Here is a 56,851-nt window from a genome sequence, read left to right as displayed (position 1 = left end):
GCAGATTAAAAAGCAATGCGGGCATGACACTTGGAACGTCCCCACCGGCATAAGCTTGCAGCCCGTGCTTTTTTCTCCATGCAGCATACCTATAGCATGCGTCACAGTACGCGCTGCAAGCTCACACTAACGGAAGAAGGCTGTTTGCGATAGATCACCCGTACCAATCTGACTTATTACCCAATCCGGCACCTCCATTTACATGTATCCCTTTACAGCACAAAACCCACCCCGCCGGTAAGGTTCAGGATATGGGTGCTTTGGTTTGCTCCAAGCGTATATTGCTTCCTGCCCGCATAATAGTCTGAGGACAGCATCACGCACCAGCGGTTCGCTATCTTTTTGCGGTAACCCACACCCAGCGACGCGCCGAGGCTTCTGTTCTCAAATGTGGCAGTATAAGATTCAGAAGATGTTTTCTCGGAGGTATACAATGATCCTACCCTAAGCTTGAAGTCCAGAAAGGAGTCATCTGTCAGATGCAAGGTATACATCGGGCCAAGCATGAGCGCTCCATAGCTCAACTCAACCTGAGCCGGTAGATGGTAGGTAGTTCCCTGGTCGTGCACAGTAACCTCCGAATCGAACATATGGGCACCTCCAACCCACGTCCCGGTTACGCCAAAGCCTTTCCCCCAGGCGTATCCCACATTCAGCAGATTCAGATGCAGGCCTTTTCCGGCTTTCAGGTTGCTGTTCCCCAGCAAAAAACTTGGCCCCAGTCCTACCCCGATATAGCCATTGTTTCGGTCGCTTTGGGCTTGTAACGGCACATGGAATGCGAGCAACAGCACCAGCGCCATCCCGATCATTTGATAAATCTTCTGCATTAGTTAAGCATCTACCTATGTAGCGCAAGTATATAGCTTTTCCCTTGATTTTGAGTTTGCACGATACGTATATTTTGCAGCCTGTGAGTTGCTGTACCAACCCCACGCATGTTTTCTGTCCTCGCTGGCGCGGACGTTTAGCGATAAGTTTGCATGATTTAAAAGCGCTTTCGTAAGAGATGCTTATCTTTAGTGCTGCTATCGCTTTAGCGATTTGAACATACCTATTTGATAACTCAATAAAAGTTAACGAGTATATTCGTTATCGGGAGTTATAAACGATTGGCCTATGAAGTACTGCAACGTACATTATTGGAATTATGTACCCGGAGTTGACGAGGAGGAAATTCTGGATGCTGCCTTAACGCTTACCAAAAAGGCAAGGCACGACAGTACCCTGACCGAGATAGCTACGTTTATTTACCACACTGTAAAGGCAAAATATGTTATCATAGGCAGTTTATCTGACCAGCATACGCATGTGCATACCATCGTCTTTATGGAGGAAGGCAAGCTGTTAGAAAACTTCACTTATTCGCTCCTTGGCACGCCCTGCCAGGAAGTATACACACAAAAATTCTGCTATTATCCGCTTGGCGTAGTAGACAGTTTCCCGGAAGATGAGGAATTAAAAACCCTGGACATTGAGAGTTATCTGGGCTCACTCCTTTTATCGGAGAACGAGGAGCAGGTCGGATTAACCGTACTCATGGATACGAAGCAGATCAGTAACCCCGCCTTTGCCGAACACCTGATCCTGGTGCTGGGTCCTGCCATTGAAGAGGAATTGAAATCCATGAAGTTATAGTCTCCCTAGCTTTCAATTGGTGGCATAGGCTTGCAGCACATGCTTTTTGTTGGCACGCAGCTATACCATCAGCAAGAACAGTGCAGGCCTTTAGTTCAGAGTAGCAGGCTATATTGGGTGGCTTTTGGCAGGGAAAAGGCATAACTAGCCTACCTATTTATCCTGGCAATCAGGAAAAGAGAGGATAAACGTTGCCCCTTCGTTCACTTTACTTTCCAGGTGCACTTTCCCGCCCAAACTTGTGATATGGTAATGTACCAGGTAAAGCCCGACGCCCTTGCTATCGGGGGTATGATGAAAATGCTGATGCAACCCAAACACCTTGTCCTGCACTTTCTCCATATCAAACCCCTGGCCATTGTCTGAGATGATCAGTCGGATGACCCCATCCCCTTTCTCAGAGGAAATAGTTATCACAGGCGTGCTGTCCGGTCGTGCGTATTTAATGGCGTTTGTGATCAGATTCAAAAATACGCTTTCCATATAGGCAGTGTTAAACATGACAGTTTGCACCTCGGAGAAGTCGATGTGGATGCTGGCTTTGGAGGTTGTGATAAAGGAGCGAAGGGAGTCCAGCACCTGATTCAGGCAACTGCTTAAATCCACCGCCACCACAGCTGCATGCAAGCCATCCTGCTCAGTTAACAGGTCTACGTAACTGTTGAGTGTCTGTTTGAGTTTGTCGCCTGTATGCTTGAGGTAGTCTATGAGCTGCACTGTTTTCTGGTCGGTTATTTTTGCAATATCTATCAGCTTAAACAGCGACAACAGATTGTTTACCGGCGACCTTAAGTCGTGCGAAGTGGTATAATTCACCTGCTTGAGCTCTTGGTTTAATTTTGCAAGGTTTCCGAGCAACAGGTTCCTTTCTTCCTCTAACCTTTTTTTGTGGGTCACATCTTTGGCGATGGCAAATACAAGGCGATCACTGTTCACCGGCAGAGAGGTCCAGGAGAGCCAAACAACCTCTCCACCCTTTGTTATATACCTGTTCTCAAAATAGTTTAGCGGCTTTGCTTTTGTGAGTTCCTCCCGTACCTGGGATGTGATGGATTGGTCATCGGGGTGCACGAAGCTATTGATTGGCCTGGCGTACAGTTCCGCCATAGAGTAGCCCAGCAATTTAGAAACGGCAGGATTAATTTTCTTGAAATACCCATCAAACCCTGCGATGCACAGCAGGTCAGGCGATAACTCAAAGAATCGGCCGTAATCAAATTCGTCGCTACTCATCTGGGTGAAATTAGTTTCAAAACAAAGCTACTTAATTTTGAGGTTTTTTAACGCTTCGTTATTATGAGGAACGTAAGCACCTTACTTCTCGCAACCCTCGCCATGCAAAGGACCGTGTCAGACTACGTTCCTACTTTAAACCATTCCCATATTCTCAACCGTGGCTTTGTTTTTCAGTGGAGCCCATGAGGCATAACAGCCCTCGAATTCAGTGGTATCGCGGGGCGCGGTGTCAGGCATACTGAAAGAGTAGCACGGCCCAGTAAAGGCTGGCTGAGAAGAGTATAAACTTATGCGTCAGCAAAAAGGAGGTTGAGAAGGTATAGCTAATAGGCCAGCAAGCGCCCGCAGGCAATCACGACCACCCACACGATAATAGAGCAGACCGCCATGGCTTTAGCCGCCAGCGGTGTATGGCCTTGCAGCCATTCAGAAGCGGAGGCCAACACGAACGTATGAAACAAACCGGCGTTTAATCCGCCAATTGCCACCATGATCAGCTTCACCTGAAAAACAGAATCGCTTGCCAGCGCCACAGCATTGGTGCTGAACAGCAGGATGCCCGAGGGAATGATCAGGTATAAGCCCCTCCTGGACCAGGGCAACAGGTGTTGGGCCAGATCAGGGACAAGCAGCTTTCTGGAAAAGCCCAGCAGGCGCAGATCAAAAAGAAATGCCGCACCAACCAACAGCACAATGCCTAGGATGTGCACGATCTCCAGGAAAGGGTATAGCCAGTCAGACTGCCGGATGGCAACGGCCAGCGCGGAGTTCTCCAGCCCTTGCAGCATTCCTGCCACTGCTAACGTAGCTCGATCTTTTTGTCGCCGACGTATATCCGCTCTGCCCGCATCTCATTCCGCTCCTCTTTATGGGGATACCCTACTACGCGCACCGAATCGCCAGGCTTGATCATGTCCTTCGTCAGACCACGGGAATTCATTCTGCTGGGTGGTGCCAGCACCACCGTCCAGGTTTTGGACTCGTGCTGCAGGGCTAGCATCCCATGGGGGTTCTCGTAGGTGATTTCCTCTACCAAGCCCGTATGGTCCAGCGTGGTGGACTGGTCGTAATTTGACCATCCGTGATGCAAAACGGGAGAAAACACGTACAGCGGAAATAACAATGCCAGGAGTACTTTCGGAAGTAACAACATAAGTATAAAGTGGTTAGTGATATATTATGTAAAAACGAGTGCTGCAGAAAAAGGTGTAGCCTCTCCTGCTGGTATGTCCGCCTCCCATTGGCGCGCGCGCAACTTGCGCCATTTTCCTATCTGCGCAGCTATATCATCCTCACTGATAACTGCACGCGCGCGCTGTAACTGTAACTACCGCCTGCCGTTTAGAGGAAGCAGATAGGCTGGCGCGCACGCGGTTTATTAAACTGCGCTGCTTTAAGGTTCCGGCAGGCAAAACGAAAGCACTGGTATATGCAAGACGACAACAGCGATTCTGCAGCTGATCTGATCACGGTCCTCAACTATTACTGGGAGAAGTTTCTGTTCCTGCTCCCTAACATGCTGCTCACCATACTCATTTTTATTGTGGCGGTGTGGCTGGCTGGCAAGATCAAGAACTGGCTGGAAGGCAGGCTGACCACCAAGGCGCACGACAAGATCACGGGCAAGTACATTGCCCTGGTTACCCGGTGGGTCATCATCTTCATCGGGCTGTTGCTGGGCCTGCAGGCCCTCGGCCTGAGCGGCGTGGCGGGTGGCTTGCTGGCAAGCGCGGGCTTGTCGGCGTTTGTGATTGGCTTTGCCTTTAAGGATATAGCCGAGAACTTCCTGGCCGGACTTATACTGGCCTTCAACCGCCCCTTCGAGATAAATGATACCATCGAGGTGGAAGACACCATCGGCAAAGTGCAGAACCTGCACCTGCGTTCCACGCACCTGCTCACCTTCGACAGCCGCGATGTATACATCCCGAATGCCAAGATTCTCAGCTCCAAAGTCACTAACCTGACCCAGAACGGACGCATCCGGATAGACTTTGTGGTGGGCATTGATTATAACGACGACGCTCAGGCTGCCATCGACCTGATTGAAAAAACGGCTTTGGGAGTGGACGGCGTGTTAAGAGAAGACCCGCCTTATGCCACCGTCGACCTCCTGGATGTAAGCACGCTCAATATCAAGGTGTTTTTCTGGGCCGAAACCACAGATTACAAGAAAGGCGTTGTGCTGCTAAAGGGTCGCATCATGCAAGCTGTTTCCAAAGCCCTGCTGGACAACGGCTTCGGACTCCCGGCCAACATACAGGAACTCAAGCTATACGACTACCAAAAGGACCTCCCCATCCGGATGGTAGAAAAGGCGGCACACGAATAAGTCAGCTACATGCTGAGTTGAAACACATGGAATCGCCTGAGCCATTGATCCCATCTCAACAGAGCTTAGGTAAGCGTGCTGTACCTTAAAAGGTAAAATAACGCCTCTTACTTTAGATGCCATACAGATGGGTTACTTTATGCGATAAGTGTGGCTGTACTCCCATTTTAACCTGAAAAATAACAGCGGCAATGCCGTTGACTTTAAGCCTAAAGCTATGTTTCCTATCAATTCACGTCATCCTTCGAACCACTAAAACCCGCCCATCAATTATTTTAAACCGGTGAGGGAAGCAGCCCGTGTCTCGTTTTTATAAGGCAACCCTTCTTGTGGCCTGAAGCCAATAGCACAATCTGCTGGGTGCCCCGGCATGGCAGTAGCCTGAGTTTAATGCTAAAAGGCCAGGCTGGGCACGAAGCTTCGGCGTATGACAAGCCGGAAACAATTATTCACATGACTGACAGCTTGTTTCGCTTTTTTATCCATGAAGTGGTAAACCCTGCATTTTGGGAACCGTATTAGGGTAGCAATATAACTTATACCCCATTTTAAACTCTTTAGAATTTAATATTCATAAAGACCTTGTTAACCCTTTACAAAAACAGAAACCCGATGAAAAAGCTACTATTTATACCCCTTTGCCTCTCCCTGTTCCTCACTTCCTGCAATGACAGCGATGAAGATACAGTAGTACCGGTTGTTTCGGAAGTGGATGCCGATATGCGTGGTGAATGGACCAACACCGCTGTACAGCGCGTGTATTACTCCATTAACGACACCGTGATGTTTGCCGACACTTCAGAGCGACAGGCGAAATTCCGTTTTGATGGCCGCAAGTTGGCTATTTCTTTACCGGGCAGTTCTAAAGAAGATGTGTGGGAATACAGCTTTCCTGACAAGGATAACACCAACTATATCCAGTTGAAGCAGGGCAACAACACAACCGACTACGTGGTTACCTCCGTTTCTGACACGATGATGGTATGGGTAGATGAACTGCAGTGGGCAGGCTTCCCGGAAGAGGCGGCAGACCAGGACAAAACAACCTCTAAATTAGGTGTATATACCTGGATCTTTAAGCGTAACAAATAAGCGCTACAGGCTAGTTTAAACAAGAAAGGCGCGGGGCTAATCCCCGCGCCTTTCTTGTTTAAACTAGCCTGTACCTATGTGGGTAGCGAGCTAATAGCTTGACTAGAAAGCATAAGCCTTGTGATGCCTGTGCAATTACGGAAGATCGAGTGCGCTCCTATGCATACCCCTTCCCTAGATGTAAGCATTTGAGAAGGAGAAGCTTTTATAAGGCTCACCTTTTGTAGCGTAAAATAAAGCAGAAAATTAAGGCTTTACCTTTTGCCTGGCCAGGCGTGGACGCCAGCGAGGGCGCCATTTAAACTGCAGGGTACTAACCGGTATTTCGTCGCCGAGGAGCTTACCCCATGGCTTGAGTCCTTCTACCCTGTCAAACACGATCTTGAGGACCGCGACAAACGGAATGGACAAGAACATACCCGATAAGCCCCAAAGCGCTCCTCCCAGGAGCACCGCTAAAATGGAAATCAAGGCATTGATCTGCACCTGCGAAGACACCACACGTGGCACGATGATATTATTGTCTATGAACTGAATGATGGAATAGGCCACCAGGATAGCAATTTGGGTGGTATACCCCTCTAGGGTTACGGTAGCCATCAGGATAGGCAACAGAATAGCCACTATACCCCCGATGTACGGGATCAAATTCAAGATAGCCCCAATCACGCCGATCAGGATGGCATACGGCACCCCCAGGTAAAACAAGGCAGCAGAGTTCATGACGGCTATGATGATGGTTTCTATCAATAACCCCACGATATAGCTCTGGATCGCCACCTTGGTTTGCTGCAGCACCTCGGCCACGTGCTTAGAACTTTTCCGGGAGAACACCTCATACAAAAAGGTCAGGATCAGCTCTTTGTAAAAGATCAGCAGGAAGATATAAACCGGTATCAAAAACAAGATGCTGAACACGCCCAGCGCACCAACCAACGTACTCCCGATCAGCGATTTATTATTGCTTACCATTTCGTTAAGGTACTTTACCTGCTTGTTCATGGCGATGCCAAACGTGGATTCTACCCACAACTCCATCTCGTGCAGGATTTCCTTCGACTTAAGCTTCAGGGTTGGCAGCATCTCCCCGAATTGCAGGATTTGAGAGGATAAGAAATAGAAAAAGGCAGCCAACCCAATCATCGTGAGGGTCAAGGTCAGGATAATCGACACGATTTTAGGCAGACCCCAACCCACAAAACGGTTATGCAAAGGGACTAATAGAATAGCAAAAAGCGTTGCGAAAGCCAGCGGAATAAGCAGGTCGGCCAAAAGAAAAAGAATGTAAAAAAATAGTACGATTCCTATCAAGATCGTAGTGGCCTTCCTATAAAACGGCTCCGGGGAAATGTTCTGGCTCTCCATAAATTCACAGTGTTATACTGCTACTACGAGTTTGTAACAACTTCGTACAAATTCGTAACCTATAGTTTTACAACCTCCACTTTATTGCACTTAAACCATATTTAGCAGTATTTCACATTAATACTGTAAGCTTAGCCTTTGGAGCTTGTACTGTGACAGGCATTTTATACCTAGCTGCCCTACAGTTCTTTTAAAATGATTCGGCTCGCCTAGCTTAAAATTGATATATTTATACCTACACACTAACCTGCATTCTATGAAATTGCTATACCCTACCCTGTGCCTTGGGCTTGCGCTCCTGTTCCAGAACTGCTCTACGGCACCAGACCAAACGACCGCAGCCAGCAGCACAACAGACAATATCAATTACCTGGACTACTCCAGCAGAGAAGACGAATTGAGCGGCGGTGCCCGGAAGATAAAAATCAGCACCCCCAAGGGCGAATTTGAGGTATGGACTAAGCGGGTGGGCAACAACCCCACCATGCGCGTGCTATTGCTCCATGGCGGCCCCGGCGGCACCCATGAGGCCTTTGAGTGCTTCGACAGTTACCTGCCAAAGGCTGGCATCGAGTATTATTACTACGACCAGCTTGGCTCTCATTACAGCGACCAACCCAACGACACCAGCCTCTGGAACATCCCGCGCTTTATAGAAGAAGTAGAGCAGGTGCGCCAGGCCCTGAAACTGGACAAGGACAACTTCTACCTGCTAGGCCATTCCTGGGGTGGCATATTGGCTACCGAGTATGCGCTCAAGTACCAGGGTAACTTAAAAGGGCTGATCATCTCGAACATGGTCTCGAGTGTGCCGAGTTACAACCAGTACGCCGACGAGGTACTGGGGCCGCAGATGCCAGCCGCGGTATTGGCTGAGATCAAACAGATAGAGGCGAACAACGACTTCACCAATCCACGCTACATGGAGTTGCTGATGCCGAACTTTTATACCCAGCACGCGCTGCGCATGCCCCTGGAACAATGGCCCGACCCCGTTACGCGGATGTTCAACCATATGAACCAGACGGTATACGTGCAGATGCAGGGCCCAAGCGAATTCGGCATCAGGGGCAACGCCTCGCTCCTGCACTGGGACCGCTCTCAAGACCTGTCCCGGATAAAAGTACCCACACTCACCATTGGTGGCCAGCACGACACCATGGACCCGAAGCACATGGAATGGATGGCCACGCAACTACCGAACGGGCGTTACCTGCATTGCCCGCAGGGCAGCCATATGGCGTTTTATGATGACCAAAAAACGTACTTCAAGGGCTTGGTTGATTTCATTCAGGATGTGGACCGTGGCGAGAAGATAAAGTAGTGCCTTGGTAACCTATCATTCGGACTATTCATTGTTTGTCAATCATGTTGCAGGACTTAAGCACTGGTGCTGCGCAAGGGCTTTAAGCATATCTCCTTGCTGATGGCCTTCGTTTAAATTAACAGAAACGAAAGCTCATTCACATGGAACAGATAAAACACACGCTCACGGTATTTGCCTGCCTGAGTATGCTTTGGTTAGCAAGCTGCCAAACCACAACACCCACCGGCACCGACGAAAACGGCGCAACGATTACTTACAAAAGCCTGGCACCCCAAAACGTAGACATCAGGGGAAGCATTGTGTCGCGCCGCTACAACGAGGGACAGGTGGTGCTGGAAGTGGAAGGCATTGGCTATACACCTGGCTCCCGCTATAACCGGGCCTACGTGCTGGTGCAACCAGTTACCCAGATCACCGATACAGAAGGGAAATCGATTAGCCTGAGCGAACTACAGATGGGGCAAAACGTGGCTATTATGCTGCGTGGCCATGGCAGCGGAAACTTTGTGGGGGTAGGTGTTGCCCGCAGGGTATGGCTGGAAGAAATCTTCTGATCTAAAACAGGGGCCTAGACTTGCTTCAAGCCATTTCTTCTGGCTAAGTGGCACATGGTGTGCACAGATCTGATAGCTTATTTTTGGCAATATTATAAGTAACCTCAGGAGCCTGCACATAGCATACCAACGGCTCCGTTGCACAATAGCAACGGAGCCGTTGGTTATTATTCATGTCAGCTAGTGTTAATAATAGCGATTCACTTCATACCTGTCTCTGTCAGGGTTGCTCCAGTGGGTGTTCGGGGCAATATTTCCAGGTGAAGACCTTCTGTCGTCGTCACCTGTTCTACGGTGCATACTGTCCTGGTCATCCCTCCTTCTGCTTCCCTCACCATAGAAGGTGTTGTCCGGATCGTACCGATGGCTTTCCTGGTACCCTCTCCTTTCGCTATCCAGATGACTACGGTAGTCGCGCGGGTGGCTGCTGTAGCGCTGGCCAGCGTCATAATTACGGTGTTGGTTCCAGTCATTGCGCCGGTTCTCCGCATACCCCTGGCCACGGCCCTCGTGTCGCATGCGCTCATATTCCTGGCCCATGTCGCCTTCGTGGTAGGTGTGCTCCCTTGGGAAATGATCGCGGTCATCTTTCCAGTGCCCTCTTTCGTGCTGGTAATGCCGCTCAAATTCGTCCGTCAGGTTACGCGTGCTGTGGTAATGATCGTCTCTTCGGTCATACCCATCGTATCTGCCGTAATAGTCTCTGTTGCCGTGTTGGCTATCGTCGTGTCTGTTCATAGTTTGTATAGGTTTAGTGAATACATTATACCTCTATAAACGGTAGAGCGGTAACACAGGTTGATGCATATGGCCCGTTGCAGCAGGCTGGCGGCTGCTAACTTGTATGCTGATGCACCAAATAGCCGTTACCTCAGATGAGTTGGCACAGGCAATGGTAAAAGTAAAGGCGCATTGAGCGCTGCTAGATTCTCGCTTGATAGGTATACAGCTGATAATACCTCCCCTTCTTATCCAGGAGCTCTTCGTGCTGGCCTTGCTCAGCGATATGGCCTTGTTCTATCACCAGGATTTGGTCGGCCTGGCGGATGGTGCTTAGGCGGTGGGCGATCACAAAAGTGGTGCGGCCCTGCATCAGGGTCTTTAAACTGGCTTGTATCAGGCTTTCGCTTTCTGTATCGAGGTTAGAGGTCGCTTCGTCCAGGATAAGGATGCGCGGGTCCGCCAGGATGGCTCTGGCAATGGCGATGCGCTGCCGTTGGCCACCGGAAAGCTTTACGCCCCGTTCCCCGATCAAGGTATCCAGGCCATCCTCAAAACGATCTGTGAACTCCTGCACGTAGGCGGCTTCTATGGCTTGCTGCAACTGCGCCTCGGTGGCATCCGGCCTCGGGAATAGGATGTTCTCGCGTATCGTGCCTTCGAACAGGAAATCGTCCTGCAGCACTACGCCCAGTTTGCTTCTATAGCTTTGCAGGCTCACCGTTTGCAGGTCGTGGCCATCAATGGTAATAGTGCCCGTATCGGGGTTAAGGAAGGAGGCCGCTAATCCGGATATGGTGGTTTTACCTGACCCAGACGAACCAACCAAGGCGGTAACGGAACCGGCAGGGGCCTTAAAGCTTATGCCTTTCACTACTTCTTTGCCCGTCTCGTAGGCAAACGACACATTGTCGAAAATCACATCGCCCCGGATATGCTCTAGCTGCATTTTCCTGCTGTGTCCATCGTCCTCCAGGGGGGTGTTCAGTATTTCCTGGGTACGGTCCAGCCCGGCGAAGGCTTCCGTAAACTGGCTGCCGATGTTGCTCATCTGCAAAATAGGCGCAATCATAAACCCAAGGTATAAAGTAAACGCCAGGAAATCTCCGAAGGTAAGCTCACCGTTCATGATCAGGTAGCCGCCAATGCCCATAATGCCTGCCGAGGCGAGCCCCAGCAACAAAGTGGCCGAAGAAGTAACAATACTCGTCGTAATCAGGCTTTTCTTCACGTTCAGGAACAAGCGGTTCACACCCTCCTCAAACGTTTTGATTTCCTGCTCCTCGGCATTAAAGCCCTTGATTACGCGCACACCGCCTAAGGTCTCGGTAAGCCGGCCGGTTACTTCTGCATTGATCACCCCACGCTCACGGAAGATAGGCCGTATTTTACCAAACGCCTTCAACGAGATTAATCCGAACACAGCCACCGGGAACAACACATAGAGCGTCATGAGCGGGCTGATGTAGATGAGCAGCACCAGGCAGATCAGCGACGTCAGGACGCCTCCTATCATCTGGGCAAAACCCGTCCCGACCAGGTTCCGCACTCCCTCCACATCCGTCATGATGCGCGACACCAGTTCACCGGTTTTGGAATTGTCGAAAAAGCGGATGGGAAGCTGGATGATGTGCCGTTGCACCTTAGCCCGCAACTTAGAGATCAGATTTTGCGCCTCCACGCTTAGGATCTGCGTGAGTGCAAAAGACGTGATGGACTGCACCACAATGGCGGCCACCACAGCCCCGATCAACCATTTCAGCAGGGTAGCGTCTCCGTTCGGAATCACGTCGTCCACCAAGTATTTGCTTGCGCCCGGCAGCACCAAGCCCGCCAGCCTGCTTATAATTATCAGCACGAGGCCAACTCCCAGCTGCTTTTTCCGAGGCCATATAATAGTTTTGAAAACCTGGGCGATCGTAACGTTCTGTAGTTGCTTTGATTTAGACATAAGGTTGGTTTAGACTCCCGTTGATAGCGAATAATAATGTTTGACGGTCAACTAGAGGTTAAAGGATTGCTATCGCTCCCTGATTGCTGTTTAAAGGTACATCATTTTTTGATCTACGGCCCTAACCGCAAAGAGCCGGTCTAAAGATTATACCCTTAACTCGAGGGAGGGCTTTCAACACCTACTCCCTTTCCTTTTTCTTGATCAGGCACAAGCGGAGAAGAAAGCATACTGGCGCTAAAACGGAAAAGTCTCCTTTCATACCCTGGCAGGCATAAAGGGAGACTTCAATATGTATGTCCTGATAGTTAAAAGGATGCCAGCCAAGCTTCCGCATCCGCTATTTCATCAAAAGTCCGGATCTCGAAATCGTTGTCTATTTTTTGGATGAGGCTCTCTATGGTGAGGGTAGCATAGATACTGCTAGGGATTACCTGGGCAATGTATTGCAGGCCGGCTGCGCGCATCTTGGGAGCCCATTCGTGCTGCACCCAATCAACGGCCATATCCCACGAGCCGATGACCTCTTTGTTACTGTTCAGCAGCTTAGTACAGGGCGTCTCCTTCATGATGTCCAGGATCTTGTTACAGCCTTCTTTCACCGTTTCCACCGACTGAACCCCAAACCACTGCGCATAGATGTAGGCACCTCTGGCGGTTTCTACTCTGATGCCCGTGAAGAAAATATCACCGAAAACTTTCTTTAATTTTACCTTCTCTAACATGTACCTTTACTCCAAAGCTTTCCCCCCTTACGTTAAAACTGCCTTAACCGCTGAGAATCACGCAAAGAAAATTGGCGCAGCCAGTTTTGGGCCTCGCCCACCGTATGGAATATTTGCACTTCAAATGCCTTTAAGTTTTCGTAAAAAGCAGAGGCTGAGGTTTCTGCAAACGAGGATGGATTAGTAATGAGCGCGAATTTTTTTATACCTGCCCTGGCTGCCTGCGGGGCCCATTCATTGATCACCCAGTCAAGCGAATGGTCCCAGCCGCCCACAACCTGTCTCGTATCGTTCAGGACACAGCTCAGACCGTTTTCCTGCACCACCTTAGCATAAGCCAATGCACCCGCTTTTATGTTTTCCTCTGTCAGATACCCCATCCAGTTGGTATGCACCCATCGGTTTGCCTTGTCCACCTCTACTGTTAAAAACACTCTGTCAAAAGCATTCCGAATTTCTAACTTCATAATCTTCTATCGAAGTATAAAGATACGATTCGGAAGTGACAAACATCCACATTTTTTTTACACCCAGAAAAACGACCTGTTGATTGCATTTTTCATGCATCAAGGGCAGTAACACAATTTGCCTGTTTTCTATAATGATTGCCATTATGTTATTGCGAAAGTATTTTGAGGGCTTTTTTATACCAGTTATGTATATAGCATTTTTCAAACCCAATCACACCTCGTGGCATACCGTTATTCCTGCCTAGAAAAGCCTATGCTTACAATTGAGGACGTATTATTTAATTTGCACTGATTTACAAGCAAAACCGACACATGCGCTACTTCTTCCATATCGCTTACCTGGGCACTAACTACAGAGGTTGGCAACGCCACCCGAACGGTATCAGCGTGCAGCAGGTGCTGGAAGAAAGCTTGCAAAAAATATTCAAAGCGCCCGCCTCCCTGGTGGGCTGCGGCCGCACAGATGCCCAGGTGCACGCCTCGCAATTCTTCTTCCATTCGGATGTGGCGCAAACCTGGGATTTCGACCTGCTGTTCCGGTTAAACAAGGTGCTGCCGCCGGATATTGCCGTGTTTGATATAATACCGGTGGAGGGCAAGGCGCACGCCCGTTATGATGCCACCGCGCGGAGTTACGATTACTACATCCATACCTATAAAGACCCTTTTCTCAGCCAGGTAAGTGCCTTTTATCTTTTGCCGGCGCTGGATCTGACGTCCATGAGAACGGCCACAGCGCTGCTTCCGCTGTACAACGACTACAGGTGCCTGTGCCTTACGCCAGCAGACCAGGAAAGTACTATTTGCCAGGTAACAACGGCCAGGTGGTTTGTGAACCAGCGCGGCGATAGGATGAGGTTTGAGATAACTGCCAACCGGTATATCAGCCGGATGATCCGGATTGTGGTGGGGAAACTCTTGCAAGTTGGCACCGGAGCTCTGAGCATTGCGGAGTTCGAGAGCTATCTGGCTGCTGAGAAAACACCGAAGCATCTCACGCCCGCCCACCCCCAAGGCCTGTTTCTCTCCAAAGTCACCTACCCTTACCTAGACCTTCCGGCACGCAGCGCTTTCTCGGTGAGTGCCTCGCCACAGCCCAACACGAACTGGCTGGTCTTGTAAAAAGGCGAGATGTTTTTTTGTTATAGGACGTATCCCAGATTGCCCCTCAAGCCAAAAGACACCTTTTAATTGCTATCTATCGTAATAAATGTAAAACAATGATACCCAATGTAAGCGGACATTGTACAAATTTTACACCTACTACTATGAAAAAGATAACGATAGCGAGTTTTGCTGTGATTGGCTTATTGAGCTTTACAGCCTGCAATACTAATGACGATACCACTACCCTGGAGGATGAGCAAGACAACCAAGTGGTGGTGGAGCGTGACTCGGTGCCTACCGAATACGAAGTGACTGAAACCGTGGTGGAGTATGATACCACGACACGGACTAAAACTGTTGACGCAGATAATCACGAGTAAGCCATACCATCAGAACTTAAGGGATAGCTATTAACAAAAGCAGCGCCTGTTCCTGAATAGGCGCTGCTTTTGTTATGCCATACGTCATAGGTTTGATACAGTGCTATGATTGAACCGTGCAGGCTCCATCATGAGGGGAAGTACTTATGTGTAATGAGCGCACTAAGGCATTATACATGAACTATAGATCAGGCATTTCAAACAAATGGGCCGAGCCGGTACAATTATCAAAGCTTGTTTGGCAGACATTATTAACTATATTTGATCCAAGTGTTGATATAGGAAAACTGTCCGAAAGTTAAACACCAGTCTAGCCACCCCCTCCCACAAAGCTTTCATACTTGGACAGGTTTTTCCGGCAGACTCTAAAACTATAGCGTAAAAGCATGGGACAATTTATATACAGCCCCCGATCACGACGCTGTTTTATTATAACTATAAACGGGTACACTGAAGTTTTAATCTCAAGTCAAAAATGATCAACCTATCAAGAATAAGGGGATAAACTCGCTATGGAAAGAGAAGAAATTTTTGATGCAGCGTTGGCACTCACCCAAAAAGACAGACACGATAACTACCTAGCGGAATTAGCCCTTTTTCTGTCAGATCATACCCACGCCAAGTATGTCATCATTGGCCAGCTTTCTGACGATTTTAATCACATCCATACTCTTGTGTTTATGAAGGATGGTCAGTTGCTCGAGAATTATAGTTATTCCCTGGAAGGAACTCCCTGCGCTTGTGTGCTGCAGGAGCGGTTCAGTTTTCACCCCTGTAATGTGGCGCCTGCTTTTCCGGATGACAAGGAACTGAAGGAGTTTAACATTGACTGCTACCTCGGCAAAATACTCACGGCTCACGATGACACTCCGCTGGGCATAACAGTACTCATGGATGAAAATCAAATCGATGACCCTACCTTTTGCGAGCAGCTAATCACGGTGCTGAGCCCAGCCATAGAAGAGGAAATCCAGTTACTCAAAATCTAGCTTGGACAGCCTTATTTTATGACACGTCAACTTTGTGCATCTTTGGAAGAATCACAACCTTTGATACCGCATAGGATTGCTTCCGTTCCAGGCATACATGATGAACCGATTTTTAGCCACCGAAAAGGCTGCCACACTACTACGTAATTTGCAGGACAGCCCTGCCCGCTTGCTGTATGATCCTGCCAAACACAGGCTAACTGTGCATGACGAATCCGGGAACGAACAGTTTGCTTTCCGCTTACCCCTGCTGCTGCCCTACCCCTTTCAGGAAAGCGATCAGGTAAATTATGTGATTCTGCTGGTCCAGTCGGGTAACTGCGCCATTGGTTATTTCGAGAATGGCGTAAACCTCGACCATAAGGTGTTCCGCTCTTATATGGTGCGCAAAAAGCAGGGAAAAAGCCAGCTCAAATACCTCAAAACCAAAGGCAAGTCCAGAGCAGGCTCCAGGGTGCGCCTGGGCGAGACGATAGAGTTCTTTGAGAACGTCAACGAGCGGCTCCAAACATACTTTGAGCAATATGAGATACATCGCATCGCCATCAGTTGCTCAAAAACCCTTATTCCTTACCTGTACAATTCCAAAATCGAAACCCCTTTCGAGAAAAGCGACCCTAGAATCTATAAAATCCCGAAGCACATCCACACCCCCATTTATGAGGTGATGCTGGATGCCAACCGGTTTCTGCAACGCGGAGAGCTTATCTATGAGGTGCAGCAGCAACCTTTGATTGAAAAATGGGTGAGCGCGGCCGATTTAGAGGATGCGGCTGCCAAGGAGGACGTTGCAGACGAGGAAGACCTTGACTGGTAACAAGAGCAAGCTAGCCAAAAAAGCTTGCCTGACATGGCGTACAAGCTGCTGGCTACCAACGCTCCATACAGCAAGTCTTTCCTGATCACATCACGGACACAGCGCTACTATGGCAAATGAGCGTCCTACATGCGAACGATACGGCTTGGCCTGGAAACGGCTATAGGCTGAAAACGCAATATGCTTTCACCCTTTCAGGCTGTTATTTAAAGACCATACATCACACTGTAATTCAGCCCAATGCATAACTTAGTTTTTTTAGGAGTCGTTAAATCAGTTACGATCACAGTAGCTGTTTTAACATACGTTTAACCTAACAAACTTAAAGCAATGCCTTTTATAAAAACCGAAGACCACCAGAAGGGAGAAAATGTACACCTGTACTATGAAGATTATGGCCATGGGCAGCCGGTTATCCTGATTCATGGGTGGCCGTTGAGTCACCGCATGTGGGAGAACCAGATGCAGGACATCGTAGGCGCCGGTTTTCGATGCATCGCCTACGACCGCCGGGGTTTTGGCGATTCAGACAGGCCCTGGTATAACTACGACTTTACCTCTCTTGCCCAGGATCTGCGCACGCTGATAGAACGACTTAATTTGCGCCACTGTGTGTTGGTGGGTTTCTCGATGGGGGGAGGCGAGGTGGTCCGTTACCTTTCCATGTTCGGAAATGACCGAATTGACAAGGCTGTGCTGATCAGCTCAATCATCCCGCTGGTAAAGCAAACGGACGACAACCCGGATGGCGTACCGGAAGAAAAATTGAATGAGATCATGGAATCGCTCCAGACAAAGCGTGTCTCGTTTCTGGCAGAGTTCGGGAAGCTGTTTTACAATTACAAAGATTACAAAGCGCAAATCAGTGAACAGGCGTTGCAATACGACTGGCAGATAGCTGCATCCGCTTCGCCACGGGCAACCATCGAAACAGCCAAGGCATGGGCAAATACCGACTTCCGCAAGGAACTAAAACAGGTAGATGTGCCCACGCTTATCATACATGGCGACGCCGATCAGATTGTCCCGATAGAAACCAGCAGCAAGCAAGCCTCAAAAGAGATTCGTAACAACCAGTACCATATTGTTAAGGACGGCCCGCATGGCCTCTTTGCCACGCATAAAGATGAAGTCAATACCCTTTTACTAGAATTTTTGAGACAACAGTAAATCAACCTATTTGCAAAAAACAGAGAAAACCGCTCCTTCCCAGCGGTTTTCTCTGTTTTGGTGGCTAAAAGTATTGCCGGTAGTTCAGGTATAGCCTGTACCTGGCTACAAGAACTATCGTGAGAGCCAAGCCGACATTAGCATAGCTCTCACGATATACAAGATATTATAAATCCTGTTAATGAGTCTGTCAAGAACTTGTTAAAGGCAACTCACTAGTGGCTACAATTTCTGGCTTGTATAAATGTTGGCCTAATTATTTTTACTGGCACCTCATAAATTTCAAAACTACTATATCATTTTCATAAAACAGCCTTAACATACCGTTAGAGCTGATTCAAGCTAACTGTAAAATATTAATTTAAAATAAACTTGCTGTTTATATATAAAAATAACTATACTTGCATAATGCAATTATGATTATATTATATAAAGATTAATTTACTAACCAGCAACTACATATAATATAAGTTATTTTATTATAGCACTTTACAATTGTGCCAGACTAAAACTAGCTTTTGCCAAATCAAGTCTGTCAGTTCCTGAGATTTTTGCGCCTACCTACTGCCTAAAAACAATACACCACATTGTTTTAACCCTTGTGAAAACAAACTCTTAAAATACAGTGAAAACAAAAATTACCCTTCCTTATAATTTCCTGCTTTTCTATTACACGCTCAGATTAAGGCACACTCAAATTTTAATGCTGCTTGTTGGTCTATTGTCAGCTAGTCAGGCTCAGGCACAGGAGTACACACCCTTTTATCAAAACAGCTTCGAAAGCAAGGCGAATCTGACTTATGAAATAACTGAAGGCGTAGGGAATAAAGAATCAACCAACGAAGCTTATATCAAGGTAAGAAGTGCCTTAGTTCAGGGGAAGATAAACTCCATGTTATATACAAGCTATAAGGGCTTTGTTATCTTCAACACCAACCAAGAGCTCGACCCGCGTTTTCGTTACCAGGTCTCCGTGCGGGTGAAGGTAATTGGCACCAATGCAAAGCTAAGGCTATATGCGGGAGCAACCCCTGAAGAAGCAAAAAGCCAGGGCACCGTATTGTTGCACAACGACCTGCTCATACCCTCAGACACCTACCAGACGCTCACTGCCGCTTTCACGGTTTCGACAGCGATTTCCCCGTTGCAACTAGCCCTCTATGTGGAAAGCACGGAGAACATGCCGCTGATATACAAAGACATCATAGTTGACGACGTCATACTTTCAAAGGGTTGCTTTCCGATTGCCAACCCTGTTGCTACAGACGGTAGCCGAAAAGGAAGCGGTACCGTAACGCTTCAGGCATCCGGAGCAGCAACAGGTCATGCATACCGTTGGTTTAATGCCGATGGCACTTTGATCGCCGGAGAAAACGGAGCCACTTTTACTACGCCTCGCCTCACCTCCTCTACCAATTACCTGGTTTCTATCATGAAGGAAGGTACTGGTTGCGAGAGCGGGAAAGTGACTGTGAAAGCTACTATCGAGAAGGACAAGAAAATTAAGCCTGCCCTGGATGTGGAATGGCTCGAAAATGACAAATGGCGGGTTACGGCCAGCGAGGAGGCTTTCGGACCAGCCGTGTTTGGCGCTAACCCCACATACACCTGGTACCGTAGGGAGTCATGGGATAGTTCTCCGGAGGGGGAATGGGGGCAGCCGATGCAGGTCAGCTCCAACAGAACCTACACCGAAACAGACCCTGCAGATGATGTGCAGCTGATGGCGGTGGTTTACAACCGGGAGTCGAACACGGAGTATTACATGCACAACATCATGGTAGCGCCCATGCCTGTGGATATGCTTTACTTTAACGCGTCCAAACAAGGGAATACAGTGGTATTGCAATGGGCTACTGCCATGGAGTTGAATAATGCCGGGTTTGGTGTGGAAGTGTCTACGGACGGCAGGGAGTTCAGGGAACTTTCTTTCGTGAAAACACTGAACGGTAACTGCCAGGTAAAGCAAATGTACCATTTCACCGATGCCGAAAGCGGTAAGACAGGAAACAGATATTACCGCCTGAAGCAGCAAAACACCGATGGCACCATACAGTATTCTAACATGCTGGTCACCTATTTTATAGATCCGACCCGGTGTCTGCAGGTTGCCCCCAACCCGTCTGCTGGCGGAGAGGTAAAGCTTACCTTGTCTACTGCGGAAATGGGTGCTTTGCAAATCCGGGTACTCAACCAGACGGGCGTGGAAGTATACCAAACCAACCAGATTCTACCTGTAGGGACTTCTACACAAACGATATTTCTCCCCACCTCTTTGCCTGCTGGCATCTATTATATTCATGCTAACCAGAACGGTATGGCCCGAAGCTGTAAGCTGCTCAAAATTTGATGGTTATACTTCTATAGTTATTCCTGAAAGCCCCGATCTAGATACGCAGCAGTTTGCAAGACCAGGGATCTTCAAACAAAATACATGCACAACAGTACATAGTCAGACAATAATCAGCTGCGCTGTTCCTGCGGCTGATGGTAAAGAAACAGACTATACCATTGCATGACAAAAGACGCTTCCACTTCTTCATCTGATAAATTTTCCGGGTATGTGCAGGTGCGTGGAGCACGCGAGCATAACCTCAAAAACGTTAACCTAACCATACCGCGCGATGCGCTGGTGGTGTTTACCGGGGTTTCGGGCTCCGGCAAATCCTCGCTGGCCTTTGGTACCCTTTACGCAGAAGCGCAGCGCCGTTACCTGGAGTCTGTTTCGCCATACGCGCGGCGATTGTTCCACCAAATGGCCGTTCCGGAAGTTGATGCCATTGAGGGCCTACCACCCGCGGTGGCCTTGCAACAACAGCGCGGCACTCCTACCACCCGTTCCTCGGTAGGGAGCGTTACCACGCTTTCTAATTTACTCCGGATGCTTTACTCCCGCGCCGGTGACTACCCGGCGGGGCAATCCATTATCTATGCCGAGGCTTTCTCGCCGAATACGCCTGAGGGTGCCTGCCCCACTTGCCATGGCCTGGGCCGAATCTACGATGTTACCGAACAATCAATGGTGCCCGATGATTCGCTGACCATCCGCGAGCGAGCCATCGCCGCATGGCCAACCGCCTGGGGCGGGCAGAACCAGCGTGACATCCTGGTATCCCTGGGCTACGACGTAGACAAACCCTGGCGCGACTTGCCGCAAACAGACCGCGACTGGATTCTCTTTACCGAAGACCAACCAGTGGTTCCGGTGTACCCCGGCTATACCCCCGAGCAAACCCAGCGTGCCCTGAGGCGCAAGGAAGAGCCTAATTACATGGGCACCTTCAGTAGTGCCAGGCGCCATGTGTTCCATACCTTCGCTAACACTAACAGCCCGCAAATGAAGAAGCGGGTAATGCAGTATATGCTTAGCACCGACTGCCCTACCTGCCACGGGAAACGCCTGCGCCCGGAGTCCTTGTCTGTTAAGTTTGCCGGGTATGATATAACGGAATTGTCGCGGTTGCCATTAAAGCGTGTGGCCCGCCTACTCCTTCCCTTTGCCGAAGGAACAGATAAAAGCCATGCCCAACAGGAAGCCGTGCACCCGGAACAAACCATCGTGGCACAGCGCATCTCAGAAGACCTGTACGCACGCATCCAGGTGCTCTTGGATCTCGGCCTGGGCTACCTCTCCCTGGAGCGCAGCACCCCGACGCTGTCGCCGGGAGAACTGCAACGCCTCAGGTTGGCTACGCAACTGTACTCGCATCTTTTTGGGGTGGTATACGTGCTGGACGAACCTTCTGCGGGCCTGCACCCCGCCGACAAGGTAGCCTTACTGCAAGCGCTGGAGGGCTTGAAGAAAGCGGGCAATTCCCTGTTTATCGTGGAGCACGATCTGGCCGTGATCCGGCATGCCGATTGGATTGTGGATGTAGGCCCGGCAGCCGGGCTTAATGGCGGCGAGATTCTTTACAGTGGAGCTGCACAAGAATTGGAGCAAATAGCCGCTTCCCAAACCGGGGCCTACCTGTTCGGGCGGATCTCGCTACCGAAGCGCACACCACGCCAGCCAGCGGGTTGGCTTAAGTTACAGGGTGTGTCACGCAACAACCTGCATCAGTTAGCGGCCGAATTCCCGTTAGGTGTTTTTACGTCTGTTACGGGAGTTTCCGGCTCAGGGAAGTCCAGCCTGGTCAGTCAGGTACTAGTAGAGCTGGTGGCTGCTAAGCTAGGCAACCCAATGCCGGTGGAGGAAGACGAGGGGGAGGAATTGGAACGGGACGCACCTGCCACCACCGGAGGGGAGATTACCGAGGGCATGGAGCGTATTAAACGCCTGGTACGGGTGGATCAGAAACCGATTGGCCGGACGCCACGCTCTAACATGGCGACGTACACAGGCCTGTTCGACCACGTGCGGAGGCTGTTTGCCGCCACGCCCATGGCCAAATCCCGGAAATATGACGCGGGTCGCTTTTCCTTTAACGTGGCCAAAGGTCGGTGCGAGAACTGCCAGGGCGAAGGCTTCGTGATGGTTGAGCTGCTTTTTCTGCCGAGCGTGTATGCCCCCTGCCCTGTATGCCATGGTGCCCGCTACAACGCCAAGACCCTAGAGGTAACTTACCGCGATAAAAACATTGCCGATGTGTTGGACATGACGGTGGATATTGCCTGGGCATTTTTCGAGGAGGAAGCCGCCATCTACCGAGCCCTTACCGTGTTGCGGGAAGTGGGCCTGGGGTATCTGCGACTTGGGCAGCCAGCCACCGAGCTCTCGGGCGGCGAAGCACAGCGCATCAAACTGGCCTCAGAGCTGCAAAAGGCGCAGCGTGGGAACACACTCTATATCCTCGATGAGCCCACCACAGGCCTCCACCCTGCCGATGTAGACAAACTGGTGACGCAATTGCATGGCCTGGTAGATGCGGGCAACACCGTGATTGTGGTAGAACACGACATGCGCGTAGTGGCAGGCAGCGACTGGGTACTGGACATTGGGCCGGGCGCAGGTGAAGAGGGAGGCCAGATAGTTGCAACAGGTACGCCCCAGCAGGTAAAAAACGTAACTAAAAGTAAAACTGCGCCTTATCTGGCAAAAGCTTTGGAGTAGGTTCTAAACTGTGATTTGTCGTTCATTCTACGAAAGCATGGGTTGCGTAGAATGAACGATGATCGAACCATACGTGTGGATTTCGTTCCTTAGAGCTAACCAATCACTCGTTTAACATTTAAGGTCCTGCTTACGGTGCAGCTTAGATCAGCGCTAAAGCTATTATACGCCTCGGGCACAGGCTTCTACGCTATCAAGCAGAGCTATACTATTAGGCGCGATAAGTATAGGTTTGATTAGCCTGTAGACATTGACCGTAACTTAATGTAAATCAAAACATTTGCATCTGAATAAAAAATCAACTCCCCTACCCAGCTTTAAGACACACTAACAATATAATGCATTTTTAAACTGTTTATATGCAAACAAATTTTGTTTTAGGTTAGTAATTTAAGGGATGTATAACTTAATGCTTCGGGTCTATGAAAAAGATGTTTCTTTTGGTGGCACTGGTGTTTGCGGGTACCTGCGCCTGGCTTAAATTTTCTGCAGGCGGTACAGAAGCCCTTGCACAGACTGTGAAAACAGCTACCCCAAAATCTCAAAATGGAGGATTTGAAAGCCAGATAAAATATGGTGAGCATTTGGTGTTGATTGCCGGCTGCCACGATTGCCACACCCCTAAAAAAATGACTGACCAAGGCCCCGTGCTGGATATGTCGCGCGCATTATCGGGGCACCCGGCAAACATGCCCCCTATAGAGGTGGACCGGGCGGACATGGAGCGAAAAGGCCTTGCCGTGACCCAGACGCTAACCTCCTGGATAGGCCCCTGGGGAATTTCCTACGCAGCAAACCTTACCTCCGACAAAACCGGCATTGGAAACTGGCAGGAGAAAAACTTTGAGTTGGCCCTCAGAAAAGGAAAGCACAAAGGCATCGAAAGCAACCGCATGTTACTCCCTCCAATGCCCTGGGAAATGTTTAGCCATATGACCGACGAAGAGGTGAAGGCGATATTTGCTTATCTCAAATCAACAAAGCCAATACGCAATGTAGTGCCCGCTCCAAAACCACCCGTATTGGCTACAAGCACAAAATAGCTGTGTCTTGTTTTGTGATGGAAAGGAAGACTCTTTTTGCCATTCCAGCGTGCTTTCTGTAGGAGCGATGAGGGTATAGGCAGGGGAAACAACTACCAGGCTTTCGGGAACGGAGGAGAATAGAATGAAAAAATCCATATACCAAAAAAGAAAAGTAGCTGTATCAAAGATGGGAAAAAACAAACATGCCTTTGATATAGCTACTTTTCTTTCATGTAAACCAAATAGCCTCAAACTAATTTGAAGCGCCACACCTATACTGAACAGGCACTTTACATCGCTTCGTTTGCGCCGGCAGACTTATAGGTTCCAAAGCACGTTGGCCTGCAAAATGGATTCGTTCAGCCCTTTGATGCCTGCCACATTGTTCCAGTAACGATACTCTGAACCCAGAAAGATATTGCCTGGCTTGCCCCACGTGTTACCCAGATCCAGGAAAAGCTGCGGCTGTGTCAGGTATTGCGTAGCGCCCGGGCCACGGTCCCCGATCAAGTCCATGAACCCACGGAAGCGGAAGCGCAGGCTCTCTGATACCGGTAAAGGGATGTCCCAACTCGGAGTGATCTGGTAAGTGCCGTGGTATTGCTCGCCGTGCTGCTTGTAGTAATAGGTCTCGAGTTGCAGTAATCCGGATCCTGGTATGTTGAACTTGAACGCTGGACCAAACTGGTAGGCGAAGAAATCTTCCGGGCCGCCAAACAATACGTTTATACCTCCCCCCAGCAGCACATCGCGAACAGGACCTAAAGCAATCTCTTGTCCCGTGGCTCGGCTTAGGCTAACTTTTGGGTACCACTCCAGATACATATCAGGGCTTTTCAGGCTGACATCGTTTGACAGATCAGTAAACCCAAAATGTTCGAAGGCCCCAGCAGAACCGAAATGCTCAAAAGTAATAGTCGCCATATCGGCAGTCCGGTTGAGGTGGCGCCCATACAGGAACTGTACGTTCGAGCCGCCCTGGTAAATTACCTGTGCCTGGGCCTGCAAACCAGCCAAACAAACAAAAAAAGTGAATGCTGCCAGGAAAGTGTTTCTTGATGCTGCTAGCCTGTGCTTTGCTGCGCAAATGTGTCTCATCTGAGTAAAATTGAATTATAGTTGCATTTCAGGCTGCAAAGGTAGGCTTTATGGTGCAGCTATGCACAAAATATACAGCATCGTACACGCCGACCGCTCCATAAAGGTAGCAGCCGGCGTGTAAAAGGCATTGGTTGAAGGTAACACTGTACCTGGCTCACACTACTAATAGGCATATGCAGGAACTTGTGCTGCTTTTGAATTACACCGGTGGCTGCGAGTCATAAATGCCCCGGCATTGAAGGAGAAACAGGATTGTATCAGGATTTTTTGCTGCCGATATAAATCCCATACCCTATCAGGCCAGCCGCCGCCGCAAAAAGCAGGTATTGTTGCTCTTTTACCGACAGGTTTTTGTAAAACTCCAACCCATGTTTGCCGGGGTCGTTCATGATTTCCGTGAGCTGCGAGGGATTCTGCAAAAGGCTCTTAAAAGAATGTGTCTTTGTATTTTCCATAGTTAGCGCTTATTTATACCCTCTGATACGGGGGAGCCTGTGTAATAGATATCCTTGTGTAAAGATTGCTGGAGCCACCATACGAGCATTTATTTATACCCCCCATTCCTCCACGTAATCCCTTTGCCGGTAAGCCGCCCACAAGCGTTTGTATCGGTGTGAAAACTTTAACATATTGCTAGACCTAACCCTGATGAAAATGCGATTCAAACATACCCTTCTACTTACCTGCATGTGCCCGCTTTTCCTGGGATGCAGTTTAACTAAAAGCACAGTAGCCCCTCTTAATGAGCTATCCCCCTCCGCTCTGCAACCATATGGCAGGCATCAGCTCATAGACGCCAAAGAACTGGAACTGATCAGTTCGGCGGTTCATTTCGGGTTTAGCTTTGAAGGCCAGGAGGCAGAGGTAATAGCGAGTATCCCAAATGCGGAAGGGCACAGTTATTTGCAGTATGAACTGGACGGGAAGTACCAGAAACGGATAAAAATAACAGGCGGTGCTCCGGACACGCTGCGTATCGTTGCGCAGTCGGCGGGGCCACACACAGCATGGGTTTACAAAGCCACTGAAGCGCATACAGGACCTGTGCACATCCAGAAAGTACGCGGCCACCAGCTAAGCCCAATAAAAAAGCCTGCCACCCCCATCATCGAGTTTATTGGCAACAGCATTACCTGCGGGGCCGCCGCCGACCCGGCGGAGGTACCCTGCGGTACGGGCCAGTACCATGACCAGCATAACGCCTACATGGCCTATGGCCCGCGGGTAGCCAGAGCGCTTAAGGCGCAGTTTGTGTTGAGCTGTGTGAGTGGCATTGGCGCTTACCGTAACTGGAACAGCGATGGGCCTACCATGCCTGAGGTATATGAAAAGGCTGACTTTCAGGCCAACAGCCATACCCGCTGGGACTTCAACACTTATACCCCTGCCGTGGTGAGTATTGCACTGGGCACAAATGACTTTAGCATGGGAGATGGCAAAAAGGAAAGACAGCCTTTTGATAGTACCCGCTTTGTGAACAGCTACATTGATTTTGTAAAGCTGGTGAAATCCAAATACCCGGATGCCCGCATTGCCCTCTTGAGCAGCGCCATGGTGCAGGGCGCGAACAGAACCCTGCTGCAAAGCACCCTGCTAGCCGTGAAGGCAGCCACTGATGCCGCATACCCCGCTGACAAACCGGTAGCCCTGCACTTTTTTGAACCGATGCAGGCACGCGGCTGCTCCGGCCACCCGAATGTGGAAGACCATGCTATCCTGGCGCAGGAATTAGTGCCTTTTTTCAGTGAACTGCTTTCGCAATAAGGCCATGAACTAGAAAAGGTGTGTTGTGTCAATGCCGGATGATCCTACCGTCTTCCATCTCGATGATGCGGCCCGTGTTCTCAGCAAAGCTTTGGTCGTGGGTGACGATGAGCAGTGTCTGGTTGTGCTCTTCGGCCAGTTGCTTGAAAATATCAAACACCAGGTCGCTGTTCTTCCGGTCGAGGTTGCCGGTGGGTTCATCGCCCATCACAATATGCGGGTCGTTGATGAGGGCGCGGGCAATGGCGACACGCTGCTTTTCCCCGCCCGAAATATTGGAAGCCATCTTGGTAGCTAGGTGCGCAATCCCCAGCATTTTCAGCTTCCCCATGGCCCGGTCTTCCAGTTCTGGCATACCGTACTTCCTCAGTTTCATGCCGGGCAGCATCACGTTTTTCAGGACCGAGAATTCGTTGAGCAAATAGTGAAACTGAAAGACAAAGCCGATTTTCTCGTTGCGGATGCTGGCCAGCGACTTATCTGATTTTTTGGTCATCGCCTCCTGATCGATCAGCAGTTCGCCTTCATAATCGGTGTCCATGGTCGAGAGGATATAAAGCAGCGTGGACTTGCCGCAACCCGATTTGCCGATTACAGACACAAACTCCCCCTTCCGGACCGAAAAAGTGATGTCGTGTAACACCTGCACCGTTGCCGGGTCATGGAAAGACTTGTTGATGTGCCGTGCCTCGAGTACAATATCTTCCATCTTATTTGCCCCTTATAATCTCCACCGGATCGACGCGACTGGCCTTGCGGGCCGGGAAAAAACCCGCCAAATAGGTGGTGATAAGCGAAAAAGAACCGGCGATGAAATAAAACACCGGACTGTAATTGATCGGGTATGTCTCAACCGTAGGCAAAGCAGCCGTGTTGAATGGGATATGGTTGATGATCACAGAAAACACAAAGCCGAATAACAGCCCCACCATACCCCCAAAGAAACCGATGCTTAACGCGATCACCAGAAATATCTGATTCACGTCTCTCCCTGAAAAACCAGTGGCCTTTAAGATCGCGATGGAATCCATCTTCTCATAAATCATCATGTTCAGAATGTTAAAAATCCCGAAGCCCGCCACAATCAGCAGCGTAACCCCTACCGCATAAGAAATCAGCGACCGGATTTTACTGCCTGTCTCAAACTGGGAGTTGGCTGTCTGTATGTCCTCGGCGTCCACCTGAAACAGTTGCTCATATTCCGAAGCCACTGCCGGGGCTGCGTCAAGCGCATGCAATTTCACCTGTATGTCTGTGATGTAATTGGCGGGCTTGCCCAGCAGCTTTTGCACCGTGGTAAGCGAGGCATAACTCTGCACCTTATCGATTTCCTGAATGCCCGATTGGAAGAAGCCCACTACCTTCAGCGAAAACCGTTCGCCTTGGGCAGTGGTCACCTGCACCACATCGCCCACATCGGCGGCCAGTATCTTGGCCAGCCCAATGCCGAGGATAATGCTGTTGGCCACATTCTTGGCATCGATAGCTGTTCCGGCCGTTACATAGTCCTCGAAGTTGAAAAGCCTGTTTTCCTCTTCCACCTCCACCCCATTGATAATCCCTGTGATGTCAATTGTGCCTTCGTTAAAAAAGACCTGGGCCGTTAATTTGGGAGCCACCCCCAACACCCGCTCATCTTCCCGAACAGCCTGCATGACAGGACCACTGTTGTAGATTTCCTGCCTGGTGATCCCCGACTTAACCGACCGGATAAAGTTGTAGGAGTCTTTGAAATCGGCAGCGGCGCGCACGGGTTGCAGCTCGCTTGGCTTTACTTCGTTATAGAGGCGCACATGCGGCGTTCGGTTCAGGATCAGGCCATCCAGCAAGTCGTTAAGGCCATTCATAAAGCTCAGCAGCGTGATGAACATGGCAATGCTGAAGGTGACACCAACAGCCGCCACCAGCGTTTGGCGCCAGCGGGCCAGCAACAGCGACCGCGCGATTCCGATGATTAGCTGGCTATTCATCAATCGGGCTTTATGATAACATCCTCCTTCGTCAGGCCGTCCAGTATCTCTACTTTCCTATAGTCTTTCAAGCCTGTTTTCACAGGCACTTTCTCCTCACTGGCAAGCAGCACAAAGCCGCCGTCCAGCAGGTATTCTCTCGGAATGGTCAGGGCATCGTTTTTCTGCTGGATGATGATATTGGCCTCGGTGGTCAGGTTGGGGTATAGCGCAGGCGGACTCGTCAGGAAGGAGGCTTCAATGGTGAACGAGCGGGTACGCTCGTTCATGGCAGGGTTAATCTTGTATACCTCGGCCTCAAACACCTCGCCTTTGTAACTATCGAGGTGCAGCAGCACTTTCTGACCTGGCTTTATGCGGGAGATGTCATACTCGTCCACTTGCAGTTCCAGTATAAATTCGGATGCGTCGCCCAGCACTGCCACCGGGGTTTGCGGCGTAGCCATCTCCCCTTTCTCTTTCAGCACACTGTATACCTTGCCTGCTGTCTCGCTGCGTACGGTATATTCCGCCACCCTTGACTCACTGATCTGCAGGTTTTTGCTGGACTGGTGTGCTGCAAAATCCAGTTGCTTCTTCGTATCGCGGTAGCGCAACAGGGCGGAGGTATAGGCAGTTGCAGCATTTTTATAGGCCAATTCCCTTTGCTCAAGTTCTGCCTTCGTCCCGATTTGCTTGTGCCAGAGGTTTTGCTGGCGCACGAACAAGAGCGAATCAGTTTCTTTTCTGCTCCGTGCCAGATCAATGGCCGCTTGCAGTTCTTTGAGCTTCTCCTCGTTTGCGCCCACTCTGGAATAGGCTGCGGCGAGACGGGCATTCTCGGCACTCAGGCGTGCGGCTTCATTATCCAGTACCATTAGAGTAGCCCCTTCCGGCACAATGTCACCTTCTGTTACCAGCACTTGCTGCACAACGCCGCTTACTTTGGGGTATACCTGGTATTGGTTCCGACTTTTCACCACCCCCGATGCATACACCGATTCAGACACATCCTCTACAGTTGGTTGTGTATTCTCCGGAGAGCCGGTGCATGCAACTAACACCAACACCCAAAAGAGCGCGAGTGGAAGCTTTAGAATGCCATTTGGAGCCATAACCTGAATACGAGAAATTGCAGCGTCACGGTCTATACCCGCTCGGCAGTGCTCTAAAAGAAGCACATTATGCCAATGCCAGCAACCCCTGAACGGGTTCAGGCTTATAAAAAATTGAATCCATGGGATTCTGCCATTATGCTGTTTGGATGGTATAGGGAAAGACAGCGAAATTAATTCAGGATGCAGTTCAGTGCCAGCACCATGATCCCTACTATTTTCTGGCCCTCTTGGCCAGTTGAGTCGGAGACGCAACATTCACTTTAAGACACGAATCTGGAGATTCGCGCCAGAATCAGGTAGAACTTAACGGCCCTGCTTCCAGAAGCAGGGGTATGAATATTTCTGCCGTGCTACCGAAAAACCTACCGGAAGCGGGGTTAGAACTTCGCGCGCAGCAACCGAGCACCTTTCAGAATGAAAAAAAGATAGACTCAAAAGATTTGCCCCCTCGTAGAGATCGATGAGTAGAGGCTGTCATCTATACATCCCGACTAAAGAAACTTACAGTACAAACTAGGCTACTGCCAAGCGTTGCAAAATAGCTTTGCACCTGCTCTCTGAAGTCACTTTAAATTGGTGTGTCACATGCAAAGGTACCGCAAAGAAATCACCTGCCGCTAATGGATTGACCACATCCCCTATAATCATATCGCAGGTGCCTTCCAGAATCAGGAAGCGCTCCAGTTCATCGTGGTGCACTTCCAGCTCCGATTCAGTTTTAATCCAGGCGATGGCGGTGGTGGCTTTAGGGGTATGGCTAATGATCTTGGCGTACATGTCGTCAGCATCTTCAGGCAACTGCATGCCGGGCTGCTTCAGCCAGTAATCAAAGTCTGATGGCTTAGAGGACGGTGTCAGCTCTGGCGCTTCACTTGGCTCCTCGCCTCCCTCCATTCGTTCCATAAAATCGATGGTGGCAAGCAGCAATGGCTTGATTGTTTTTCGAGGTGTCGCCGCATGACGTTGGGCATAGTTTTCCAGGGCCAACTCTTGTTGATTGATCTCTTCCTGCACCTCCGGGTACTCAGCCGCCATTTCTTCGACATGCTTCGCCTCCTCGGGAGTGGTCGCACCAAGTATGTAGAGTTCGATCATCCCGGATTCCAGAAACGCTGCAACAGTAGGGTTCATGCTGATGGGTCTGCTTTTAAATGTATGATTGCTTGTGTGATGTGCGCTTTCAGCTGCTCGATAGTCACTCCTAGGGCCTCGGCAGCTTCCGCGCAGTTTTGCCCCTTCAGGTAGACCAGCTCTAGGGCTGTTTTCTCTGCATAGGGAAGTCTGCAACGGGATGCAAGTTCTATACCAAACGGCTTGGAATCAACATTTATATCTGATATTAGTTGACTGGCTTCCTCTTCCTGCCTTTTATACCTTCGGGCTGCATCATGGGCAAATCCTCTTGCAATAGCCAATGCCCAGGTTAAAAAGCGGTTCTGCGACATGTCATACACGCCAATTCTGGACCAGATGGTCACAAATGTTTGCTGCAGCACTTGCTCTGCGAGGGCTTTATCAGGCACTACGCTATGGATAACGCCCATAAGCGTAGGCGCATACCTGTCATAGAGCTGCTCCAATACTTCCTTGTCGCCGTTCTGCAATGCCTGAAGCAGTTTTCTATCCAATTGCTCTTGCTCGCCTGGTACTAACATACTGTTGAATGCTTCCTCATGTCATTACTACCCATATAGCATATCAATGATTAAATATAAGCACGCCTCACCACATATCCTATTAGCCTCTCGCCCCACAGGTACCGGTTTGCTCGGCAATGTCTATTCTAAGAGCCGTTGCCTGGGGTTTTAGGAATAACCTTTCCGGAATAGTAGAGGTAGACTAAGCAGTAGGTTTAAATAACAGCGCAAAAGCCCATGGGACTTTACGACTTAAAATACAGCAAAGCAACGGGTATGTATACCCCCGCCAACGAGCAGGAGGCCTGGATCGCGGTTTTACATGCCTGCATGGCCGTGGATGAGGATGTAGCGGACGAAGAGTTGGACAAACTGGCGGACATGCTCACTTTCAAGCCTTTCTTTAAAGGCCACGATGTAAGAGAATACTATAAATCAGTGCTATTGGCGCAGGCTGAGTTGGGCAGCAAACACCTGATTGATAACAGCGTGGACCAGATACCCCCGGAACACAAAAACGATTTGTTCGCGCAGACCATTGAAATGGTATTGGCAGATGGTGTGATCGCTGAGAAAGAGAAGGAGCTAGTAAGCTACATTACCTCTGCGCTGGATCTCGACCTTGAGGTATGCCAGCACATCATCCAAAGCAAATTGCAACGAAACAAAGAGAAACTAAAGCAGAAGAATACAAATTAAGTTGCAATAGTCAGGATGTAAGCTTACATTCTGTGACATTGAACAATATTTTACCTGACATTTCCCTCGTAGCATTTTTCTTTCGTAATCCCCTCTCACTAAATCATGGAGGGGTTGCGAAAGAAAAATGAACCTGTAAGCCTTCTGCTACCAAGATTAGCAGTAATGTCAGGTCAAGTAGTGGCAATTACAATTAAGTACATACAAGAACCTAAATGCAGCAACGGCATCAAAAGAACTCGCTCGTCTTTTTGATGCCGTTGCTGTTTTAATTATATAAGCTTAATTCTCTACGTTTCCTGATGCTGCTCCAGCCGCACCTGCCGCTTCAAAATGAGTGGCTTGTTTGACTGTCTTTTCTTTGCCATCCGCGTCTTGGTAAGTGCGCTCTTCTACTTCTACCGACAGCGTTTTACCGCTCAGTTCTTTAGAATCTACCTGCGTTTTTTCTATGCCGACAGCTTTGAGAAAAGAAGCGAGGATGGGTTTACCTGGCTCGCTCATATAAAACCGTTGGTTCATGAACCCCTCTTCATTCTCTAACCTGCAATTGATGAAAGGGACATCCTTGTTTTCACTTTTCCCTTCTTCTACCTCCGTTACCTGCACCACATGCCGTCCGTTTGGCAAAAAAGGCTTCTCATCTATTTTCATTTTCATAGCAATACAATTTAATTATTTGGTTATTATGCTAATCATATACGCAAGCAAAGTTATACCGTTCTACTTTTTGCTAATTTATTTAGCTTTATTAAAAAAATGCATCAACCCTAATACTGAAAATGCTCGTACACCCTTATACCTTCCGATTGATGGGAGATTTAATTTTTCCAATACTAAAGCAAGTAAAACTATGTCAACAGATAACAAGAAGAGCAACGAGGAACTGAAAAATAAAGCAGACCAGCAACAGCAGTCGCAGCAAGGCAAACAGACCGGACCTGTGGCTGGAGGCGCAGACAATACCCGCGGCGAGAACAAACCGAGCACGCAGGGAAAGATGCAAAGCGACCAGGCTAACCTGAACACCACCACACGTGGGGCAGATAGCACCGACAAAGAATTCAGAAACGACCAGCCAAATGCCAGCACGCTTAAAAGCCATAAAAACAGCGCAGACCTCGACGAAAAATAATAGCTCAAAAATTTGAGATAAAAGCCAGCAGGCCCGATTTAGTCGGTTCTGCTGGCTTTTTTGTTGTGCCTGGTCACACTTTATTTTGAGCTGTCGCGCGGCCGCCCCAAAAAAGAGCATATGAAACCGTATCTTTGAGGTAGAAGCAGTGTGGTGCCGCACCAAAATGGGCATGTACCTGAATTTTAAGAGAACCGACTAAAAGAACATGAGGCTGACAGGAAATATCAACCAGATTAGAAAGCAGCGCGAGGATAAAAACGCGGACGTGGCGCTATACTTCGAAAAGGTGGAGTACGTGACGTACAAAAAAGACGGGAAGTACCACCAGCCATTCAGCTTTGAAGACGAGTTAGACACCCCGCTTGTCATCACAGGAGATTGCCTGTCTCAGGACACAACTAAGCATACGGATGCTGGCGATTATGCCTTTTTGGTGTATGACAAAGTCGGGGATGACTACGTGCTCAACGAGAACAAGCAGCTATTCATCACGGTTGCTTATGATTTTGATGCCGACGTTTCGATACTCACGGAGGTAACGTATGAGGTAACTGTGTCGAATGACGAACTGCAGCAGATAAAGAGAGACAGGGCCAAGCCCAAAAATCTGTCAAAGCACAAAAAGAAACGCTAATACCAGAGGTATAACATAAAATAGCGGCGCCACTTTCTGAGCTGAAAGTGGCGCCGCTATTTTATGTTATACCATTGCCTGCTCGGCAGCTTTAATTTTGGCGACGCAGGTCTCAAGGCTATCAAACCAATGCGGAATCTCAATCCCGAGGCTATTCTTGATCTTGGACTTATCCAGTACCGCGTAGGCAGGACGCTTGGCTTTCGTGACATATTCAGCGGTTCGCACCGGCACTACCCTTACCTCCGTCTGGCTCAGCTTAAAAATAGCTTTGGCAAAATCATACCATGAGGTTAAGCCCTCGTTGCTGTAATGGTAAATCCCGTAGGCCTCACTCCCCGTCTCGATGATATGCAGCAGGCAGGCTGCCAGATCAATGGCATAGGTAGGCGTTCCTACCTGGTCCCAGATCACCCGGAGTTCATCTCGTTCGCGACCAAAGCGCAGCATGGTCTTCACGAAGTTGCTGGCATATTCGGAGTACAACCAGCTGGTTCTGATGATAAAGTAACGTGACAAGCCTTCCACAATGGCCTGCTCCCCTTCCAGCTTGGTAGCCCCGTATACCCCCAGCGGAGTGGTAGGGTCCGTTTCTGAAAGAGGCTGTTGACCAGTGCCGCCGAATACAAAGTCTGTGGAGATGTGAATGAGTGTGGTCAGGTACTCGGCACACAATTGGGTGAGGCTAATCACCCCATCCCGGTTTATCGCACGGCATTTCTCCGGCTCATCCTGGGCTTTGTCTACGGCAGTATAGGCCGCACAATTAATGCAATAGGTTGGCTGATGCAAACTAAAGAGCGTGCGCAGCGCTTCTTTATTCCCCAAATCCGCCTCTTCCCTCGAAAGAAAGATAAGGTGATCTAGTCCTTGTTCCTGCGCCACAGTGCGAAGGCACTGCCCTAATTGCCCGGAGGCTCCTATTACAATCGTTTTTTTCATTTATCTGCTCTTGATGCGCAATAACTTTTAAGTAGTAGAAGACTAAAGTTACATTAGAATGACTTAGATCTGAAATGTTTTTTGCGGAAGTATGGCGTCCCTGATTGATCTTGCCCCCGCGACGCTAGTTTTTGCCAGTACTTCCCGCTTCATCCAAACCCTGTTTTGGGGCAATACCTGTGGTTGATTTGCCCGTATTTATCGTTGAATCACCAAGCATAATTACCAAACATTTGGCCGCGCAGCAGGTATAGCTTTCCATACACCAACAGCATTCATCCTAAAGATTATGGAGATACAGGGCACCTGGACCAAAGACGAAGACGGCTATATGGAATTTGAAAACGGGGAGTTGCAGCGCCTGTATGAGCAGGTAACCGATAGCTACCACCGCATCTATAACCGCCTATTAGATGAACTGGGCGATGAAGAGGAGGCTTACCAGCAGGCTTTGGCAGCAGGCTACGAGATGGTAACAGACTACAAGACCATTCATGGCCAGCAAGAGTTTGCCACAACCTACCTTACCCCAACCCATGTGGCTGACGTGTGGTATGAATTCGACCCCTACACCGAAAAGCGCATTTATATCCGGGGGTATCTCAGGATAAGCAGTCGGGCCGACGCATAGCCCCTGCAAGGACCTTTGCTATACTATGCTCACCTTGCTTCCGTATCTCCTGGCTACGGCCAATCTTTTCTGAACAGTAAAGCTATGGCTGCAGTATAAACAGCATTCCCCAGTCGGTTACCCATGAACAATAACAGGAGAGTATTTCTGCAAAAGTTGGTTGTGCTAAGCGCTGGCACTATGCTTCCAGCAGCCGCCTGCCAGCCGGCCACCACCACAAACGAACAACCTATGGATAACAACACTTTAATTAAACCCAAGCTGCTTATTTTTGATGTGAATGAAACGCTGCTTGACCTCAGCGGCCTGAAAAAAGCCATCAACGAAGCATTTGACCATGAATTCGCCTTCCAGCAGTGGTTTGCCCTGATGCTGCAATACTCATTAGTCGATACCGTGACGGGTAACTACCATGATTTCGGCACGATTGGTAAAGCGACCATGCAGATGACACAGGACAAACTAGGCAGGCAGGTACCGGATGCCCAAGTAGCCGAACTGCTTGGAATGATCAAGTCGCTGCCACCGCACCCGGATGTGGTGGAGGGCCTGCAAAAGCTTCAGGATGCCGGTTACCGCATGATCACGCTCACTAATTCTGCTCCACAAGCGGTGCAACAGCAAATGGAGTCTGCGGGGCTTACGAAGTTCTTTGAACATATCCTGAGTATCGACAGCACTCAGAAATACAAGCCGCACCCTGATACCTATCAATTTGCCCTCTCGAAAACAAATGTAAAACCGGAAGAGGCCATGCTAATCGCTGCGCACGGGTGGGATATAGCAGGTGCTACCTTAGCAGGACTTCAGGCTGCTTTTATTGCGCGAAAAGGGCAGGCTTTATACCCCCTTGCTCCTGCCCCACAGCTAACAGGCGATACGCTTAAACCCATCGCTGAGAAGCTTAGCGCTTTGTAGCCGGCACTGGGTATGAACTTTAAAGCATACGTGTCAGCGTTTGGGTATACCCAAGCGGGATCAGCCTCAATCAGGATCTGAAAGCCTTCGAATGGTATCAAACACAGCATAAAATACAAAGGGCTACTTTATCCTGATCAGGTGAAGTAGCCCTTTTTCAATTAGGTGGCTGCAATGTCGGTGAGATACGAATTAACTAGTAGCGTTTGCCCAGCCTAGCAGCAACCTCCACCATCATAGAAATAAGTGGACCCGGTAATGTAAATATCCTGCCGTCCTAAGTTCGCCAAAGCCTTGGCTGTTTTATCGCAAACTGCCAATGGTTGGTTCTGTAGGAGGGTATGCCCTTTGCCATCATCAAAAAACTCCTTCTCGCCATAATAGATTGCATGCTTGCCCGTAAATACGCAGGGGCCATCCGCAGGCATAGGGTCCTTGATCGCACAAATCTCCACGCTCTCAATAAATACAAGTTTCTCCGTATCATACTGCCCCGGTGCCAACACACGGTATGGGCGCCTGGCACGTACCTCCACGGTGCCAAATCCAACCGCTGTGATGAGGTTGATGTAATCCTGCAGCGGCAAAGCACCACTCAGGCATAAAGCACGCAGACGCTCATCCTCACGCAAACCCGCTGACATCTCATCCTCGCTGGTTGGGTCAGACAGCACCAAGCGGCCATTTGGCTTCAGGACGCGGTACATTTCCGAGAGCGCCAGCTTCAGTTCTTCCTCTTTAAAGATATTGAAAAGGCAGTTTTGAGCCGCCACATCTATGCTTTCGTCTTCTACGGGCAGTTGCAGGGCATCTCCGTTGCGCAGCTCCACGAATCCCGGCTTAAACCAGCTGTTCACGTCGGCGGCCTCCTGCAGGTTTTCAGAGCAAACGTCCAGCATTCTGTCTACGGGGTCCACGCCTATCACTGCGCCGGGGCGACGGCAGAAGTAAGCGAACTGGAGTAACTCCATACCTCCACCTACGCCAACGTACAGCACAGCAGGGTCGTGGCTCAGGTCCCGTGGGTTTACCGTGGAGCCGCAACCGTAGTTCATCTCCAGCATTTTAGAGGGCACTTTCAACTCTGGCAACTGCCATACAGGCGTTGTGGTACAGCAAAGGCCCTTCTGGGGGTTATTGGCAGCTTCTTCGTAAACGAGTTTTGCGGCCTCCAAGTAGTTACTCATGTGTGGGTATATATGTAGTAGTTGTATGGTTAAATTGATCCCGCAGTTTATACCTGCTAAAATATAAAATTGATGAGCAGCCAATACGCTGCCCCGGCGCAAACTGCCGCAACCGGTAAGGTCAACAACCAGGAAAGCAGGATGTTTGAAACGACCTTATAATTTACTTGCCGGGTAACTGCCCCAATCCCGAAAATTGACCCAACCGACACGTGCGTGGTGGAAACAGGCATGCCGTGCATGCTAGCTGTTGTAACCAGCAAGCCAGTGATAAGGTTTGCTGTGAAGCCCTGCCCATGGTTCATACGCGTCAGTTTTTTGCTCATCGTCAACCCGACTTTCCTGGCTTTCAGCAGCCCTCCCACGGCCATAGCCAAGGCAACGGCAGCGATACCCCATTTTACATCATACGCCTGGATAACCAGCAGCAAACCGGCTATCTTGGGCGTATCATTCAACCCGCGGGCAAAGCTCACAACACCGGCGCTTAGAAAATGGCCTGCATCCAAGATGCGCTGCATGTTCAGCCCCAGCAGGCTTCCCTGGTATATTTCCTGGCAATTTGCCTGTTCGCCAACACTCAGTGTGGTTGCAGGCTTGGGGGTCATGGCCAAAACACCCATTTCATTCTGAGAAATAGGCTGTAACGGCACCATTTCTGTACCAATGCACAAACAACTGGTTTTGGTCAACCCTAATGCCAGCCTGGTCTTCCGGAACAGCACGTAGGCCCCCAAACTGAGTATAGCCGCCATCAGCGGGCTTACCAAAAGCGGTACAACAAAGGCACCTCCTAGTTTGGCAAAGTTAAAAGAAGCACCGATCGCCACTACCCCCGTACCGAAAAGCGCCCCAACCAGGCCATGGGTGGTACTCACGGGCATACCTATTTTGGTGGCGAGAAATACGGTTAAAGCCGCCCCGAAGGCCACCGCCATCGCAAAAGCAGGCCCCTGAAGCAACTCGTCGGGCACCAGCCCTTTACCAGAGAAGTTTTTAACCAGTATACCAGCCAGGAAGATGGCCGTGATCGAGCCAAGAAAAGTAGTAACCGTAGCCCACCGAATAGCAGTTTTAAAACTAGTGGTGCTGCTTCCGAAAAGCGTCGCGACCCCTTTAAAATTGTCGTTGGCACCGTTGCTGTAAGCCAGGAAGCAGGCAACAAGGAAGAGTAGCAGTAAAGTCATAGAGTCATCTACAAGACATTTTTGAGGATTTTGCCCGCAAGTCTACCTCGGCTTATTATAGTGCAAGGGTTAATCTCTGGTAGCACAAACTCCGAAACAAACCCGTGTTTCGAAGCTAGAAAAACATGCCTTACAAAATTATCGGCTCACTGACAAAGCTGCATATACTGTTTTTCGAATCCTCCGGATTTAAGCGACACGCAATTTGGCAAAGTTTTACCCTGCGCTTTCCTCTTCCATGGCCGTTTTATAATCGATGATGGCCCCAATCAGGGAGGCGTGTACGAAGGTTTGGGGGATGTTCCCCAAATACGCCCCTGTCACCGGGTCACCTTCTTCCGGCATCAGTCCCACATCATTCTGAAATTGCAATACCGCCGCTAGAACTTCGTTGAATTTTGTCCAGTTACGGCGCATCACCCAGTACTGCGCTACCCAAAGCGACCCGGCCAGAAAAGCCCCCTCTTTGCTGGAGTCGAAGTCCACGAGATGACGGCGAAAAAGATTATTCTCACAGTAATCCCGCTCCAATACCTCGATGGTTTTGAGCACAGGCGCAGCATCGGCGTCGGTATAGGCCCATATCGGGAAAAGAATAGCGCTGACATCCACGGCCTCCGCACCGGCATAAGCCGCGTAAGCCCCTTCTGAGGTCAGGCAGTTTTGCCCGACGTAAGCCCGGATGTCGGCAGCAGCGCTTTTCCAACGCTGGCACTGTTCCTGTTCCTGGCTATGATCCGCGATGAACTCTAAACTAACGGCAGCCACTACCTTGCTGGAGGTATAGTGCAGTTTCTGGGTCTCCTCCCAGATGCCATGGTCGGGCTCCTGCCAGTGCGTGGCCAGGTAATCCGCCAGAGAGCTCACCAGTCCCCAGTGCTCGCGCGTATCGAAGCGATTGTATATCAGTTTGGCAGCCAACAGCACATTGCTGATGGCATCAAGCTGCAATTGGTCTTTGGCATTGTTACCGATCCGGATGGGCAGGCTGCCGGCATAGCCTTTTAAATGCCGCAGCAGACGCTCGCCCGGAGCCGGCTTTTTGTCGAGCGTAAAAAAGGGCACAATGGGTTCATCTATCCCGTGCATGGCATCGCAGATAAAACTCAGGAAGCGCCGTTCTTCCTTGCCATCGGATCCGGCACGGGTTAAGGCGCTGGCAATCATGGCGGCATCGCGCAGCCATACATACCGGTAATCGTAGTTTCGGGCACCACCCGCCACCTCGGGCAAAGCAGCTGTGCCCGCCGCAATAATGCCGCCGTTCTCCGCGAAAGTCATCAGGCGCAGCACCCGAAGCGAATGCTTGATCTCAGCCTTGTATGGCCCCTCGTAATGGATATGCGCCGTCACCTCCCGCCATTCTTTTTTCGTGGATTCTAAAGCATCTTCCAGTAGTGCCTGGTTGGTCTCTATTTGCTGCTCACTCAGCACAAACCACGATTTCTGACCAACCGGCACTTCGCATACGACATTCCCCTGATCCACTGCTAGCGGGTGCGAGGCATAGTAATACAGGCTATCGGCTATACTGATACAATTGTTATCAAGGTGCTCCAAGGTTGGATCAGAAAGCCCGAAGTCTGTTTTAGGGCATAATATCACCCGTAAACCTTCCGGCGCATCGGTCAGCTTTCTGCAAATGCCCTGGAACTTGGCACCCATCGGCATATAATCCTCTACCTCCAGCAAAGTGTCGCCACAGCGCAGGCGGGTACAAAGTAACGCACTGTCTTCGCGGTAACCCCGGCTTTCGAACACGGCTCCCGGGACATTTATTTGCCAAGTGCCGCCCTTTTTCATATCCAGGAGGCCCGCCAGCACGGCAGGTGCATCGAAACGGCGTGGACAATACCACACAATGCTTCCGGTGGTGGCAACGTAAGCGCATGTCCGGCGGTCGCCGATGAGGGCCAGTTGCTTGGTATCGATGGTTTCAGTTTCTATATGCTCAGCCACTCGCTTGAAATAGTTATTGGAGTTTATACCTACGGAGCAGTTTGTTTTACGGTGCATTTTGCTGCCAGGGCAAAATGCAAATGCACTTGTAGGCATCATGCTGTTAACGCAGATACCTTCCCCTCTTCACCAGATTGATGCGAATAAGCAGTATAGCTGCAAGGCAGAAAAAAAGTACCTGACAAGTAGTGCCCCTCACGTGTTACGTTCATTTTTCATCTTATCCCCTCTCTTCCTACCTCCATTCTGAAAACTGATTACAAGCCGAACGAGTATACCCACAGCAACAGGCACCAATAGAAACACCTATGAACACGAACAGGAACAGAAACAAAGAGGAGGAAGTAACAGACAACTTAGGGCGACTGGCCAGCGGAATTGGCATTGGCATAGCCGCCGGGCTGGTGGGGACAGCCGTGATGACGGCTGCGCAAATGATTGAAATGCAAATCAGCGGCAGGGAATCCAGCGACACACCTTACAAAGCAGTAAAGAAAACCTTTGGCGTCGAAGCGCAATCGGAAGAGGACAAGGAATTGGTGAGCAACATGACGCATATAGCCTATGGCACCATGTGGGGGATACCCCGAGGGCTGATGGCAGCCTTCGGAACTGACCGCTTTGCCGGAACAGTCCTGCATTTTGGGGCGGTTTGGGGCACGGAGTTAACCATGCTTCCGGCCATGGACGTGGCAAAACCCGTTACCACCTGGAAGCCCAAAGCCATATCAGAAGATGCCTTATTTCACGGAATATACGCCTTAGCCACAGGCTTTGCAGCCGACGCACTGGCGAAGTGGCTGAGGAAATCATACCAGAAGAAGTAGGGAGGCATTAAGCCCAAAAAGGCAGGAAGCCAGGCGCCGTCATTGGGTCAAGGTTGAAGCAACGGCCGCAGGTCTAACTGGTCCAGGTAGGGCTCTGCTACAGAAAACGTGGCAGCATCGTGGCGGAAAGAGGTGATCACGTGCAGCCCCTCTTTTTGCCAAAGCTCCACAAAATGCTGCTGCATGCTATAAAGCGTGACTGTCCAGGCTTTGTGCTCCCGCTGGCCCAACACAATCCCTTCCTTCTGCAGCGCATCAATCTGGCTCCACGCTGGTAGCTGCTTAAAATCGGAGAATTCTATCATGGTATTTATGCTTATACGGCCATACTTCTATTCGCTATGGGTAGAGTTGAAAGCCTTCATAATTGTCCACATCCAAGTTTTTATGCCTACAGCTTGGCCTTAGCCATATAATTACTTCCTCACAACAAAATCCCGTGTTGCTACGTGATAGGAGAAATCAAAAATATACCCAGAGGACAATGGCTAACAAGCAAAACGAAGTGAAAGTTATTGTTTTCGACCTGAACAAGACTTTTTATAACAAGAGCTCAAAAGACGAGTTTTTTGAGTTTATCTGCACCAAAAGGCCACAACGCATTCGGTATTTCTTCGAGATGACCTATTACAAGGTGCTGCGCAATCTGCACCGGATCAGGAAAACGGAGTTTAAAGAGAACTTTTTCAACTACCTGGACAAGCTACCTCCCGAAACAGTAGAAGCCTACGCGACAGAATTCTGGAAAAGGGAATTCCCCCATCACTTTAATCAGGAACTGAGGCGGCATTTCGATAGCATGCGCCAGCAAGGCACACAATTATACTGTGCCACCGGCGGCCTGGAACTTTACGTGGCCCCGCTTTTTAAATTGCTTTACCCGATTGATGGACTGGCCGGCACCAAAGTGCAGTACCACGAACAGACATACAAGGTAATTGGCAAAGCCTGTAAAGACGAGGAAAAAGTGTGCCGGCTGGAAGAACACTATCAGCACCAACAGTTCAAGGTGATAGAGGCGTATTCAGATAGCAAAGAGGACATACTGGAAATAGCTGAAGAAGCCTTTTTGGTAGAAGATGCGAAATTATACCCCTACCATCCTTAAGTATGCGTGGCATGAGGAGCCTCAATAGCCTGAGCAGCTTGGGTTCATTAGCCTTTTCAGGGGTCTTAACTCAAGATGATTAATGACTACACTTCAGAGACGTTGAATTTCCATTCTGCCATCAAACGATCAAATATATCTCTTGTAGTATATTTTGCATGATTTGTAGTAGGCAAAAACTATTTTTTAAACCGATCCGGGCATTTTTGTAAACAAAGCAACAGCTATGTACGTTTTGAAGGAAAGTAATTAATTCAAAAAAATAGAACTATGGAAACATCATCAATGAATGATCTGAAAGCAAAAGCAGCGAGACTCAACCCTGAACATAGAGAAGGCCCTGTTGCCAGCGCAATTGAGGAACAAACCGCTAAAATTCCTTCTGACGTTTACCTATGGGCAGCTTTCGGCTCTATTGCCGGATCGCTGGCTTTAAAACTTATGAAAAAGAATAAGACAGCTTTATTTGTTGGGCAGTGGGCACCTACCTTTTTACTGCTCGGCAACTACAACAAAATGGTAAAGTTACTCGGCCATGATAAAAGATCCTAGATCTAGATACTTGCTGATTTCATATCAGTAGTGAATAAGCAAAGGTAGTGGTGTTTGCATCACTACCTTTGCTTATAAACAGTTGCGCCGCACAAGTTTAGACTTTGTGCGGCGCAACTGTTTAGTGCCTACAGAAAACTAAAACGGATCTTTCAATGCTCTTTCAGCCGCATGGAAGCCACACATGCCATGTACCCCTCCGCCCGGAGGCGTGGAGGAGGAACAGCTATAAATTCCCCTTGCTGAGGTGCGATTAGGAGAATAGCGCAGGGTGCGCAAACAGTTGCCCGAAATCCAGTAGGCGAAATTCCTGGCAGGGCCAGGCTAGCTACCGGCTGTGTTTTTCTTTTGATGCCGACTAACAATTGCCTGCGGCTGTTCCTTCACACGCAAGAGCACGATCTGGGCGGTTGAATAAGGGCTGTTGTTCCGGTTGAACTCGCTGATGTATAAATTCCCGGTCGTAACGTCTTCCACGATATCCAAAGGATTTGCAAAGCCCTTGAAGCCGGCAATGCCATTGATGCCGGAGCCCGAAACTGAGCGGACGATATCGTAACAACTGTCATCGCTGCTCGCGTCAGTCACCTTTGGGTTTCGCTGCATTGCGCCTGGCTCCAACACAATCACATCACTCCCACCTGAAAAGCGACAAACCAGCAAACGTCCTTTCAGCAAGCCTCCAAAGGCATCACTTTTATACTCTATTGCCCCGTTAGGCGATTTGTTTAGCCCAAAATCAAAGGCTGCCCCCCTGTAGTTCTTATCCGCCTTTGTGCCTTGAGGGTATGCAGGGTTATCAGTATACCCTCTATTTGCCACATACTCCCCACGCTTTGGATTCGGATGGCCATAGTACCCCAGGGGTTTGAGAGGATTTACTCTGAAAAGCCAGTCATTCTGTACGGGCGGTGCCGCCTCGTCGTACAGCCGCTTCGCTAGCTTCTCCAGGCGTTTAAACCTGAACTTCAATTCAGATACCGCCTCAACCTTTGGTCCGTCATAGAACGTCCCGTCCGGACGGCGGGTGCCCTGCACAGAGGCTGGTGTATTGCCACGGGCAGCAGAACCATTTGCAGGGAGGTATAACTGTCCGTTGCTATGCCATACCAGGTCATAGGAGTTACGCACCCCTGACGCGTAAATGGTTAACGGCGCATCGGTGCTGTATGGGTTGTATGTGCCGTCTGCCAAGCGCATTGATTTTCTTGGGGCACTGTTGATGAGTTTTTGGTCTCTGGTGGTTTCTACATCCAAAGGCAGAGTAACGCGCTGTAATTTCTGAAGATCAAGCCTTAACACAGCCGCAGATAGCAAGCTTTCTGAACGTTGCCAGAAACTGTCGTACTCCCCCATAGAACTGTTGCTGCCCTGGCTGAAATACAAGGCACCATCAGGACCGAATGCCAGAGAGTTCACCAAGTGGTCTTTGTTAGAGCGGGGCAGGTTTGTAACCACTAATTCCTCCTGCTGAAAATGCCTGCCGCTCAATCTGGAGATTTTTCCATCAAAAGGAGGAGAATCATTTAACCCGAAGCTGCAGTGCGAGACCCAGGCAATGGGCGCTTCCGGAGTGGAAGCCGGATCGAACACAAGGCCAATTGCCGTGCGTGAACCGTACTTGTCAGTAAGAGTATTGAATACCTGCTGCAATTTCAGCATACCTGTTAGGTGGTCTACTTCAAACCGCTCAATCTGGCCGCTCATGCGCAAGGCATAGAAAAAGCCATCCGGCCCAAAAACCAAAGAGGTATAGTGCTTGTTTTGTGTGCCTGGCACCGGCACCTTGTCGAAGGCTATTGGCAGAGGCGCAGCGGGAGGAACCGTGTTCAGGTCGCCCGTAACGAATTCTGCTGTATAAGGCAGAAAAGAATCCCCATTATAAGATTTAATGCCATTGGTGATCACAAACCTATATGCGGTGTTCGGTTCCAGTATGTTGGCCGGTGAAAAGCTGATTGCATCGCCGCCGCCCGTGCCTTGTACAGTGCCTGGCACTTCCTCCATTTCGTTCCCCGTAACCTTGTAGAGTTTTACGGTTTGATTTGAAATTGTAAGATTATCTACCCCGCCCTTAAAGCCTGGCACCTCTGGTACATAGATACTATTTGCCGCAATGCTATTTATCGTGATGCTTATTCCGGAGGCACCGTTCTGGGGTGTTGAGGATATAACATGCGGGCTGCTCCCCCCTAATTCGAGACCTGTGATAATGAGTACAACCAGCGTTAAAATGAAGAAGCTAGCACCTTTTGCACGGCGTACAAAGTTGGACTGCAAAAACTGTAAAGCTTTATGTTTAGGGTGCATAAAAGGTGATTCTGTTAGGAGGTTAGGGTGTCAGACTCAAAAAACTTAAAAGCTATTTACAATTTTTTACCACATAAGTCATATTAGTGGTATTAGAATGTTGTTACTCCTAAATGAGGTAAAATGTTACACGTATTGCCATGATGCCAGGCTCTGTTTACTAATTTTTTTGCTGTTATTCGGCATTCACGGTGTTATGCCCTTAAATAATTAATATTTAAATACTATATTTCTTCCTGCCAAATTTACGTGCTTTTACATTTCGCAGATTTTATAAAACAGGCTACTTAAATTCCTTCATGCTAATTTCAAAGGGAAAGCGCCTGATTTGAAAAACGGTCAAAAAAAGAGCCGCCCAATCAAGAGAAAGGGCGGCTTCTATATAAACAAACAACTACTATTACATTTACAGAAACATATTCAGGAAATCCTGTTTCCCGTTCAGGTACTCGTAGGCAAAGCCCTCTTGCAGCATCCGCTGCTTAATTCCTTCCTCGTCCCCCGACTGCTTCACTTCCACACCGATAAAAACAGGGCCTTTTTCCTTGTTGTTTTTCTTGATGTACTGGAAGTGTATGATGTCATCGCCGGGTTGCAGCACCTTGTTTACAAAGGTCCTCAGCGCACCTGGCTTTTGGTTAAAGGTGATCATGAAGTAATGCTTCAGTCCCTGGTGTTGCATGGCGCGCTCCTTAATATCCTCCATCCGGGTGATATCGTTGTTGCTACCGCTGATGACACAGACCACATTTTTGCCTTTGATCTCCTCAGCATAGTCCTTCAGCACCGATACCGACAGGGTACCCGCAGGCTCCAGCACGACGCCCTCTTCGTTATACATCTTCAGGATGTCTTCGCATACCTGGCCTTCCGCCACCAGGGCCACGTCATCTAGCAGTTCCTGGCAAATCCCGAAGGTCAGCTCGCCCGGGCATTTCACGGCCGCACCATCTACAAAGCTGTCGATAGTATCTAAAGACAGGCGTTGCTTTGCCTTTAAAGAATTATACATAGAAGGCGCCCCTTGCGGCTGCACCCCGATCAGCTTGGTTTCCGGGCTCAGTTGCTTGAACACACTGGACAAGCCAGCGGCCAGTCCACCCCCGCCAATCGGCATGAAAAGGTAATCTATCGGGAAGGTCGCTGCCTTCAGAATCTCGAGCCCCACGGTTGCCTGCCCTTCTACAATGGCTAAATCATCAAAAGGAGGCACAAACGTGCTGCCACGGCTATCCGAGAATTCTTTGGCAGCCTTAAAGGTATCATCGTAGGTATTGCCGGTCAGCACCACCTCCACCATTTCCTTTCCGAAGCCACGCACCTTGCTCACTTTCTGAGCAGGTGTGTTGGCGGGCATAAAGATATAGCCTCTCAGACCTAGCAGCTTGCACGCATAGGCAACACCCTGAGCGTGATTGCCGGCGCTGGAGCAGACAATCTCCCGCTCACCCTCCTGCTGCGGCAGGGTACTCATTTTGTTGTAAGCACCCCTGATTTTGTACGAACGCACGACCTGCAGATCTTCCCGCTTCAGGTATACCTGCGCATCATAGGTCTGCGACAGCCAGTGGTTCTGCAGCAAGGGGGTTTTGTTAATCACCCCCTTCAGGTTTTTGGCAGCCCTCTCTACTTTCTCCAGCGATACTCCTGTCTCCAAAACAACTATATCTTTTTCCATGCGGTATTACTTTGCCTTAGAGCGCAGCTTTCTTACGGTTGCGCCTGTCTGCCACAATTCTGATTCACGGATTTCCTTCAGTTCTTCTTCCAGTTCTTTTCTGTAACCCGGCGTTGAACCGCGTGTGATGGTGCGCTCGGCTTCTTTACCGGATTCTACGCTATCGTAGAGCTCGTTCAATACCGGAAGGGTGGCATCTTTGAATTTGCCTTTCCAGTCTAAGGCACCACGCTGTGCAGTAACTGAGCAGTTGGCATACATCCAATCCATACCGTTCTCAGCCACTAAAGGCACCAAGCTTTGCGTTAGCTCTTCCACTGTTTCGTTGAAGGCCTCCGAAGGAGAGTGGCCGCGCTCGCGCAGCACCTGGTATTGCGCCTCGATGATACCCGCCAAGGCGCCCATTAACACACCACGCTCCCCTGTCAGGTCGCTGTATACCTCTTTTTTGAAATCAGTCTCGAACAGGTAACCGGAGCCTACCCCGATACCCATAGCTACTGCTTTCTCATAAGCCTTTCCTGTGGCATCCTGGTACACGGCGAACGAAGAGTTCAGGCCGCCACCACCCACAAACAGGCGACGCAGGCTGGTACCGCTGCCTTTAGGCGCAACCAGTATCACATCCACATCTGCAGGCGGCACAATGCTTGTCTGCTCTTTAAAAGTGATTCCGAAACCGTGTGAGAAATAAAGCGTCTTACCTGGCTTTAGCCTTTCCTTGATGGTTGGCCACAGGGCGATTTGCCCTGCATCAGAAAGCAAATTACAGATGATGGTACCGCGGTCGGCCGCCTCCTCGATCGAGAATAGGGTCTCACCCTCTACCCAGCCATCTTCCAGGGCCTTCTCCCAAGATGGGGAATCCTTGCGTTGGCCTACAATTACATTGAACCCATTGTCTTTCATGTTAAGCGCCTGGCCCGGGCCCTGCACACCGTAGCCGATCACGGCAATAACTTCGTCTTTTAGCACGTCCAGTGCTTTCGAAAGTGGGAATTCTTCGCGTGTAACTACGGTCTCGTCTACTCCTCCAAAATTGATAGTTGCCATTTTAGTCTAGCTGATTTTAAGTTTATGATTTTTGTTTTATTACTTATTTGGTTATCACCGGGCTTACATCGAAAAGATGTTGTCGCGACTGTTGAGGTACTCATTTTCCACTACTTCCTCGCCGGGTTCGGCACGCTCAAACTCACGCAGTTTTCGGTTAAAGCCTTCGCTCCCCTTGATGATCGCGATGCGGGCACTGCGAACAAACTCGATCAGGCCGTATGGTTGCAGCACTTTGATCAGGTTATCAGTCTCTTCACGGTGGCCGGTGGTCTCAAAAACGGTATAGTCCTTCCGGATCACCACGGCACGGGCACCGTTCTCACGCAATAGTCGCTCCACAAGGGCCTTCTCAGCAATCACGTCGGTTGGCACTTTGTACAGCGCCATCTCCTGCCAGATCACATCCTCGTTGGTATGGTAGTATACTTTCAGCACCTCTACCTGCTTCTCTATCTGCCTTGTCAGTTTCTGGATCACATCCTCGGTCTCGTTGATCACGATGTTGAAGCGGTGTATCCCCTCGATCTCAGAAGGCGAGGTATTGAGGCTCTCAATGTTCATTTTACGCCTCGAAAAAATCGTGGCGATGCGGTTAAGCAGGCCTACATGGTGCTCGGTATACACCGTGATATTAAACTCCTGCCTCCCGTTCTGATTCTGATTGCTCATGCTGTTCTTCTGCTTCAGGTTACTTTAATCTGATTTCGCTCACACTGCATCCCTGCGGCACCATCGGAAAAACGTTGTTCTCTTTGGTCACCATCACTTCCAGCAGGTATGCCCCCGGTTGCGCCAGCATTTCCTGCAAGGCGCCTTTCAGGTCTGCCCGCTCGTCTACCCGCTTGCCGGGTATGCCGTAGCCTTCCGCAACTTTTATATAATCCGGACTGGTGATATCCACGAAAGAGTAGCGGCGCTCATGGAAAAGCTGCTGCCACTGCCGCACCATACCCAGAAACTGGTTATTCACGATGATGATCTTCACATCCACTTCGCTTTGCATGATGGTGCCGAGTTCCTGAATGGTCATCTGTATGCCTCCGTCACCGGCAAAGGCCACTACAGTACGGTCTGGGGCGCCGAATTTTGCGCCAATGGCTGCGGGCAGGGCAAAGCCCATGGTGCCCAAGCCGCCGCTCGTAATGTTGCTGCGTGTCTGGTTGAGCTTGGCGTAGCGGCAAGCCACCATTTGGTTCTGCCCTACGTCACTCACTATAATGGCATCGCCGCTGGTGAGTTCGTTCAAGAGTTGCATCACCTCACCCATTGTCATCTCGCCGGATGCGGGGTACAACTCTTCCTGTATCACCTGATTGTATTCTTCCGCCGCATAATCCCTGAATTTCTGCAGCCACTCTGCATGGTGCTTCGCCTCTACCAATTGCGTCAGCAGCGGCAGGGTTTCTTTGCAGTCGCCCCATACCGGCACAGTGGTTTTCACGTTCTTGTCGATCTCCGACGGGTCTATGTCCAGGTGGATTACCTTGGCTTGCTTGGCGTATTTATCCAGGCGGCCCGTTACCCGGTCATCAAAGCGCATACCAATCGCAATCAGCACATCGCACTCATTTGTGAGCACATTGGGGCCATAGTTACCGTGCATGCCCAGCATCCCCACGTTCAACGGATGGTCGGTTGGTAGGGCACCTGCTCCCATAATGGTCCAGGCGGCAGGTATACCGCTTTTCTCTATGAATTCCTTAAACTCCTGTTCGGCGGTTCCGAGCATCACACCCTGGCCCCAAAGCACAAATGGCTTTTTAGCTGAGTTGATTAGTGCTGCCGCTTCCTCAATGTATTCTCTGCGTACAATGGGCTTCGGCCGGTAGCTGCGCACATGCACACAGGGCTTATGATCTTTGAACTCGAATTGCTGCAGTTGTGCGTTTTTAGTGATATCGAGCAGCACCGGCCCTGGACGACCGCTTTTAGCGATATAGAAGGCTTTAGCCAGTGCCTCTGGAATTTCGTTTGCATCTGTCACCTGGTAATTCCATTTGGTTACAGGTGCCGAAATGCTTACCACATCCGCCTCCTGGAAAGCATCGGTGCCTAAAAGATGGGCGAAAACCTGCCCGGTAATACAAACCAGCGGCGTGCTGTCGATCATGGCATCGGCCAGGCCCGTGATCAGGTTAGTGGCCCCGGGCCCGCTGGTAGCAAACACTACCCCCACTTTGCCCGAAGCACGCGCATACCCCTGGCCGGCATGTATACCGCCCTGCTCGTGCCGCACCAGCACATGGTTCAACTGGTCTCTGTAATCGTACAACGAGTCATAGATCGGCATGATGGCACCACCAGGGTAGCCAAACACCGTCTCAACGCCTTCGGTCAGTAACCCGCGAATGAGCGCCTCGCCTCCCGAGATTGTCGTTTTCTCCTTAACCAATTCTGGGGCTTGTTTCTCGTTCGTTAACATATGCCTCTTCTAAATCTGTTATACATCCGTTGCTTGCATCGCTCACGGTTCTGATATACTTCTGAAGCACGCCACGCTTCACACGCGGTGCTGGCGCTTCCCACTTTTCGCGACGCATTGTCAGCAGGGCATCGTCCACGTGCAGATGCACCGTGTTGGTAGCGGCATCCAGGGTAATGATGTCGCCATCTTCCACCAGCGCAATGTTCCCTCCGTCAAACGCCTCCGGGCAAACATGCCCGATCACGAAGCCGTGCGTGCCGCCAGAGAAGCGACCGTCTGTAATCAGGGCCACTTTATCGCCCAGTCCGGCGCCCATGATAGCGGAGGTAGGTTTCAGCATTTCCGGCATCCCCGGTCCGCCCTTTGGGCCGACGTAGCGGATAACCACTACATTGCCTGCCTTCACTTTATGTACTTTCAGGCCTTCGTTGAGCTCCTCTTCCGAGTTAAACACCACGGCAGGGCCTTCAAACTTCAATCCTTCTTTTCCGGATATCTTGGCCACACCGCCTTTAGTGGCAAGGTTGCCATACAGGATCTGAATATGCCCGTCTGCTTTGATAGGGTTGGAAAGCGGCCTTAAAAGATCCTGCTCTTCGCCCAAAGGCTTCACGTCTTTCAAGTTCTCCGCCACAGTCTTACCAGTCACAGTTAGCAGGTCGCCGTTGATGAGCCCTTCGTTCAGGAGCGTCTTCATCACAGCTGGCACTCCGCCAAGCGAGCAAAGGTCCTCCATCAGATACTTGCCGCTTGGCTTCAGGTCGCCGAGCACCGGCACCCGGTCGCTCACCGCCTGGAAATCCTCCAACGTCAGCTTTATTCCAGCGGCACTCGCAATGGCGATCAGGTGAATCACCGCATTGGTAGAGCCGCCCAACACCGTGATCACAACCATGGCGTTTTCAAAGGCCTCACGCACCAGGATGTCGCGCGGCTTGATGTCTTTTTCAAGCAGGTTTAGCAGGTAGTGCCCTGTCTCGAGGCACTCATCCATCTTCTGCTGGCTCACTGCCGGCGAAGAAGAGGTGTAGGGTATAGACATACCCAGCGCCTCGGCTGCAGAAGCCATGGTATTGGCCGTATACATGCCGCCACAAGCACCCGGCCCCGGACAAGCATTGCGGATAATGCCTCTGAAATCCTCGTCTGAGATAGCGTTGTTCAGTTTTTTGCCATAGGCCTCAAAGCAGGAAACGATGTTCAGCTTCTCCCCTTTAAACTCGCCTCCTTTTATGGTGCCGCCATATACCATCAACGACGGTCTGTTCAGGCGGGCCATCGCGATCAGCGAACCGGGCATGTTCTTATCACAGCCTACCACACAAGCAAGGGCATCGTAATTATGCGCACCGGTAATGGTCTCGATTGAATCTGCGATCACCTCTCTCGATACCAGCGAATAGCGCATGCCCTCTGTTCCGTTGGTGATGCCGTCGCTTACCCCAATCGTGTTGAAGCGCAGGCCAACCATACCCAACCGGCTTACCCCTTTTTTTACTTCGTCTGCCAGGCCGTCGAGGTGCATGTTACAGGTGTTACCCTCAAATCCGGTCGAGCAAATTCCTACAAACGGTTTGCGTAAATCTTCCTCAGATAATCCGGAGCCGATCAGCATGGCCTGAGAGGCAGGTAAGCTGTCGTCTTGTGTGTAAATCCGGCTGTATTTGTTTAAGGCCATGGAGGTTCTATTTTTTTAATATGACTGGCATTTATTTGAAGACATGTCAGCCATATGGTTCTGTTATTATACTTATGTCTTATTTCCGAGCTACAATGTCAAAATTTTGCAACGACATCTAAAACAAAGCTTCCAAATGCTTACTATTTCTAAAAGTAGTCAAAAAGTTTGTATTTACCTGTTTTTCAGTTTGTTACAAGCAAACAATATACATTATCTAAAGTAAATTACCAGATTGATTTTATCGGGCATCGGTCAAAAAAAGCACCGCTAGCCTGTTCTATAGCTTACGCAGCTTCTGTTTACCGATGAAGGAAGCGCCCTAATTTATCATTGCAAACCTGAAAGCTACACCGTTAAATGCCCTCACCTTTTCCGATTTCTACCACAGGAAAAATCTTTAAAAAAAAACAGCCACCCCCCTGGAAAGGAGATGGCTGCCTATACCTGTTCGATAAACTTATCAGCTATACACCTTTTCCAGCCTCCGTGCGGGCAGCACGAAAATTAGAATGACCAGCAAAAGGGGCAATATGTGTTTCATCCAAAAGGTCAGGTTATTAGATGATCGTACTCAAACCTACTTCAATATTATACTTATAAGGTCCCGTTTCGGCACCATCCAATACGCAGTAAGAGATAAAAGTACCTACCTGCTCGGTGGTGTACGGTGATTTTGCATTCAGTTCAGGCGTAAGTACGCGCTTCTCCAGGGCATACTGCACACAATCCTTTACCAGGTCTGCTTCATGCTGCAAACCAAAATGCTCCAGCATCATGGCTGCCGACAGTATCGCTGCGATCGGGTTTGCGATTCCCTTGCCTTTGGCCTGCGGGTAAGAACCATGGATCGGTTCAAATAGCGACACCAAGTTACCGACAGAGGCGGAAGGCAGCAAGCCGAGTGAGCCAGCAATTACTGAAGCCTCATCCGAGAGGATATCGCCGAACATGTTCTCTGTCAGGATCACATCGAACTGCGTCGGGTTGAGAATGAGCTGCATCGCGGCATTGTCAACAAAAAGGTAATCTACAGCCACTTCAGGATAGCGCTTGGCGATGCCCTGCACCACTTCGCGCCATAAACGTGATGTTTCCAGCACGTTGGCTTTGTCTACCAGGGTCAGTTTCTTGCGCCGGGTGGCTGCTGCCTGAAAGGCCAATTCCGAAATCCGCTCAATTTCCTCACGGCTATACGTGCAGTTATCGAAAGCCGAGTCGGCATCGCGGCCCTTCTCACCAAAGTATACCCCTCCTGTTAACTCACGGAAGATAAGCATGTCGGCTCCGGCAATGCGGTCGTTTTTCAGAGGGGAATGCTCCAGCAGCACATCATAGGCCGTTACAGGCCGGATGTTCGCAAAAAGTCCCAGGGATTTGCGAAGGCGCAGCAGTCCTTGCTCCGGTCTTACCTTGGCCGACGGGTCATTGTCGTACTTCGGGTCGCCGATTGCCCCGAGCAGAATGGCATCTGCCTCCAGGCAAGCCTGCAAAGTCTCTTCAGGCAGTGGGTTTCCTGTCTCATCGATGGCACAGGCGCCCATCATCCGTTTATCAAACTCAAACTTGTGCCCGAATCGCTCGGCCACAGCTTCCAATACCCGGATGGCTTCGTTGCATACCTCCGGACCGATGCCGTCGCCTGGCAACACTACAATTTTTTTATCTAATACGCCCATGCTCGTTTGCTTTCGTATGCTTCGATGGCCTCTTTCTGGCTCACTAAAAAATCAATGTCATCATACCCGTTAATCAGGCACTCTTTTTTATACGGATCAATATCAAAAGTAACCCGCTCCTCCCAGGCTGGGATATACAGCTCCTGCTCCAGCAGGTTCACCACAAACGTTGTCTGAGGCTCACGCTCCACCTGCGCCAGCAAGCGCTGCAGCATCTCATCCGATACTTGCAAAGGCAGCAGGCCGTTGTTCAGGGCGTTGCCGCGGAAGATATCGGCAAAGTAGCTGGAAATGACAACCCGGAAACCAGCGTCATAGATGGCCCAGGCCGCATGCTCCCGGCTCGAGCCGCATCCAAAGTTTTTCCCGGCCACCAGTATCTCACCGCTGTAGCGCGGGTTATTGAGCGCAAACTCCTGCTTCGGTTCGCCAGCGTTGTCAAACCGCCAGTCGCGGAACAGATTTTCGCCGAAGCCCTCCCGAGACGTGGCCTTTAAAAAGCGTGCCGGGATGATCTGGTCGGTGTCTATGTTTTCAATCGGTAACGGAACCGCGCCCGACTGTATGATTTCGAACTTCTTCATTAGTTCAGGTATTGGGTTATATCAACAATCTTACCTTCTACGGCCGTGATGGCGGCAACAAGCGGACTTGCCAGCAAGGTTCTGGAGCCAGGCCCCTGCCGCCCCTCAAAGTTGCGGTTAGAGGTAGACACACAATAAGCCCCTGCCGGAATCTTATCCTCGTTCATGGCCAGGCAGGCACTGCACCCTGGCTCGCGCAGGGTAAACCCTGCCGCTGCCAACAGCTTGTCGATGCCCTCGGCCTTGGCCTGCTGCTCTACCTGCTTGGAACCCGGCACGATGATGGCTTCCACATGACTGGCTTTCTGACGGCCCTTCACGTACTCCGCTACCACCCGAAGGTCCTCGATGCGGGAGTTCGTGCAACTGCCTATAAACACGTAGTTGATTTCTTTCCCCAACAAAGACTCGCCGGGCGCAAACCCCATATACTGCAGCGACTTGTCGAAACTGGCGGTCTCGCCGGCAGGCACCTCCGATGGAATAGCACCGTTAAGCGCGATCCCCATACCCGGGTTTGTGCCATACGTGATCATTGGGGAAATTTCTTCGGCACTGAAGTAGTACTCCTTGTCGAAAGCAGCGCCTTCTTCGGTATACAGCGTTTTCCAGTATGCCAGGGCTTGCTCCCAACGCGCTCCTTTGGGGGCGTGCTCGCGGCCCTCCACATAAGCAAAGGTGGTTTCATCCGGCGCGATCATACCGCCCCGTGCGCCCATCTCGATGCTCATGTTGCAAACCGTCATGCGGCCTTCCATGCTCAGCGAGCGCACAGCGCTACCGGCATACTCCACAAAATAGCCTGTGGCACCACCAGTACCCAGCTTAGAAATCACATATAGAATAAGGTCTTTGGCAGATACCCCACGTCCTAGCTCACCGTCTACGGTGATGCGCATTTTCTTTGGGCGGCTCAGCAACAAGCACTGCGAGGCCATGACCTGCGCTACCTGGCTGGTACCAATACCGAAAGCGATGGCCCCGAAGGCTCCGTGCGTAGAGGTATGGCTGTCGCCGCACACAATGGTCATACCGGGCTGTGTGATGCCAAGCTCGGGTCCGATCACGTGCACGATGCCCTGGTTCTGATGCCCAAGCCCGAAAAGCTCCACGCCATGCTTGGCGCAGTTCTCGGTCAGTTTGTCCACCTGCATCCGGGAGAGCGGCTCCTGAATCGGGAGATGCTGGTCTACAGTGGGAACGTTGTGGTCAGCGGTGGCTACTATCTGGTCCTTGCGGTACAAAGGCAGGTTGCGGGCCGATATCTCATCAAAGGCCTGCGGGCTCGTCACCTCATGGATCAGGTGCTTGTCTATATAAAACACATCGAGTCCGCCCGGAATGGAGCGAACTACGTGTGCTTCCCATATTTTATCGAATAATGTCTTTTTCATACTAGCTGGCAGCAACCAGGTTTTCTTGTTCAACTAAGATATGCAAATCATTGTCTACGACTTCTTTTGTGCGATCCGCCACCTGCAGGAAAGAGGCATAGGCCTTATCCAGGGTTGGCTTATCGAAGTTATACCCAATCTTCTGCAAACGGTAGGCCAAAGCGGCGCGTCCCGAGCGGGCTGTCAACACAATGGAGGAATCGGACACACCCACGTCGCGCGGATCAATGATCTCATAGGTTTCGCGGTGCTTGATCACGCCGTCCTGGTGGATACCGCTGGAGTGCGAGAAAGCATTGGAACCGACAATGGCTTTGTTTGGCTGCACGGGCATGCGCATCATGTGCGAGACCATCGCGGAGGTTTCGGCCAGCAGTTTCGTGTTCACGTTCGTGTCGAGGTTCAGGTAAGGGTGCTGACGCAAAATCATCACCACCTCTTCCAGGGCCGTGTTACCGGCACGCTCCCCCACCCCGTTGATGGTGCACTCTATCTGGCGGGCCCCGTTGACTACGCCGGCGATGGAATTGGCCGTGGCCAAACCCAGGTCGTTATGACAATGGGTAGACAAACGCACCCTGTCAATGCCTTTCACATTCTCATAAAGGTATTTGATTTTCGCGCCGTACTCCTCGGGCAGGCAGTAGCCTGTTGTGTCCGGGATGTTAAGTACGGTGGCACCGGCTTTTACTGCCGCCTCGCATACCCTGGCCAGAAACTCATTTTCTGTTCTACCGGCATCCTC

54 protein-coding genes (1 of these 54 only partly in view) are annotated in these 56,851 nt (G+C 50.0%); 22 read left to right on the top strand and 32 right to left on the bottom strand.

What is annotated here, in order from left to right:
• Positions 1-212: 212 nt before the first annotated feature.
• Positions 213-830, bottom strand: coding sequence for an outer membrane beta-barrel protein (locus ACXYMU_RS10790; RefSeq protein WP_458986400.1), 618 nt, complete (start codon positions 828-830; stop codon positions 213-215).
• A gap of 289 nt (positions 831-1,119) precedes the next feature.
• Between ACXYMU_RS10790 and ACXYMU_RS10785 the strand changes: the two genes are divergently transcribed.
• Entirely contained in the window at positions 1,120-1,638 is a 519-nt protein-coding gene (locus ACXYMU_RS10785; protein ID WP_458986399.1) for a hypothetical protein, read from the top strand.
• 153 nt (positions 1,639-1,791) lie between these two features.
• On the opposite strand, the gene ACXYMU_RS10780 is transcribed toward ACXYMU_RS10785, so the two are convergent.
• The 3 genes from ACXYMU_RS10780 to ACXYMU_RS10770 form a co-directional block, all read right to left on the bottom strand.
• Positions 1,792-2,871 (bottom strand): PAS domain-containing sensor histidine kinase, encoded by a 1,080-nt coding sequence (locus tag ACXYMU_RS10780; protein WP_458986398.1) that lies wholly within the window; start codon positions 2,869-2,871, stop codon positions 1,792-1,794.
• Between the two features lie 326 nt (positions 2,872-3,197).
• On the bottom strand, positions 3,198-3,662 hold the full coding sequence (locus ACXYMU_RS10775) for a DUF6644 family protein (protein WP_458986397.1): 465 nt from the start codon (positions 3,660-3,662) through the stop codon (positions 3,198-3,200).
• A gap of 11 nt (positions 3,663-3,673) precedes the next feature.
• The gene (locus ACXYMU_RS10770; RefSeq protein ID WP_458986396.1) at positions 3,674-4,027 is read right to left on the bottom strand and encodes a DUF6152 family protein; all 354 of its coding nucleotides are present in this window, start codon (positions 4,025-4,027) and stop codon (positions 3,674-3,676) included.
• A 276-nt stretch (positions 4,028-4,303) separates the two neighbouring features.
• Here ACXYMU_RS10770 and ACXYMU_RS10765 point away from each other — a divergent pair, with 276 nt between their 5' ends.
• Both ACXYMU_RS10765 and ACXYMU_RS10760 read left to right on the top strand, forming a co-directional pair.
• Complete coding sequence (locus ACXYMU_RS10765) at positions 4,304-5,206, top strand: mechanosensitive ion channel family protein (RefSeq protein WP_458986395.1); 903 nt, start codon at positions 4,304-4,306, stop codon at positions 5,204-5,206.
• Between the two features lie 612 nt (positions 5,207-5,818).
• Complete coding sequence (locus ACXYMU_RS10760; protein WP_458986394.1) at positions 5,819-6,298, top strand: hypothetical protein; 480 nt, start codon at positions 5,819-5,821, stop codon at positions 6,296-6,298.
• Positions 6,299-6,544: 246 nt separating this feature from the next.
• Here ACXYMU_RS10760 and ACXYMU_RS10755 read toward each other — a convergent pair whose 3' ends face one another.
• Positions 6,545-7,570, bottom strand: a complete 1,026-nt coding sequence (locus tag ACXYMU_RS10755; protein WP_458986393.1) for an AI-2E family transporter — start codon at positions 7,568-7,570, stop codon at positions 6,545-6,547.
• Positions 7,571-7,919: 349 nt separating this feature from the next.
• Here ACXYMU_RS10755 and ACXYMU_RS10750 point away from each other — a divergent pair, with 349 nt between their 5' ends.
• Positions 7,920-8,987, top strand: a complete 1,068-nt coding sequence (locus ACXYMU_RS10750) for a proline iminopeptidase-family hydrolase (RefSeq protein WP_458986392.1) — start codon at positions 7,920-7,922, stop codon at positions 8,985-8,987.
• A 143-nt stretch (positions 8,988-9,130) separates the two neighbouring features.
• Complete coding sequence (locus ACXYMU_RS10745) at positions 9,131-9,544, top strand: hypothetical protein (RefSeq protein ID WP_458986391.1); 414 nt, start codon at positions 9,131-9,133, stop codon at positions 9,542-9,544.
• Between the two features lie 186 nt (positions 9,545-9,730).
• On the opposite strand, the gene ACXYMU_RS10740 is transcribed toward ACXYMU_RS10745, so the two are convergent.
• From ACXYMU_RS10740 to ACXYMU_RS10725, 4 genes are all read right to left on the bottom strand, one after another.
• Complete coding sequence (locus ACXYMU_RS10740; RefSeq protein WP_458986390.1) at positions 9,731-10,282, bottom strand: hypothetical protein; 552 nt, start codon at positions 10,280-10,282, stop codon at positions 9,731-9,733.
• A gap of 184 nt (positions 10,283-10,466) precedes the next feature.
• A complete protein-coding gene (locus ACXYMU_RS10735) occupies positions 10,467-12,215 on the bottom strand; it encodes an ABC transporter ATP-binding protein (RefSeq protein WP_458986389.1) in 1,749 nt (582 codons plus the stop codon).
• A gap of 308 nt (positions 12,216-12,523) precedes the next feature.
• Positions 12,524-12,940, bottom strand: a complete 417-nt coding sequence (locus ACXYMU_RS10730) for a hypothetical protein (RefSeq protein ID WP_458986388.1) — start codon at positions 12,938-12,940, stop codon at positions 12,524-12,526.
• Positions 12,941-12,972: 32 nt separating this feature from the next.
• Complete coding sequence (locus ACXYMU_RS10725) at positions 12,973-13,407, bottom strand: STAS/SEC14 domain-containing protein (RefSeq protein ID WP_458986387.1); 435 nt, start codon at positions 13,405-13,407, stop codon at positions 12,973-12,975.
• A gap of 315 nt (positions 13,408-13,722) precedes the next feature.
• On the opposite strand from ACXYMU_RS10725, the gene ACXYMU_RS10720 reads away from it, so the two are divergent.
• The 8 genes from ACXYMU_RS10720 to ACXYMU_RS10685 all read left to right on the top strand — a co-directional run bounded on the left by ACXYMU_RS10720 (position 13,723) and on the right by ACXYMU_RS10685 (position 23,969).
• Positions 13,723-14,532, top strand: coding sequence for a tRNA pseudouridine synthase A (locus ACXYMU_RS10720; protein WP_458986386.1), 810 nt, complete (start codon positions 13,723-13,725; stop codon positions 14,530-14,532).
• Positions 14,533-14,678: 146 nt separating this feature from the next.
• A complete protein-coding gene (locus tag ACXYMU_RS10715; protein ID WP_458986385.1) occupies positions 14,679-14,897 on the top strand; it encodes a hypothetical protein in 219 nt (72 codons plus the stop codon).
• A 512-nt stretch (positions 14,898-15,409) separates the two neighbouring features.
• Positions 15,410-15,886, top strand: a complete 477-nt coding sequence (locus ACXYMU_RS10710; protein WP_458986384.1) for a hypothetical protein — start codon at positions 15,410-15,412, stop codon at positions 15,884-15,886.
• 97 nt (positions 15,887-15,983) lie between these two features.
• Positions 15,984-16,703: a hypothetical protein gene (locus tag ACXYMU_RS10705; RefSeq protein ID WP_458986383.1), complete on the top strand. Its 720-nt coding sequence runs from the start codon at positions 15,984-15,986 to the stop codon at positions 16,701-16,703.
• Between the two features lie 330 nt (positions 16,704-17,033).
• Positions 17,034-17,873, top strand: coding sequence for an alpha/beta fold hydrolase (locus ACXYMU_RS10700; protein WP_458986382.1), 840 nt, complete (start codon positions 17,034-17,036; stop codon positions 17,871-17,873).
• Between the two features lie 892 nt (positions 17,874-18,765).
• Complete coding sequence (locus ACXYMU_RS10695; protein WP_458986381.1) at positions 18,766-20,223, top strand: Ig-like domain-containing protein; 1,458 nt, start codon at positions 18,766-18,768, stop codon at positions 20,221-20,223.
• Positions 20,224-20,388: 165 nt separating this feature from the next.
• A complete protein-coding gene (uvrA, locus tag ACXYMU_RS10690) occupies positions 20,389-22,926 on the top strand; it encodes an excinuclease ABC subunit UvrA (protein ID WP_458986380.1) in 2,538 nt (845 codons plus the stop codon).
• 422 nt (positions 22,927-23,348) lie between these two features.
• Positions 23,349-23,969: a c-type cytochrome gene (locus tag ACXYMU_RS10685; protein WP_458986379.1), complete on the top strand. Its 621-nt coding sequence runs from the start codon at positions 23,349-23,351 to the stop codon at positions 23,967-23,969.
• 300 nt (positions 23,970-24,269) lie between these two features.
• On the opposite strand, the gene ACXYMU_RS10680 is transcribed toward ACXYMU_RS10685, so the two are convergent.
• Positions 24,270-24,968 (bottom strand): hypothetical protein, encoded by a 699-nt coding sequence (locus ACXYMU_RS10680; RefSeq protein WP_458986378.1) that lies wholly within the window; start codon positions 24,966-24,968, stop codon positions 24,270-24,272.
• Positions 24,969-25,309: 341 nt separating this feature from the next.
• Positions 25,310-25,507, bottom strand: coding sequence for a hypothetical protein (locus ACXYMU_RS10675; RefSeq protein ID WP_458986377.1), 198 nt, complete (start codon positions 25,505-25,507; stop codon positions 25,310-25,312).
• Between the two features lie 199 nt (positions 25,508-25,706).
• On the opposite strand from ACXYMU_RS10675, the gene ACXYMU_RS10670 reads away from it, so the two are divergent.
• Entirely contained in the window at positions 25,707-26,816 is a 1,110-nt protein-coding gene (locus ACXYMU_RS10670) for an SGNH/GDSL hydrolase family protein (protein WP_458986376.1), read from the top strand.
• A gap of 28 nt (positions 26,817-26,844) precedes the next feature.
• Here ACXYMU_RS10670 and ACXYMU_RS10665 read toward each other — a convergent pair whose 3' ends face one another.
• From ACXYMU_RS10665 to ACXYMU_RS10645, 5 genes are all read right to left on the bottom strand, one after another.
• Positions 26,845-27,525 carry an ABC transporter ATP-binding protein gene (locus tag ACXYMU_RS10665; protein WP_458986375.1) on the bottom strand — a complete coding sequence of 227 codons (681 nt, stop codon included), beginning with the start codon at positions 27,523-27,525 and terminating at the stop codon, positions 26,845-26,847.
• A gap of 1 nt (position 27,526) precedes the next feature.
• Positions 27,527-28,786, bottom strand: a complete 1,260-nt coding sequence (locus ACXYMU_RS10660) for an ABC transporter permease (protein WP_458986374.1) — start codon at positions 28,784-28,786, stop codon at positions 27,527-27,529.
• On the bottom strand, positions 28,786-29,829 hold the full coding sequence (locus ACXYMU_RS10655) for an efflux RND transporter periplasmic adaptor subunit (RefSeq protein ID WP_458986469.1): 1,044 nt from the start codon (positions 29,827-29,829) through the stop codon (positions 28,786-28,788). Before ACXYMU_RS10655 ends, ACXYMU_RS10660 begins: the two co-directional genes overlap by 1 nt.
• Before the next feature lie 567 nt (positions 29,830-30,396).
• Positions 30,397-31,014 carry a cupin domain-containing protein gene (locus ACXYMU_RS10650; RefSeq protein WP_458986373.1) on the bottom strand — a complete coding sequence of 206 codons (618 nt, stop codon included), beginning with the start codon at positions 31,012-31,014 and terminating at the stop codon, positions 30,397-30,399.
• Positions 31,011-31,538, bottom strand: a complete 528-nt coding sequence (locus ACXYMU_RS10645; RefSeq protein ID WP_458986372.1) for an RNA polymerase sigma factor — start codon at positions 31,536-31,538, stop codon at positions 31,011-31,013. Before ACXYMU_RS10645 ends, ACXYMU_RS10650 begins: the two co-directional genes overlap by 4 nt.
• Positions 31,539-31,757: 219 nt before the next feature.
• On the opposite strand from ACXYMU_RS10645, the gene ACXYMU_RS10640 reads away from it, so the two are divergent.
• Positions 31,758-32,219 (top strand): tellurite resistance TerB family protein, encoded by a 462-nt coding sequence (locus tag ACXYMU_RS10640; protein WP_458986371.1) that lies wholly within the window; start codon positions 31,758-31,760, stop codon positions 32,217-32,219.
• A gap of 282 nt (positions 32,220-32,501) precedes the next feature.
• Here ACXYMU_RS10640 and ACXYMU_RS10635 read toward each other — a convergent pair whose 3' ends face one another.
• Entirely contained in the window at positions 32,502-32,879 is a 378-nt protein-coding gene (locus tag ACXYMU_RS10635; RefSeq protein ID WP_458986370.1) for a hypothetical protein, read from the bottom strand.
• 193 nt (positions 32,880-33,072) lie between these two features.
• On the opposite strand from ACXYMU_RS10635, the gene ACXYMU_RS10630 reads away from it, so the two are divergent.
• Both ACXYMU_RS10630 and ACXYMU_RS10625 read left to right on the top strand, forming a co-directional pair.
• Entirely contained in the window at positions 33,073-33,354 is a 282-nt protein-coding gene (locus tag ACXYMU_RS10630; RefSeq protein ID WP_458986369.1) for a hypothetical protein, read from the top strand.
• Between the two features lie 208 nt (positions 33,355-33,562).
• The gene (locus tag ACXYMU_RS10625) at positions 33,563-33,991 is read left to right on the top strand and encodes a hypothetical protein (RefSeq protein ID WP_458986368.1); all 429 of its coding nucleotides are present in this window, start codon (positions 33,563-33,565) and stop codon (positions 33,989-33,991) included.
• A 66-nt stretch (positions 33,992-34,057) separates the two neighbouring features.
• Here the strand turns inward: ACXYMU_RS10625 and rfbD are convergent, their stop codons facing one another.
• Positions 34,058-34,933: a dTDP-4-dehydrorhamnose reductase gene (gene rfbD / locus ACXYMU_RS10620; protein ID WP_458986367.1), complete on the bottom strand. Its 876-nt coding sequence runs from the start codon at positions 34,931-34,933 to the stop codon at positions 34,058-34,060.
• A gap of 289 nt (positions 34,934-35,222) precedes the next feature.
• Here rfbD and ACXYMU_RS10615 point away from each other — a divergent pair, with 289 nt between their 5' ends.
• Together ACXYMU_RS10615 and ACXYMU_RS10610 are read left to right on the top strand one after the other, a co-directional pair.
• Complete coding sequence (locus tag ACXYMU_RS10615; protein ID WP_458986366.1) at positions 35,223-35,564, top strand: hypothetical protein; 342 nt, start codon at positions 35,223-35,225, stop codon at positions 35,562-35,564.
• A 231-nt stretch (positions 35,565-35,795) separates the two neighbouring features.
• Complete coding sequence (locus tag ACXYMU_RS10610) at positions 35,796-36,482, top strand: haloacid dehalogenase type II (RefSeq protein WP_458986365.1); 687 nt, start codon at positions 35,796-35,798, stop codon at positions 36,480-36,482.
• A 215-nt stretch (positions 36,483-36,697) separates the two neighbouring features.
• On the opposite strand, the gene arsM is transcribed toward ACXYMU_RS10610, so the two are convergent.
• The 3 genes from arsM to ACXYMU_RS10595 all read right to left on the bottom strand — a co-directional run bounded on the left by arsM (position 36,698) and on the right by ACXYMU_RS10595 (position 40,815).
• A complete protein-coding gene (gene arsM, locus ACXYMU_RS10605; protein ID WP_458986364.1) occupies positions 36,698-37,669 on the bottom strand; it encodes an arsenosugar biosynthesis arsenite methyltransferase ArsM in 972 nt (323 codons plus the stop codon).
• A gap of 56 nt (positions 37,670-37,725) precedes the next feature.
• Positions 37,726-38,856, bottom strand: coding sequence for an inorganic phosphate transporter (locus ACXYMU_RS10600; RefSeq protein WP_458986363.1), 1,131 nt, complete (start codon positions 38,854-38,856; stop codon positions 37,726-37,728).
• A gap of 216 nt (positions 38,857-39,072) precedes the next feature.
• Positions 39,073-40,815: a glycoside hydrolase family 15 protein gene (locus tag ACXYMU_RS10595; RefSeq protein ID WP_458986362.1), complete on the bottom strand. Its 1,743-nt coding sequence runs from the start codon at positions 40,813-40,815 to the stop codon at positions 39,073-39,075.
• Positions 40,816-41,123: 308 nt separating this feature from the next.
• Between ACXYMU_RS10595 and ACXYMU_RS10590 the strand changes: the two genes are divergently transcribed.
• Positions 41,124-41,642: a hypothetical protein gene (locus ACXYMU_RS10590; protein ID WP_458986361.1), complete on the top strand. Its 519-nt coding sequence runs from the start codon at positions 41,124-41,126 to the stop codon at positions 41,640-41,642.
• A gap of 47 nt (positions 41,643-41,689) precedes the next feature.
• Here ACXYMU_RS10590 and ACXYMU_RS10585 read toward each other — a convergent pair whose 3' ends face one another.
• The gene (locus ACXYMU_RS10585; protein WP_458986360.1) at positions 41,690-41,947 is read right to left on the bottom strand and encodes a hypothetical protein; all 258 of its coding nucleotides are present in this window, start codon (positions 41,945-41,947) and stop codon (positions 41,690-41,692) included.
• A 179-nt stretch (positions 41,948-42,126) separates the two neighbouring features.
• On the opposite strand from ACXYMU_RS10585, the gene ACXYMU_RS10580 reads away from it, so the two are divergent.
• Both ACXYMU_RS10580 and ACXYMU_RS10575 read left to right on the top strand, forming a co-directional pair.
• Positions 42,127-42,750 carry an HAD family hydrolase gene (locus ACXYMU_RS10580; RefSeq protein WP_458986359.1) on the top strand — a complete coding sequence of 208 codons (624 nt, stop codon included), beginning with the start codon at positions 42,127-42,129 and terminating at the stop codon, positions 42,748-42,750.
• A gap of 270 nt (positions 42,751-43,020) precedes the next feature.
• Positions 43,021-43,302: a hypothetical protein gene (locus tag ACXYMU_RS10575; protein ID WP_458986358.1), complete on the top strand. Its 282-nt coding sequence runs from the start codon at positions 43,021-43,023 to the stop codon at positions 43,300-43,302.
• A gap of 324 nt (positions 43,303-43,626) precedes the next feature.
• Here ACXYMU_RS10575 and ACXYMU_RS10570 read toward each other — a convergent pair whose 3' ends face one another.
• The 10 genes from ACXYMU_RS10570 to ACXYMU_RS10525 form a co-directional block, all read right to left on the bottom strand.
• Positions 43,627-45,612, bottom strand: coding sequence for an Ig-like domain-containing protein (locus ACXYMU_RS10570; RefSeq protein ID WP_458986357.1), 1,986 nt, complete (start codon positions 45,610-45,612; stop codon positions 43,627-43,629).
• Between the two features lie 406 nt (positions 45,613-46,018).
• Positions 46,019-47,290, bottom strand: a complete 1,272-nt coding sequence (gene ilvA, locus ACXYMU_RS10565; RefSeq protein ID WP_458986356.1) for a threonine ammonia-lyase IlvA — start codon at positions 47,288-47,290, stop codon at positions 46,019-46,021.
• A 6-nt stretch (positions 47,291-47,296) separates the two neighbouring features.
• Positions 47,297-48,343, bottom strand: coding sequence for a ketol-acid reductoisomerase (gene ilvC / locus ACXYMU_RS10560; RefSeq protein ID WP_458986355.1), 1,047 nt, complete (start codon positions 48,341-48,343; stop codon positions 47,297-47,299).
• 63 nt (positions 48,344-48,406) lie between these two features.
• Entirely contained in the window at positions 48,407-49,015 is a 609-nt protein-coding gene (gene ilvN / locus ACXYMU_RS10555) for an acetolactate synthase small subunit (protein WP_458986354.1), read from the bottom strand.
• Between the two features lie 19 nt (positions 49,016-49,034).
• Positions 49,035-50,768, bottom strand: coding sequence for a biosynthetic-type acetolactate synthase large subunit (gene ilvB, locus ACXYMU_RS10550; protein WP_458986353.1), 1,734 nt, complete (start codon positions 50,766-50,768; stop codon positions 49,035-49,037).
• Positions 50,731-52,449: a dihydroxy-acid dehydratase gene (gene ilvD, locus ACXYMU_RS10545; RefSeq protein WP_458986352.1), complete on the bottom strand. Its 1,719-nt coding sequence runs from the start codon at positions 52,447-52,449 to the stop codon at positions 50,731-50,733. The genes ilvB and ilvD overlap by 38 nt, the downstream gene beginning before the upstream one ends.
• 560 nt (positions 52,450-53,009) lie before the next feature.
• A complete protein-coding gene (gene leuB / locus ACXYMU_RS10540; protein ID WP_458986351.1) occupies positions 53,010-54,128 on the bottom strand; it encodes a 3-isopropylmalate dehydrogenase in 1,119 nt (372 codons plus the stop codon).
• Positions 54,116-54,712, bottom strand: coding sequence for a 3-isopropylmalate dehydratase small subunit (leuD, locus tag ACXYMU_RS10535; RefSeq protein ID WP_458986350.1), 597 nt, complete (start codon positions 54,710-54,712; stop codon positions 54,116-54,118). The genes leuB and leuD overlap by 13 nt, the downstream gene beginning before the upstream one ends.
• Complete coding sequence (gene leuC, locus ACXYMU_RS10530; RefSeq protein ID WP_458986349.1) at positions 54,712-56,106, bottom strand: 3-isopropylmalate dehydratase large subunit; 1,395 nt, start codon at positions 56,104-56,106, stop codon at positions 54,712-54,714. The genes leuD and leuC overlap by 1 nt, the downstream gene beginning before the upstream one ends.
• 1 nt (position 56,107) lies before the next feature.
• A protein-coding gene (locus ACXYMU_RS10525) for a 2-isopropylmalate synthase (RefSeq protein ID WP_458986348.1) crosses the window boundary here: on the bottom strand, positions 56,108-56,851 show its 3' portion. It continues 423 nt past the right edge of the window; 744 of the gene's 1,167 nt are visible here — the last part of the coding sequence; the start codon falls outside the window, past its right edge; its stop codon occupies positions 56,108-56,110.

Source organism: Pontibacter sp. CAU 1760 (assembly GCF_054482735.1).
The sequence above is the reverse complement of the archived record's forward strand: the minus strand, read 5'-3'. Positions and strand labels throughout refer to the sequence as shown.

Excerpts from the sequence above, each read along its gene's own strand:
- ACXYMU_RS10790 (WP_458986400.1), bottom strand. The coding sequence starts at position 830 with ATGCAGAAGATTTATCAAATGATCGGGATGGCGCTGGTGCTGTTGCTC.
- ACXYMU_RS10785 (WP_458986399.1), top strand. The coding sequence starts at position 1,120 with ATGAAGTACTGCAACGTACATTATTGGAATTATGTACCCGGAGTTGAC.
- ACXYMU_RS10780 (WP_458986398.1), bottom strand. The coding sequence starts at position 2,871 with ATGAGTAGCGACGAATTTGATTACGGCCGATTCTTTGAGTTATCGCCT.
- ACXYMU_RS10775 (WP_458986397.1), bottom strand. The coding sequence starts at position 3,662 with ATGCTGCAAGGGCTGGAGAACTCCGCGCTGGCCGTTGCCATCCGGCAG.
- ACXYMU_RS10770 (WP_458986396.1), bottom strand. The coding sequence starts at position 4,027 with ATGTTGTTACTTCCGAAAGTACTCCTGGCATTGTTATTTCCGCTGTAC.
- ACXYMU_RS10765 (WP_458986395.1), top strand. The coding sequence starts at position 4,304 with ATGCAAGACGACAACAGCGATTCTGCAGCTGATCTGATCACGGTCCTC.
- ACXYMU_RS10760 (WP_458986394.1), top strand. The coding sequence starts at position 5,819 with ATGAAAAAGCTACTATTTATACCCCTTTGCCTCTCCCTGTTCCTCACT.
- ACXYMU_RS10750 (WP_458986392.1), top strand. The coding sequence starts at position 7,920 with ATGAAATTGCTATACCCTACCCTGTGCCTTGGGCTTGCGCTCCTGTTC.
- ACXYMU_RS10745 (WP_458986391.1), top strand. The coding sequence starts at position 9,131 with ATGGAACAGATAAAACACACGCTCACGGTATTTGCCTGCCTGAGTATG.
- ACXYMU_RS10740 (WP_458986390.1), bottom strand. The coding sequence starts at position 10,282 with ATGAACAGACACGACGATAGCCAACACGGCAACAGAGACTATTACGGC.
- ACXYMU_RS10735 (WP_458986389.1), bottom strand. The coding sequence starts at position 12,215 with ATGTCTAAATCAAAGCAACTACAGAACGTTACGATCGCCCAGGTTTTC.
- ACXYMU_RS10730 (WP_458986388.1), bottom strand. The coding sequence starts at position 12,940 with ATGTTAGAGAAGGTAAAATTAAAGAAAGTTTTCGGTGATATTTTCTTC.
- ACXYMU_RS10725 (WP_458986387.1), bottom strand. The coding sequence starts at position 13,407 with ATGAAGTTAGAAATTCGGAATGCTTTTGACAGAGTGTTTTTAACAGTA.
- ACXYMU_RS10720 (WP_458986386.1), top strand. The coding sequence starts at position 13,723 with ATGCGCTACTTCTTCCATATCGCTTACCTGGGCACTAACTACAGAGGT.
- ACXYMU_RS10715 (WP_458986385.1), top strand. The coding sequence starts at position 14,679 with ATGAAAAAGATAACGATAGCGAGTTTTGCTGTGATTGGCTTATTGAGC.
- ACXYMU_RS10710 (WP_458986384.1), top strand. The coding sequence starts at position 15,410 with ATGGAAAGAGAAGAAATTTTTGATGCAGCGTTGGCACTCACCCAAAAA.
- ACXYMU_RS10705 (WP_458986383.1), top strand. The coding sequence starts at position 15,984 with ATGATGAACCGATTTTTAGCCACCGAAAAGGCTGCCACACTACTACGT.
- ACXYMU_RS10700 (WP_458986382.1), top strand. The coding sequence starts at position 17,034 with ATGCCTTTTATAAAAACCGAAGACCACCAGAAGGGAGAAAATGTACAC.
- ACXYMU_RS10695 (WP_458986381.1), top strand. The coding sequence starts at position 18,766 with ATGTTATATACAAGCTATAAGGGCTTTGTTATCTTCAACACCAACCAA.
- uvrA (WP_458986380.1), top strand. The coding sequence starts at position 20,389 with ATGACAAAAGACGCTTCCACTTCTTCATCTGATAAATTTTCCGGGTAT.
- ACXYMU_RS10685 (WP_458986379.1), top strand. The coding sequence starts at position 23,349 with ATGAAAAAGATGTTTCTTTTGGTGGCACTGGTGTTTGCGGGTACCTGC.
- ACXYMU_RS10675 (WP_458986377.1), bottom strand. The coding sequence starts at position 25,507 with ATGGAAAATACAAAGACACATTCTTTTAAGAGCCTTTTGCAGAATCCC.
- ACXYMU_RS10670 (WP_458986376.1), top strand. The coding sequence starts at position 25,707 with ATGCGATTCAAACATACCCTTCTACTTACCTGCATGTGCCCGCTTTTC.
- ACXYMU_RS10665 (WP_458986375.1), bottom strand. The coding sequence starts at position 27,525 with ATGGAAGATATTGTACTCGAGGCACGGCACATCAACAAGTCTTTCCAT.
- ACXYMU_RS10660 (WP_458986374.1), bottom strand. The coding sequence starts at position 28,786 with ATGAATAGCCAGCTAATCATCGGAATCGCGCGGTCGCTGTTGCTGGCC.
- ACXYMU_RS10650 (WP_458986373.1), bottom strand. The coding sequence starts at position 31,014 with ATGAACCCTACTGTTGCAGCGTTTCTGGAATCCGGGATGATCGAACTC.
- ACXYMU_RS10645 (WP_458986372.1), bottom strand. The coding sequence starts at position 31,538 with ATGTTAGTACCAGGCGAGCAAGAGCAATTGGATAGAAAACTGCTTCAG.
- ACXYMU_RS10640 (WP_458986371.1), top strand. The coding sequence starts at position 31,758 with ATGGGACTTTACGACTTAAAATACAGCAAAGCAACGGGTATGTATACC.
- ACXYMU_RS10635 (WP_458986370.1), bottom strand. The coding sequence starts at position 32,879 with ATGAAAATGAAAATAGATGAGAAGCCTTTTTTGCCAAACGGACGGCAT.
- ACXYMU_RS10630 (WP_458986369.1), top strand. The coding sequence starts at position 33,073 with ATGTCAACAGATAACAAGAAGAGCAACGAGGAACTGAAAAATAAAGCA.
- ACXYMU_RS10625 (WP_458986368.1), top strand. The coding sequence starts at position 33,563 with ATGAGGCTGACAGGAAATATCAACCAGATTAGAAAGCAGCGCGAGGAT.
- rfbD (WP_458986367.1), bottom strand. The coding sequence starts at position 34,933 with ATGAAAAAAACGATTGTAATAGGAGCCTCCGGGCAATTAGGGCAGTGC.
- ACXYMU_RS10615 (WP_458986366.1), top strand. The coding sequence starts at position 35,223 with ATGGAGATACAGGGCACCTGGACCAAAGACGAAGACGGCTATATGGAA.
- ACXYMU_RS10610 (WP_458986365.1), top strand. The coding sequence starts at position 35,796 with ATGGATAACAACACTTTAATTAAACCCAAGCTGCTTATTTTTGATGTG.
- arsM (WP_458986364.1), bottom strand. The coding sequence starts at position 37,669 with ATGAGTAACTACTTGGAGGCCGCAAAACTCGTTTACGAAGAAGCTGCC.
- ACXYMU_RS10600 (WP_458986363.1), bottom strand. The coding sequence starts at position 38,856 with ATGACTTTACTGCTACTCTTCCTTGTTGCCTGCTTCCTGGCTTACAGC.
- ACXYMU_RS10590 (WP_458986361.1), top strand. The coding sequence starts at position 41,124 with ATGAACACGAACAGGAACAGAAACAAAGAGGAGGAAGTAACAGACAAC.
- ACXYMU_RS10585 (WP_458986360.1), bottom strand. The coding sequence starts at position 41,947 with ATGATAGAATTCTCCGATTTTAAGCAGCTACCAGCGTGGAGCCAGATT.
- ACXYMU_RS10580 (WP_458986359.1), top strand. The coding sequence starts at position 42,127 with ATGGCTAACAAGCAAAACGAAGTGAAAGTTATTGTTTTCGACCTGAAC.
- ACXYMU_RS10575 (WP_458986358.1), top strand. The coding sequence starts at position 43,021 with ATGGAAACATCATCAATGAATGATCTGAAAGCAAAAGCAGCGAGACTC.
- ACXYMU_RS10570 (WP_458986357.1), bottom strand. The coding sequence starts at position 45,612 with ATGCACCCTAAACATAAAGCTTTACAGTTTTTGCAGTCCAACTTTGTA.
- ilvA (WP_458986356.1), bottom strand. The coding sequence starts at position 47,290 with ATGGAAAAAGATATAGTTGTTTTGGAGACAGGAGTATCGCTGGAGAAA.
- ilvC (WP_458986355.1), bottom strand. The coding sequence starts at position 48,343 with ATGGCAACTATCAATTTTGGAGGAGTAGACGAGACCGTAGTTACACGC.
- ilvN (WP_458986354.1), bottom strand. The coding sequence starts at position 49,015 with ATGAGCAATCAGAATCAGAACGGGAGGCAGGAGTTTAATATCACGGTG.
- ilvB (WP_458986353.1), bottom strand. The coding sequence starts at position 50,768 with ATGTTAACGAACGAGAAACAAGCCCCAGAATTGGTTAAGGAGAAAACG.
- ilvD (WP_458986352.1), bottom strand. The coding sequence starts at position 52,449 with ATGGCCTTAAACAAATACAGCCGGATTTACACACAAGACGACAGCTTA.
- leuB (WP_458986351.1), bottom strand. The coding sequence starts at position 54,128 with ATGGGCGTATTAGATAAAAAAATTGTAGTGTTGCCAGGCGACGGCATC.
- leuD (WP_458986350.1), bottom strand. The coding sequence starts at position 54,712 with ATGAAGAAGTTCGAAATCATACAGTCGGGCGCGGTTCCGTTACCGATT.
- leuC (WP_458986349.1), bottom strand. The coding sequence starts at position 56,106 with ATGAAAAAGACATTATTCGATAAAATATGGGAAGCACACGTAGTTCGC.